Origin of the sequence: Pantoea sp. S61 (assembly GCF_016625145.1) — a bacterium.
In the GTDB taxonomy this organism is placed as follows: domain Bacteria; phylum Pseudomonadota; class Gammaproteobacteria; order Enterobacterales; family Enterobacteriaceae; genus Pantoea; species Pantoea rwandensis_B.
The window spans coordinates 173,014-219,726 of sequence record NZ_JACVUO010000008.1; the positions used below are offsets into that span (position 1 = coordinate 173,014).

52 protein-coding genes (1 of these 52 only partly in view) are annotated in these 46,713 nt (G+C 54.3%); 15 read left to right on the top strand and 37 right to left on the bottom strand.

Annotated elements, in window-relative coordinates; translation table 11 throughout:
* From IAE30_RS16700 to hinT, 7 genes are all read right to left on the bottom strand, one after another.
* Window positions 1-363, bottom strand: partial view of an NAD(P)/FAD-dependent oxidoreductase gene (locus IAE30_RS16700; RefSeq protein ID WP_156102801.1) — the beginning only. 942 nt of this gene lie to the left of the window's left edge; only the first 363 of its 1,305 coding nucleotides appear in the window; its start codon is at window positions 361-363; the stop codon falls past the left edge of the window.
* Window positions 364-575: 212 nt separating this feature from the next.
* Window positions 576-1,118: an alpha/beta hydrolase YcfP gene (gene ycfP, locus IAE30_RS16705; RefSeq protein WP_038647566.1), complete on the bottom strand. Its 543-nt coding sequence runs from the start codon at window positions 1,116-1,118 to the stop codon at window positions 576-578.
* A 39-nt stretch (window positions 1,119-1,157) separates the two neighbouring features.
* Entirely contained in the window at window positions 1,158-2,201 is a 1,044-nt protein-coding gene (nagZ, locus tag IAE30_RS16710) for a beta-N-acetylhexosaminidase (protein ID WP_200680433.1), read from the bottom strand.
* A gap of 15 nt (window positions 2,202-2,216) precedes the next feature.
* Window positions 2,217-3,059, bottom strand: coding sequence for a thiamine kinase (gene thiK / locus IAE30_RS16715; protein ID WP_370585617.1), 843 nt, complete (start codon window positions 3,057-3,059; stop codon window positions 2,217-2,219).
* On the bottom strand, window positions 3,019-3,615 hold the full coding sequence (gene lpoB / locus IAE30_RS16720) for a penicillin-binding protein activator LpoB (RefSeq protein ID WP_038647572.1): 597 nt from the start codon (window positions 3,613-3,615) through the stop codon (window positions 3,019-3,021). Before lpoB ends, thiK begins: the two co-directional genes overlap by 41 nt.
* A 10-nt stretch (window positions 3,616-3,625) precedes the next feature.
* Window positions 3,626-3,991, bottom strand: a complete 366-nt coding sequence (locus IAE30_RS16725) for a YcfL family protein (protein WP_200680458.1) — start codon at window positions 3,989-3,991, stop codon at window positions 3,626-3,628.
* Between the two features lie 18 nt (window positions 3,992-4,009).
* Window positions 4,010-4,360 carry a purine nucleoside phosphoramidase gene (gene hinT / locus IAE30_RS16730; RefSeq protein WP_038647576.1) on the bottom strand — a complete coding sequence of 117 codons (351 nt, stop codon included), beginning with the start codon at window positions 4,358-4,360 and terminating at the stop codon, window positions 4,010-4,012.
* Between the two features lie 358 nt (window positions 4,361-4,718).
* Here hinT and IAE30_RS16735 point away from each other — a divergent pair, with 358 nt between their 5' ends.
* Window positions 4,719-6,323 carry an MFS transporter gene (locus IAE30_RS16735; protein WP_200680434.1) on the top strand — a complete coding sequence of 535 codons (1,605 nt, stop codon included), beginning with the start codon at window positions 4,719-4,721 and terminating at the stop codon, window positions 6,321-6,323.
* A complete protein-coding gene (locus IAE30_RS16740; RefSeq protein WP_200680435.1) occupies window positions 6,320-7,459 on the top strand; it encodes a glycoside hydrolase family 105 protein in 1,140 nt (379 codons plus the stop codon). Before IAE30_RS16735 ends, IAE30_RS16740 begins: the two co-directional genes overlap by 4 nt.
* Before the next feature lie 86 nt (window positions 7,460-7,545).
* On the opposite strand, the gene ptsG is transcribed toward IAE30_RS16740, so the two are convergent.
* The 14 genes from ptsG to yceD form a co-directional block, all read right to left on the bottom strand.
* The gene (ptsG, locus tag IAE30_RS16745) at window positions 7,546-8,979 is read right to left on the bottom strand and encodes a PTS glucose transporter subunit IIBC (protein WP_200680436.1); all 1,434 of its coding nucleotides are present in this window, start codon (window positions 8,977-8,979) and stop codon (window positions 7,546-7,548) included.
* Window positions 8,980-9,262: 283 nt separating this feature from the next.
* The gene (locus tag IAE30_RS16750; protein ID WP_038647584.1) at window positions 9,263-10,054 is read right to left on the bottom strand and encodes a metal-dependent hydrolase; all 792 of its coding nucleotides are present in this window, start codon (window positions 10,052-10,054) and stop codon (window positions 9,263-9,265) included.
* A 17-nt stretch (window positions 10,055-10,071) separates the two neighbouring features.
* Entirely contained in the window at window positions 10,072-11,061 is a 990-nt protein-coding gene (gene holB / locus IAE30_RS16755) for a DNA polymerase III subunit delta' (protein WP_200680437.1), read from the bottom strand.
* On the bottom strand, window positions 11,058-11,693 hold the full coding sequence (gene tmk / locus IAE30_RS16760; RefSeq protein ID WP_038647589.1) for a dTMP kinase: 636 nt from the start codon (window positions 11,691-11,693) through the stop codon (window positions 11,058-11,060). The genes holB and tmk overlap by 4 nt, the downstream gene beginning before the upstream one ends.
* Entirely contained in the window at window positions 11,683-12,702 is a 1,020-nt protein-coding gene (mltG, locus tag IAE30_RS16765) for an endolytic transglycosylase MltG (RefSeq protein WP_200680439.1), read from the bottom strand. Before mltG ends, tmk begins: the two co-directional genes overlap by 11 nt.
* A complete protein-coding gene (gene pabC / locus IAE30_RS16770; protein WP_038647593.1) occupies window positions 12,699-13,511 on the bottom strand; it encodes an aminodeoxychorismate lyase in 813 nt (270 codons plus the stop codon). The genes mltG and pabC overlap by 4 nt, the downstream gene beginning before the upstream one ends.
* A 122-nt stretch (window positions 13,512-13,633) precedes the next feature.
* A complete protein-coding gene (fabF, locus tag IAE30_RS16775) occupies window positions 13,634-14,875 on the bottom strand; it encodes a beta-ketoacyl-ACP synthase II (RefSeq protein ID WP_034830699.1) in 1,242 nt (413 codons plus the stop codon).
* Window positions 14,876-14,961: 86 nt separating this feature from the next.
* A complete protein-coding gene (gene acpP, locus IAE30_RS16780; protein ID WP_007885774.1) occupies window positions 14,962-15,198 on the bottom strand; it encodes an acyl carrier protein in 237 nt (78 codons plus the stop codon).
* Between the two features lie 153 nt (window positions 15,199-15,351).
* Entirely contained in the window at window positions 15,352-16,086 is a 735-nt protein-coding gene (gene fabG, locus IAE30_RS16785) for a 3-oxoacyl-ACP reductase FabG (protein ID WP_034830697.1), read from the bottom strand.
* A gap of 10 nt (window positions 16,087-16,096) precedes the next feature.
* The gene (gene fabD, locus IAE30_RS16790) at window positions 16,097-17,029 is read right to left on the bottom strand and encodes an ACP S-malonyltransferase (protein WP_200680441.1); all 933 of its coding nucleotides are present in this window, start codon (window positions 17,027-17,029) and stop codon (window positions 16,097-16,099) included.
* A gap of 16 nt (window positions 17,030-17,045) precedes the next feature.
* Complete coding sequence (locus IAE30_RS16795) at window positions 17,046-17,999, bottom strand: beta-ketoacyl-ACP synthase III (RefSeq protein WP_200537252.1); 954 nt, start codon at window positions 17,997-17,999, stop codon at window positions 17,046-17,048.
* Entirely contained in the window at window positions 18,000-19,040 is a 1,041-nt protein-coding gene (plsX, locus tag IAE30_RS16800; protein ID WP_045813864.1) for a phosphate acyltransferase PlsX, read from the bottom strand.
* Window positions 19,041-19,067: 27 nt separating this feature from the next.
* The gene (rpmF, locus tag IAE30_RS16805; RefSeq protein ID WP_007885783.1) at window positions 19,068-19,238 is read right to left on the bottom strand and encodes a 50S ribosomal protein L32; all 171 of its coding nucleotides are present in this window, start codon (window positions 19,236-19,238) and stop codon (window positions 19,068-19,070) included.
* Window positions 19,239-19,252: 14 nt separating this feature from the next.
* Window positions 19,253-19,774 carry a 23S rRNA accumulation protein YceD gene (gene yceD, locus IAE30_RS16810; RefSeq protein ID WP_200680443.1) on the bottom strand — a complete coding sequence of 174 codons (522 nt, stop codon included), beginning with the start codon at window positions 19,772-19,774 and terminating at the stop codon, window positions 19,253-19,255.
* Between the two features lie 143 nt (window positions 19,775-19,917).
* Between yceD and IAE30_RS16815 the strand changes: the two genes are divergently transcribed.
* Window positions 19,918-20,499: a nucleoside triphosphate pyrophosphatase gene (locus IAE30_RS16815; protein ID WP_200537251.1), complete on the top strand. Its 582-nt coding sequence runs from the start codon at window positions 19,918-19,920 to the stop codon at window positions 20,497-20,499.
* An 11-nt stretch (window positions 20,500-20,510) separates the two neighbouring features.
* On the opposite strand, the gene rluC is transcribed toward IAE30_RS16815, so the two are convergent.
* Window positions 20,511-21,467, bottom strand: a complete 957-nt coding sequence (rluC, locus tag IAE30_RS16820; protein WP_045813862.1) for a 23S rRNA pseudouridine(955/2504/2580) synthase RluC — start codon at window positions 21,465-21,467, stop codon at window positions 20,511-20,513.
* Between the two features lie 302 nt (window positions 21,468-21,769).
* Here rluC and IAE30_RS16825 point away from each other — a divergent pair, with 302 nt between their 5' ends.
* Together IAE30_RS16825 and rne are read left to right on the top strand one after the other, a co-directional pair.
* Window positions 21,770-21,976, top strand: a complete 207-nt coding sequence (locus tag IAE30_RS16825) for a hypothetical protein (RefSeq protein WP_141399045.1) — start codon at window positions 21,770-21,772, stop codon at window positions 21,974-21,976.
* Window positions 21,977-22,040: 64 nt separating this feature from the next.
* A complete protein-coding gene (gene rne / locus IAE30_RS16830) occupies window positions 22,041-25,538 on the top strand; it encodes a ribonuclease E (protein ID WP_200537250.1) in 3,498 nt (1,165 codons plus the stop codon).
* A gap of 333 nt (window positions 25,539-25,871) precedes the next feature.
* Here the strand turns inward: rne and flgL are convergent, their stop codons facing one another.
* The 11 genes from flgL to flgB form a co-directional block, all read right to left on the bottom strand.
* Window positions 25,872-26,837: a flagellar hook-associated protein FlgL gene (flgL, locus tag IAE30_RS16835; protein ID WP_034830684.1), complete on the bottom strand. Its 966-nt coding sequence runs from the start codon at window positions 26,835-26,837 to the stop codon at window positions 25,872-25,874.
* An 18-nt stretch (window positions 26,838-26,855) separates the two neighbouring features.
* Window positions 26,856-28,499, bottom strand: coding sequence for a flagellar hook-associated protein FlgK (gene flgK, locus IAE30_RS16840; RefSeq protein ID WP_200537249.1), 1,644 nt, complete (start codon window positions 28,497-28,499; stop codon window positions 26,856-26,858).
* 118 nt (window positions 28,500-28,617) lie between these two features.
* A complete protein-coding gene (gene flgJ / locus IAE30_RS16845; protein ID WP_034830681.1) occupies window positions 28,618-29,559 on the bottom strand; it encodes a flagellar assembly peptidoglycan hydrolase FlgJ in 942 nt (313 codons plus the stop codon).
* Window positions 29,559-30,665, bottom strand: coding sequence for a flagellar basal body P-ring protein FlgI (locus IAE30_RS16850; protein WP_052059427.1), 1,107 nt, complete (start codon window positions 30,663-30,665; stop codon window positions 29,559-29,561). Before IAE30_RS16850 ends, flgJ begins: the two co-directional genes overlap by 1 nt.
* A gap of 11 nt (window positions 30,666-30,676) precedes the next feature.
* Complete coding sequence (locus tag IAE30_RS16855; protein WP_200537248.1) at window positions 30,677-31,387, bottom strand: flagellar basal body L-ring protein FlgH; 711 nt, start codon at window positions 31,385-31,387, stop codon at window positions 30,677-30,679.
* A 61-nt stretch (window positions 31,388-31,448) separates the two neighbouring features.
* Window positions 31,449-32,231, bottom strand: a complete 783-nt coding sequence (gene flgG / locus IAE30_RS16860; protein WP_034830678.1) for a flagellar basal-body rod protein FlgG — start codon at window positions 32,229-32,231, stop codon at window positions 31,449-31,451.
* A 17-nt stretch (window positions 32,232-32,248) separates the two neighbouring features.
* Window positions 32,249-33,007 (bottom strand): flagellar basal body rod protein FlgF, encoded by a 759-nt coding sequence (locus tag IAE30_RS16865; RefSeq protein ID WP_034830676.1) that lies wholly within the window; start codon window positions 33,005-33,007, stop codon window positions 32,249-32,251.
* Between the two features lie 20 nt (window positions 33,008-33,027).
* A complete protein-coding gene (flgE, locus tag IAE30_RS16870; RefSeq protein WP_200537247.1) occupies window positions 33,028-34,260 on the bottom strand; it encodes a flagellar hook protein FlgE in 1,233 nt (410 codons plus the stop codon).
* 24 nt (window positions 34,261-34,284) lie between these two features.
* Entirely contained in the window at window positions 34,285-34,959 is a 675-nt protein-coding gene (flgD, locus tag IAE30_RS16875) for a flagellar hook assembly protein FlgD (protein WP_034830672.1), read from the bottom strand.
* A 12-nt stretch (window positions 34,960-34,971) separates the two neighbouring features.
* Entirely contained in the window at window positions 34,972-35,376 is a 405-nt protein-coding gene (flgC, locus tag IAE30_RS16880; RefSeq protein ID WP_034830669.1) for a flagellar basal body rod protein FlgC, read from the bottom strand.
* Window positions 35,377-35,378: 2 nt separating this feature from the next.
* Window positions 35,379-35,792 carry a flagellar basal body rod protein FlgB gene (gene flgB / locus IAE30_RS16885; protein WP_200537246.1) on the bottom strand — a complete coding sequence of 138 codons (414 nt, stop codon included), beginning with the start codon at window positions 35,790-35,792 and terminating at the stop codon, window positions 35,379-35,381.
* Between the two features lie 153 nt (window positions 35,793-35,945).
* On the opposite strand from flgB, the gene flgA reads away from it, so the two are divergent.
* The 3 genes from flgA to flgN all read left to right on the top strand — a co-directional run bounded on the left by flgA (window position 35,946) and on the right by flgN (window position 37,456).
* Window positions 35,946-36,605 (top strand): flagellar basal body P-ring formation chaperone FlgA, encoded by a 660-nt coding sequence (gene flgA, locus IAE30_RS16890; protein WP_200537245.1) that lies wholly within the window; start codon window positions 35,946-35,948, stop codon window positions 36,603-36,605.
* A gap of 105 nt (window positions 36,606-36,710) precedes the next feature.
* Window positions 36,711-37,019: a flagellar biosynthesis anti-sigma factor FlgM gene (gene flgM, locus IAE30_RS16895; RefSeq protein ID WP_200537244.1), complete on the top strand. Its 309-nt coding sequence runs from the start codon at window positions 36,711-36,713 to the stop codon at window positions 37,017-37,019.
* Window positions 37,020-37,024: 5 nt separating this feature from the next.
* Complete coding sequence (gene flgN, locus IAE30_RS16900; protein WP_038647618.1) at window positions 37,025-37,456, top strand: flagellar export chaperone FlgN; 432 nt, start codon at window positions 37,025-37,027, stop codon at window positions 37,454-37,456.
* A 31-nt stretch (window positions 37,457-37,487) separates the two neighbouring features.
* On the opposite strand, the gene murJ is transcribed toward flgN, so the two are convergent.
* The 4 genes from murJ to rimJ form a co-directional block, all read right to left on the bottom strand.
* Window positions 37,488-39,026, bottom strand: a complete 1,539-nt coding sequence (gene murJ, locus IAE30_RS16905) for a murein biosynthesis integral membrane protein MurJ (protein ID WP_200680445.1) — start codon at window positions 39,024-39,026, stop codon at window positions 37,488-37,490.
* A gap of 121 nt (window positions 39,027-39,147) precedes the next feature.
* Entirely contained in the window at window positions 39,148-40,068 is a 921-nt protein-coding gene (locus tag IAE30_RS16910; protein ID WP_038647622.1) for a Gfo/Idh/MocA family protein, read from the bottom strand.
* A gap of 1 nt (window position 40,069) precedes the next feature.
* Window positions 40,070-40,711, bottom strand: coding sequence for a DUF480 domain-containing protein (locus tag IAE30_RS16915; RefSeq protein ID WP_038647624.1), 642 nt, complete (start codon window positions 40,709-40,711; stop codon window positions 40,070-40,072).
* 13 nt (window positions 40,712-40,724) lie between these two features.
* The gene (gene rimJ, locus IAE30_RS16920; protein WP_038647626.1) at window positions 40,725-41,318 is read right to left on the bottom strand and encodes a ribosomal protein S5-alanine N-acetyltransferase; all 594 of its coding nucleotides are present in this window, start codon (window positions 41,316-41,318) and stop codon (window positions 40,725-40,727) included.
* Between the two features lie 244 nt (window positions 41,319-41,562).
* Here rimJ and mdtH point away from each other — a divergent pair, with 244 nt between their 5' ends.
* The 7 genes from mdtH (at window position 41,563) to bssS (ending at window position 46,630) form a co-directional block, all read left to right on the top strand.
* Window positions 41,563-42,765, top strand: coding sequence for a multidrug efflux MFS transporter MdtH (gene mdtH / locus IAE30_RS16925; protein ID WP_200680447.1), 1,203 nt, complete (start codon window positions 41,563-41,565; stop codon window positions 42,763-42,765).
* Window positions 42,766-42,856: 91 nt separating this feature from the next.
* Complete coding sequence (gene grxB / locus IAE30_RS16930; protein WP_200680448.1) at window positions 42,857-43,504, top strand: glutaredoxin 2; 648 nt, start codon at window positions 42,857-42,859, stop codon at window positions 43,502-43,504.
* 110 nt (window positions 43,505-43,614) lie between these two features.
* The gene (locus IAE30_RS16935) at window positions 43,615-44,178 is read left to right on the top strand and encodes a lipoprotein (protein WP_200680449.1); all 564 of its coding nucleotides are present in this window, start codon (window positions 43,615-43,617) and stop codon (window positions 44,176-44,178) included.
* A gap of 135 nt (window positions 44,179-44,313) precedes the next feature.
* On the top strand, window positions 44,314-45,360 hold the full coding sequence (gene pyrC, locus IAE30_RS16940; RefSeq protein ID WP_200680450.1) for a dihydroorotase: 1,047 nt from the start codon (window positions 44,314-44,316) through the stop codon (window positions 45,358-45,360).
* Between the two features lie 68 nt (window positions 45,361-45,428).
* Window positions 45,429-45,674 carry a DNA damage-inducible protein I gene (gene dinI, locus IAE30_RS16945; RefSeq protein WP_034820137.1) on the top strand — a complete coding sequence of 82 codons (246 nt, stop codon included), beginning with the start codon at window positions 45,429-45,431 and terminating at the stop codon, window positions 45,672-45,674.
* Between the two features lie 143 nt (window positions 45,675-45,817).
* Entirely contained in the window at window positions 45,818-46,087 is a 270-nt protein-coding gene (locus IAE30_RS16950) for a hypothetical protein (RefSeq protein WP_038647637.1), read from the top strand.
* 288 nt (window positions 46,088-46,375) lie between these two features.
* Window positions 46,376-46,630: a biofilm formation regulator BssS gene (bssS, locus tag IAE30_RS16955; protein WP_013508627.1), complete on the top strand. Its 255-nt coding sequence runs from the start codon at window positions 46,376-46,378 to the stop codon at window positions 46,628-46,630.
* Window positions 46,631-46,713 lie beyond the last annotated feature (83 nt).

Consider the following 46,713-nt stretch of genomic DNA (forward strand, 5'->3'; position numbering starts at 1 on the left):
CGCCATCACCAGACGGTCATAAGCCATCTCGCGCTGCGGCACCAGCAATTCACCGTTAGCATCGCGGATTTCCGCCAGCTCAATGGTTTTGTTTTCGCGGTTGATTTGCGTCAGCGAACCCAGCTGGAACTGAAAACCGTGATTACGCGCGTGCGCCAGATAGCTCAGGGCATCGATCCCTTCGTCCATCGAACCGGTTGCCACTTCGTGCAGCAATGGTTTCCACAGATGGCTGTGGTTGCGATCGACGAGAATAATCTCGGCTTTCTTCTTCCGACCCAGCTTGTGACCGAGCTGCGTTGCCAGCTCTAAGCCGCCGGCACCACCGCCAATAATGACGATTTTTTCCATAGATGTAGTCAACAAAGACCCCCTCAAAGTTGTAAACCAATAGTTAATTAATGGTTACTAAAAACCTTAATAAACATAGGGTTGGCGACGTTAAATCGCGAGCTGAGGGCAGAATATCACGGCGCTAACGACATATCATAAGAAAATTGATGTACATCAATCTTTCAAGCGCATTATCAGAATGTTAAACGTTTTGTGCGCCGCATCACACGGCGCGCGGAGGCTCAGGCGAGGGATTTAAAGGCCTTAATGCGGTGTAAATGCGGCGAGATATTCTTGAATTTATGGCTGGCCTGTTCGTCCCACACGATTTCATAGAAAGGATGCAGTTGCGCGGCCGTGCGCTGATTATCCAGCGCCTCGTCATGACGGGACAAAATGGTCAGGCAGCGATCGCGATTCTTTTCGCGAAAATCACTGACGCACTTGGTGGCGATATCCAGATACTCTTCCGGACGATCAATCTTGCCTTCCATGTTCTCAAACGGAAACAGGTTGGGATTAAAGATCACCTGGCGCATACCGCAGAGAAAACCGATACGTTCGGCCCAGTAACCCCCAAGCCCCACCCCGCAAATCAAGGGATGCGCATCACCGCCCTGCTGCTGCAATTTATCGCACTCTTTCAACAGAAACTGCATGTCATGTTTGGGGTGTTGCGTGCTGTAACTGATGAGTCTGACGTCCGGGTCAATAAACTGCAGTTGCAGCACTTTTTCGTGGTTGCCCGGACTGTTGGAATCAAAACCGTGCAGATAGATGATCATGATTATCCTCAGCGTGGAATGAAATCCGGGCAGCGACGCTTATCTGCCCGACGCTTTATGCTCCAGCCAGCGCGCCTGCAATGCGCTCAGCTGATGATGATTCTGCTTCCAGCGTTCACTGGATTGCAGCGCTTCTCGGGTATAACGCCCCTGATGGTATAACTGCGTCACACGCTCCGCCTGGATCGGCGTCAAGTTATCCAGCACACTCACCGCTCCGGCGCGCTGATTGCACACCAGGATCATGTCGCAGCCGGCATTGAGCGATTGCTGCGCGCGCTCAGCATAACTGCCCATGACCGCAGCACCTTCCATCGACAGATCGTCGGAGAAAATGACACCGTTGAAGCCCAACTCTTTGCGCAACACCGTTTGCAGCCAGTAAGGCGAGCCGCTGGCAGGTAACGGATCCACCTCAGTATAGATAACGTGCGCGGGCATCACCGCATCCAGTAACTGCTCATCAATTAACTGTTTGAAGATGGCCATGTCATGCTGGCGCAGCGTGGCGGCATCGCGCGTATCACGCGGGGTCTCTTTGTGGGAATCAGCACTCACCGCACCGTGGCCGGGGAAATGCTTGCCGGTGGTTTTCATGCCCGCTTCGTGCATGCCGTTGATAAAACGGCGGGCAATTTGCAATGCAATCGGGGGATCTTCATGGAAGGAACGGTCGCCAATCGCCGCGCTGATGTGGCCAATATCCAGTACTGGGGCAAAGCTGATGTCGATATCCATCGCGATCATTTCCGCTGCCATCTGCCAGCCCGCCTGCTGGGCGACTTCACCTGCAGTGGCGATATCGTGCAGGGCGGCAAAAGATTGCATCGCGGGGAGTTTGGTAAAGCCTTCACGGAAGCGCTGCACACGCCCGCCTTCCTGATCCACGGCGACCACTAAACGATTACGCGAAGCGGCGCGAATCTGGCGCACCAGTTCTGCCAGCTGATCCACATCGTGGAAGTTGCGGGCAAACAGAATCAGTCCGCCCACCAGCGGATGTTGCAGAATCTCACGCTCTTCGGCGTCGAGTTCGTAGCTTTCAACATCCAGCATCAGCGGGCCGGGAGTATTCATGGTCATGGTTACAATCCTGAGTTAAAGATCCTGCCAGCTGGCCTGCGCCAGCTGTTGTAAATGAGGGTCACCGCTCTGTTCAGCGCGCAGCTGATACCAGCTGGCCATCAGCAGGTGCAGCCACGGCTGCCAGCGCCGCATATGTCGCTTAAGTTGCGCTTCGTCAATCTGGCTGCGTTGCGCGTAACCCGCAATCCAGTCGATTGGGTGTTCTCCATCGACCGCGCAGAGCGCCGCGAGTTCCAATGCCACATCACCATCGGCAGCATATTCCCAATCGATGAGACGTAAGCCGTCTGGTGTGGCAATCACATTGCCGGCGTGAACATCCATATGAATCGGCACGAGGCGTAACGGCCGGGGTTCACCCTGCCTGATCAGGCGCTGGAGTTGATGTTGCCAGCGCCAGTGGCGTTGCTGGCACAGCTGCCAGTAGTGTTGCAACAGCGGTGTCAGTCGCAAGCGATAGCCTGTCAGCGGCTGCTGATGCAGGCGATGCAGCAAGGCAAGCACCGCATCACGCTGTTGATTGAACTGCGCAGGGGTCAGCACCTCGCCGGGCAACCAGCTCTGTAATAACCAGGGATGATGCCAATCCAGTGGCGACGGCCCGAGGTGCGCAGCACGCATTTGACGCAAGATGCGATATTCGCGCTGACGATCAACAAACGGGAGCGGTTGCTGCGGCGCACGACGCGCCAGCAGCTCACCCTGCTCGGTTTTCACCCGAACACTGTTGCCACTCAATCCCGACAGCGCGAAAAAATGACCGGCAGCTTGCGCCGTCGGCCATTGTTGCTGAATCCGTTGTTGCAGTAAGGGATCAGGGTTGAGCAATACCATTGCCTGACCAGATAATTTCACCGGTCTGCACCAGCATCAGCTGCATCTGCAGCGTTGGCGCTTTCACATCGCCCTGTGCGCTGCTGTAAAGCACATACTGCGCGTTGACATTGCGTGCCAGGCCAATCGCTTTGCTGCGCGAATTGAGGCTGTCATCGGCTGATAAGCCCAGCGTCTGTTTTGCCTGTGCCAGCTGTTCTGGCGTCACCAGCGTGAATTTGCCGTTGTTTGCCAGCGCATTCTGGATGGCATCGGTGGCTTTATCGCTCTGCAACGCGCCGTTGGTGCTGTTCTTGATGCGGTCCACCAGCAGCACACTGCCAGGATTCACACCCGCAGACTGCACCATATTCCCCACTAATGGCTGCACGCTGGCATTCCAGTTAATGGTTTTCAGCTTCGGTGGCTGCGGCACATTTTCCGGTGGCGGCACCGGCTGCACAGGTGGCTGCTCCGGTTGGGTTGGCGTCGTCGGCTGGGTCGGTTCAACCGGCGCCGGAGTTTGCTGTTTCACCACACAACCGGTGAGCATCAACGCAAATAACAGCGCGCTGGAACGTTTTACACTGCGAATCACAGGTTACTCCTCAGAGATAAAGATAGAGACGCACCTTACTGGCGGTCAGGTTACCGATTTGCGAGACAACTTCAGTGCTGCCATGCGCCGGGACAACTTGGGTCTGCGCCGGCTCTTCCGGGGTAATCTCCAGTCCCTTCTCGTCATACCAATAGAAACGGTAATGTACGGTCACTGGCGTTTCCCGCTGATTAAAGAGGACGCTCGAGGCTCGCATTTGCCCATCACGGCTGGCCAGCGTGGGTTCATCGGTGATGATGCCCGCAGAAAGCACGGAAGACTCCATCACCAGCGATTGCGACGTGTTGATCATCGGTTTGTCACTGCTGCACCCGGCAAGGGACAGCAGCAGCAGGCCACTCAGCCATTGACGCATCACAAGGTCCGCCTGAGGTTAGATAGACAGCATCGGACCCAGCGGCTGACCGCCGACCAGGTGCATATGAATATGATAAACCTCCTGACCACCATGACGGTTACAGTTCATGATCAGGCGATAGCCATCTTCGGCAATCCCTTCTTCTTTCGCAATTTTCGCCGCCACGGTAATCATACGGCCCAGCGCATGCTCGTGTGCTTCCTGCACGTCATTGGCGGTGGGGATCAATACATTAGGGATAATCAGAATGTGCGTTGGCGCTTTAGGCGCGATATCGCGGAAGGCGGTGACCAGTTCATCCTGATAAACCACGTCGGCGGGAATTTCGCGACGAATGATTTTACTGAAAATGGTTTCTTCAGCCATGGTGCATTTCCTTAAGCCTGAGTTCAGTCAGGCAGTATGCGCGAGGAATTCGTTTGCTTTCAACCTCAGTACCACTTTTCTTCTGTTAAATGGCTGCCTTTACGCCATTTCATCCCCCAGGCAGCATTGCTGTGCTCTCCCTCTCAAATTTATGCCATCGCCGATCACTAAAATGAAACACTGTTTTATAAATTAGAGATATCACGCCAGTTTCTTTGTGTTTTTGCCACTCAACCGTCAACCCTTGCCAAATCGCGAAGGTTTGCCGCTGTACCGCGCTCTACTTTCTATCCAATCCGGGCAAGCAGTACGGAGTAATGAGGGATGTGTCATCCGTCGATTTCAAGGAGAATCTGCCATGCAGTCTCGTAAAATTAGTCTGGGCCACTATCTGGCTTACGGTTCCGGGGATTTCCTCGGCGCCGGCACCACGGCGCTCACCGCTGCCTGGTTACTCTATTTCTACACCACCTTCTGCGGGCTTTCGCCGATTGAAGCCACCTTTATTTTTGCTGCTGCCCGCGTGATGGATGCGGTCGTCAGCCCGCTGATGGGCTTTCTCACCGATAACTTCGGGTCCACCTGGCTTGGCAAGCGCTTTGGCCGCCGCAAGTTCTTTATCCTGCTCGGTATTCCGTGTGTTTTCAGCTATAGCCTGATGTGGATAGGCGACATGAGTTTCTGGTGGTATCTGCTGACTTATCTGCTGTTCGATATGGTCTACACCATGATTCTGGTGCCCTACGAAACGCTGGTGCCGGAGATGACCGATGACTTTAAACAAAAGAGCCGCTTCTCCGGCGCGCGTATCGCGTTGGCGCAGCTCTCCTCCATTCTGGCGGCCTTCCTGCCCGGCATTTTGATTGGCTGGTTTGGCAAAGAGAATCCCATCTCCTTCTTTTATGCCAGCCTGGTGTTCTCGGTGATCTGTGCGCTGGTGCTAACCCTGGTGTGGCGCTTCACCTGGGAACGCGCACCGGAGGATTTTTCCGCCGAGTCACGTCGAGCCGAAGAAGAAAAGACGCAACTCTCGCTGTTCCAAAGCCTGAAACGGCTGTATATCGAGCTCGCCTCCACGCTGCGCATCCGTATCTTTCGTCAGCATCTTGGCATGTATTTGGGCGGTTACATCGCTCAGGACGTCTTTAACGCGGTATTTACCTGGTACGTGGTGTTGGTACTGATGCAGAGCGCGCAAATCGCTTCCAGCCTGATGGGCACGATGGCGGTGCTGCAATTTATCGCGGTGATGGCAATGATCCCGCTGTGTATACGCCTCGGACCGGCCCCAGCCTATCGTCTGGTGGTGGTGCTGTTTGGCCTCAGCGCCCTCTCCTACGCCGGGCTGTGGTACAGCGGAATGAACGATAACTTCGCGCTGTTAGTGCTGATCTCGGCCTTCGCCGGTTTAGGACGTGGTGGCATTAACTATGTCCCGTGGAATACCTACACCTATATCGCCGATGTCGATGAAGTGATCACCGGACAGCGGCGCGAAGGTATTTTCGCCGGGATCATGACGTTGACACGCAAAGCCTCGCAGGCCGGTGCCGTGATGATCGTTGGCATCCTGCTGCAACTGGCCGGTTTTACCTCCGGTAAAGCTGAGCAGGTTCCTGCGGTGAGCCACAGCATTCTGCTGATCCTCAGCATCGGCACCGTTGGCGTCCTGACCTGCGGTTTCATTGTGTCGCTGCGCTTCAAACTTAATCTGCATACCCACACCGTGCTGCGCGAAGAGACGCTGAAGATGCGTGAAGCCGGACGCGTTGTCCCGGAACGAATTACGCCGCAGGCACGTGCCATCGTCGAAACGCTAGCCGGGATGCCCTATGAAAATCTGTGGGGCAATAACAATGTCGGTTACCTCAACCGCAATAAGCCCCCGGCGCCCGCGCTATCCACACAACGCGGCAGCTTACCTCCTCTCCCTACCCTGATTAACGATAGGAATGAACCATGACTGTATTTCCTGTTAAACACAGCGCTCTGTTACGCCAGCCTGAATACCTGTTGCCACGCAGTGAGTTAGTGCAACTGATCCACAAACTCACCGACAACCTGGTCAATATCACCGATCATAGCGGCGAGTTTTTGCTGCGGCTGGATGATGGCCGCGTCATTGACACTAAAGGTTGGGCTGGCTGGGAATGGACGCACGGCATCGGGCTGTATGGCATGCTGCATTACACCCAGCAGACCGGCGATCAGGCGACACTCAAGATCATCGATGACTGGTTTAGCGCGCGCTTAGCAGAGGGCACGCCCACCAAAAACGTTAACACCGTGTGCCCGTTCCTGACGCTGGCTTATCGCTATGAAGAGACGGGTAACGCAGCATGGCGCCCGGTGCTGGAACGCTGGGCTGAGTGGGTGATGTATGAAATGCCGCGTACTGAGCAAGGCGGTCTGCAGCACATCGTTTACAACAACGAAAATACCCAGCAGCTGTGGGACGACACTTTGATGATGAGCGTGATGGCGCTGGCGAAGATCGGCCAGTTACTCGATCGTCCGGAGTTTGTCGAAGAAGCCAGCTATCAATTCCTGATCCACACCCAATACCTGATGGATCGCCAAACCGGTTTGTGGTTCCACGGCTGGACCTTCAATGGCCGACACAACTTTGCCAATGCCCGTTGGGCACGCGGTAATAGCTGGCTGACCATCGTCATCCCGGATTTCCTAGAGATGATGAACTGGCCGGAACAGCATGCCACGCGTCGCTTCCTGCAGCAGGTATTGTCCAGTCAGGTAAAGGCATTAGCCGATTGCCAGCACAGCAGCGGTCTCTGGCATACCTTGCTTGACGATCCACAAAGCTATCCGGAAGCGTCTGCCACCGCAGGATTCGCTTATGGGATTCTCAAAGCGGTGCGTAAACGATATTTATCTGATGAATATCGCCCGATGGCGGAAAAAGCCCTGCGTGGCGTGATCGCCAATATTGATGAAGACGGAGAGTTAAAACAGGTCTCATTTGGCACCGCGATGGGCAGCGATTTGGACTACTACCGCCAGGTGCCGCTGACGTCAATGCCCTATGGCCAGGCGATGGCGCTGCTGTGTCTGACGGAGTATTTGCGGGTTTATCTGTAATCGTACCAATGGTGAGGTGCGAGGAAGCGGCGGCAGAAGAGTAAAGTGTCCCGCGACAGAGATGTCGCGGGACGAGCCTCTAGCCCTTACATATTACGAATATAATCATCCATCTCAGTTTTCAGGTTATCGGACTTGGTGCCGAAGATCGCCTGAACACCGGAACCGGCCACCACCACGCCACGCGCGCCGAGGTTTTTCAGTTCATTTTGATTCACTTTCGCCACATCCGCGACGCTCACACGCAAACGCGTAATACAGGCGTCGAGATTGGTGATGTTCTCTTTACCACCAAATGCAGTAACCAGTTTGCCTGCCATCTCGCTACCGGTGGCGCTGCTCTGTTCGATTGCGGTGTCCTCACGTCCAGGTGTTTTCAGATTCAATTTCACAATCAGTACACGGAAAACGGTGTAATAAATCAGGCCGTAAATGATACCGATAATCGGGAACAACCAGATCTTGCTGCTGTTACCGCTCAGCACCACAAAGTCAATCAGACCGTGTGAGAAGCTGGTGCCATCACGCATGCCCAGCAGAATACAGATTGGGAATGCCAGGCCCGCCAGAATTGCATGGATGACATACAGAATCGGCGCCACGAACATGAACGAAAATTCGATCGGTTCGGTGATACCGGTCAGGAACGAGGTCAGCGCGGCGGAGATCATAATACCGCCCACTTTGGCGCGGTTTTCCGGCTTAGCCGAGTGCCAGATAGCAATCGCAGCCGCAGGCAGACCGTACATTTTGAACAGGAAGCCGCCAGAGAGTTTACCTGCGGTTGGATCGCCCGCCATATAGCGTGGGATATCACCGTGGAACACCTGACCTGCGGCGTTGGTGAACTCACCAATCTGCATCTGGAAAGGCACGTTCCAGATATGGTGCAGACCAAACGGCACCAGCGAACGCTCAACCACACCGTAAATGCCGAACGCCACCACCGGGTTCTGATAAGCCGCCCATTGTGAGAAATCCTGAATCGCGGTGCCAATCGGTGGCCAGATAAAGGACAACACAATACCCGTGAAAATCGCGGTCAGACCGGAAATGATCGGTACAAAACGCTTACCGGCGAAGAAGCCAAGATATTCAGGCAGCTTGATGCGATAGAAACGGTTAAACATATACGCGGCGATCGAACCGGCAATGATCCCGCCCAGCACCCCGGTATCGGCAAGGTGTTTGGCTTCAATTTCCGCTGGCGGCAAGTGCAACACCAGTGGTGCAACCACCGCCATGGTTTTCACCATGATGCCGTAAGCAACCACGGAAGCCAGTGCCGATACGCCATCGTTATTGGTAAAACCGAGCGCCACGCCAATCGCAAAGATCAGCGGCATGTTGGCGAACACGGAACCGCCTGCCTCCGCCATCACATGTGAAACCACAGCAGGCAACCAGCTGAAGTTAGCCGAACCAACACCTAATAAAATACCGGCAATCGGCAAAACCGATACCGGCAACATTAGCGATTTACCTACTTTTTGCAGGTTCGCAAATGCGTTCTTGAACATAGAAGCTCCTGAGTATGAGTGCATATTTGCGCAGTGCGCTGGCAAAGGGGGAGGATCCTTCACCGGGGTGACGCTGAGCGTCTTTTGATTTATTACGAAGGGTAAAATAAATCGATATTTGTTACTTTGACGGCTATCACGTTTCGCTCAAGACGAACGCTTGCTTTCTGTTGTTTTTGACTGAATTGCCTGGAGAAACAGCAATAAATCACTGCCCGTGCCGCGTTATATGCCGCACAGGTCAGTGATTATGGAATTATTACAGAGTTTAAAATAAAGCGGATTAGCCGCCAAGTCGGCTCATTGGGACATGGAACAGACGCGAGAAGTTTTCTGTGGTGGCCGCGGCCAGGGTTTCGATATCAATACCTTTCAGCACAGCCATATAATCCGCGACATCGCGCGTAAAGGCTGGCTGGTTTTCTTTGCCACGATGCGGAACCGGCGCCAGATACGGCGAGTCGGTCTCTACCAGCATGCGATCCAGCGGCACGTAGCGCGCGGCATCACGAATCTGTTCAGCATTGCGGAAGGTCAAAATGCCGGAGAAGGAGATATAGAAGCCCATATCCAGCAACTGCGCCGCAGTCTCTTTATCTTCAGTAAAGCAGTGCAGTACGCCACCACACTTTTCCACCTGCTCTTCACGCAGGATCGCCAGCGTGTCTTCACGTGCATCACGAGTGTGTACGATGATCGGCTTATTCAGCGCGATGCCGGTACGGATGTGTTCACGGAACGAGGCTTGCTGCTGCGCTTTGGTCTCCTGCTGATAGAAGTAATCCAGCCCGGTTTCGCCCAGTGCAATCACCTGCTCTTCAGCGGCCAGTCGACGAAACTCTTCGACATCGTACGGCGCTTCCTGATTCAACGGGTGCACGCCGCACGCCAGAGCGATGTTTTCCCTGTCGCCGACCAGTTGCTTGATCTTGTAGTAATCCGGCAGCGTGGTGGCAATCGCCAGCATAAACTTCACGTCACGCGCTGCGGCTTTGGCGATCACATCGTCCAGATCGCGGTGCTGCTTCTCATAATCCAGGCCATCAAGATGGCAGTGCGAATCAACAATAAACATACTTCTCTCTTTTGCGCTTAGCCGACCGCCGAGGGCGACATTAAGCGTCCCCAGGCTAACAGGCGATCGGTCAAAATCAGTTCACGGTTCAGGGCGGCGACGTGCAACAGTTGCTCACGACACTGCATCCACTGCTGGGCGCTGGCGTTGAGCGCGCTGCTGCTAAGCTGCTGAGCCAGTTGCGATACGACCTCAGGATGGTCGCCGTTGCTCAACCAGTTGCTGGCACCCTGCTGCACTTTCATGGCATCCACCACTAATGAAATCAGCCAGCTGAGGCGCTCTGCCACATCGTCGCTGTTCAGCGCAGGCAGCAGTTGCAGTACATCGCTGTTCAACGCGCTGAGCAAGGTTTCACACAGCTTCTCACGTGCCTGCCAGCGCTCAGGCTGTAGCAGGGTCAACGCAGCAGCAGGTGCGCCATTGCTCAAGCGCAGAGCGGCTCGCAGTACTGGCTCGGATTGCGGCAACTGCTTCTGCAGCCATTGCAAACTGGGCAGCTCTTCCGGTGGGGAAAGATGCCATGTCATGCAACGGCTACGCAATGTTGCCAGCAAACGTGATGGCTCACGGACGCTGAGGAAAAACCAGCAGTTGGCAGGAGGCTCTTCCAGGGTTTTCAACAACGCATTGGCTGCGGCCTCAGTGAGCTGCGCCGCATCCGGCAACCAGACAATCTTTGCTCCGCCCTGCTGAGCAAAATGGTAGAGCTTCTCGGTGACGTCACGGACCGCATCAATACCCAGTGAGGATTTGCCTTTTTCTGCTTCCAGGCGATACCAGTCAGGATGCGTCTGCGCCTGCATCAGCTGGCAGCCGTGGCAATGGCCGCAGCTCTTCAAGCCTTCTGGATGTTGGCACATTAACCAGCGGCTCACACCCCACACTAACGCATCGTCACCCATGCCATTAATGGCCTGTATCAGCAAGGCATGGTGTGCCTGACCGCTTTGATGACGGCTGATAATCTGCCGATAGGGCTGATTCAGCCACGGATACCAGTTCATGCCGCCTGACCTGCCAGCCATTTCTGTAGCGCTGATTTAAGTGACGATGTCACCTCTTCAATATTTTGTGTGGCATCAATGGTTAAAATGGTGTCATCGCAGGCAGCTAACGCCAGATAACGGTCACGTGTGCGTTCAAAGAATCCCAGTGATTCCTGCTCAATACGATCGAGTTCCCCTCGAGCACGCGCGCGTTGCAGGCCAATTTCCGGTGTCACATCCAGGTATAGGGTCAAGTCCGGACGGAAGTCGCCCAATACCGCATCGCGCAGGGTGGTCATCAACTGCGTATCCAGGCCACGGCCACCGCCCTGGTAAGCCTGGGATGAGAGATCGTGACGGTCGCCAACCACCCAGGCGCCACGCGCTAATGCAGGCTTAATCACGTTCTCTACTAGTTGAACACGGGCAGCATACAGCATCAGCAATTCGGCTTTGTCAGTCACCTGTTCGCCATCAATTCCCTGCTTCACCAGCACGCGCAATTGTTCTGCCAGCGGCGTGCCGCCGGGCTCACGGGTGAACACCACATCGTCGATACCCTGCTCATGCAGCACCGCCACAATAGCATCACGCGCAGTGGTTTTGCCCGCGCCTTCAAGGCCTTCAATGACGATAAACTTACTTTTCATTTTTTTCCTTCATGGCCAGCCGATAGACCTGCACCGCTTTATTATGGCTGGCGAGATTGGTGGTAAAGGTATGTCCGCCTTTGCCATCCGCGACAAAATAGAGATAGTTGGTTTTTTCTGGATGCGCCGCCGCTTCCAGCGAGGCTCGACCTGGCATCGCGATAGGACCTGGCGGCAATCCGCTAATCGTGTAGGTATTGTAATCGGTCGGCGTTTCGAGGTCTTTACGCGTAATCGTACCGGTGTAGTTATCGCCCATACCGTAAATCACGGTAGGATCGGTTTGCAGCTTCATGCCGGTGCGCAAGCGATTAATAAAGACCGAGGCAACGCGCGCGCGCTCTTCCGTCACGCCGGTCTCTTTTTCGATAATCGAGGCCATGGTGACCAGATCTTGCTCTTTTTTATAGGGCAGATTGTCCATCCGCCCCTGCCAGATCTCATCCACCAGTTTATTCATGCGCGTGTGCGCACGCTCCAGCAGCGATACATCACTGGTGTTAGCCGTATACAAATAGGTGTCGGGGTAGAAAGCGCCCTCAAGCTGATTTGCATCCATTTTCAGCGCAGCGGCGACGGTCGCAAACTGATCGTCAGTTAGCGTATGTTTGATATAGGGCGCTTGACGCAGTTCGGCCAACCACTCCTTCAGGCGAGAACCCTCGACAAACCGCACCGGAAATTGCGCTTCTTTACCGCTGGCCAGCAACAGCAGCAGCTGCCTTACCGTCATATTGCTTTCCAGTCGGTAGGTTCCGGCTTTGAACTTCGCGAGCTCAGGCTCAAGTTTCAATAGCGGCCCAAACCAGATACTTTCCGGAATGATGTGCTGGCTTTCCAGCTGCGCTTCCAGCACGACCCGACCACTACCTGCGGGCAATGTGTAGATCGTTTCCTGATTAATAGTCAAAGGGGTATCGGCTAAACGTTCAATCTGCCAATAACTCAATGCCGCCGCGAGGCCGGCAATCGCCACAGCGCTGGCGAGTATTTTTTTCATTTGGGTCATGATGCTTCCATCTTCTGGCAACTGTTATACAGCTGCTGGTACAGCGTGCGTGCGGTGAACGAAACATCGTCAATTTTCCGCACAGGTAAAACCGGCATCAGGGCATTGCAGATCACCACTTCATCGGCGTTCAGCACATCGTCCCTGCTTCCTTCAATCAACTGACAAGCCTGGCCTTCCGACGCCATCTTCGCCATCAGATAACGGCGCATAATGCCATCGACACCCGCTTGCTCAAGACGCGGCGTGAAAACCTGATCGCCTTTGCGCCAGAATAAATTGGCCGCACAGCATTCCACCACCGTCCCTGCAGTGTCAAGCACCAGCGCCTCATCAGCATCGGTGTGGTCGAGCTGCTGACGGATCAGCACCTGTTCCAGTCGGTTAAGATGTTTGAGGCCGGCGAGCAGTGGATTACGCGCCAGTCTCACGGGGCTGGTTATCAGCGCTGCACCCTGCTGCTGCAAAGTGGCGTAGTGTTGCGGCCACGGCGAAAGGGAGAGGATGCGCGTCGGGGTTGCGCAACCGGTTCGGCTATATCCCCGTCCACCGACACCTGGCGTCAGAATCACTTTTAAAACCGACTGGGTTTGACCATTGGCGGCATGCTGCATCTCCTCGGCCAGCTGCGCCATATCCGGTAAGGGAATGAATAAACGCTCACAGCCTTCCTGCAATCGCTGCAAATGGGCGTTCAGCAGTTGTATTTTGCCTGCCACTACCGCAGCAGTGGTAAAACAGCCATCACCAAACTGCACCGCGCGATCGCGCGCAGAAAGTTCGAACTGCTCTACGCCGTTTATCCACATACCGCTCACCTTTGGCTACCCTGCCAGTCTGAATACCACTGACAGCGGTAAGAATCCACGTCACTGCGTGACAAAATATAAAAAAGGCCCGCATTGCGGGCCTCTGTTTGGCTGGGTAAAGCTTATACCTTGCGGAAGATCAGCGAGCCGTTGGTGCCGCCAAATCCGAAGGAGTTACACAGCGTGTACTCCAGTCCGCTCACCTGACGTGCTGTATGCGGCACGAAGTCGAGGTCACAACCTTCATCTGGGTTATCCAGGTTGATGGTTGGCGGTACCGCCTGGTCGCGCAGCGCCAGAATCGAATAAATCGCTTCTACCGCGCCTGCTGCACCCAGCAAGTGCCCAGTCATGGATTTGGTAGAACTCACCATCACGCTGTGAGCCGCTGCACCAAATACAGACTTGACCGCCTGAGCTTCAGCTTTGTCACCCGCTGGCGTTGAGGTGCCATGCGCGTTGACGTAGCCAATCTGTTCAGCGTTCAGCTGCGCATCACGCAATGCATTCACCATCGCTGCTGCAGCACCTGAACCATCCTCCGGCGGAGACGTCATGTGGTAAGCATCGCTGCTCATGCCGAAACCGATGATTTCAGCATAAATTTTCGCACCGCGCTTTTTCGCATGCTCGTACTCTTCCAGTACCACAATGCCTGCACCATCACCCAATACGAAACCATCACGGTCTTTATCCCACGGACGGCTTGCCGCCTGCGGGTTATCGTTATTGGTTGAGAGCGCACGTGCAGCACCAAAGCCACCCACACCCAGCGGGGTACTGGCTTTTTCAGCACCACCGGCCAGCATGACATCGGCGTCGTTGTACGCAATGATACGCGCAGCATGACCAATGTTGTGCACACCTGAAGTACAAGCGGTTGCAATAGAAATGCTTGGACCTTTCAGACCGTACATGATGGTCAGATGACCTGCCACCATGTTAACAATGGTAGAAGGAACAAAGAACGGGCTGATTTTGCGCGGACCGCCGTTAACCAGTGAACTGTGGTTGTCTTCAATCAAACCCAGTCCGCCGATGCCGGAACCGATAGCTGCGCCGATGCGACCGGCATTCTCATCAGTTACGACCAGACCGGAGTCCGCCATAGCCTGAATACCAGCAACAATGCCGTATTGGATGAAGTCATCCATCTTGCGCTGATCTTTGCGCGAGATGAATTCATCGCAATTAAAATCTCTTACTAAGCCCGCAAAGCGTGTTGCGTAGGCACTAGTATCAAAATGGTCGATCAGGCTGATGCCGCTCTGACCGGCAAGGAGAGCACTCCAGGTAGACTCTACGGTATTGCCGACAGGAGACAACATGCCAAGACCAGTCACAACTACACGACGCTTAGACACGTACGTCCTCCAGGGAGGGAAAAAATAACGCTATGTGGGGCAAACATAAAACTCAGGCGGTCGAGGTGACCGCCTGAAGATATTCATTAGCCTTGGTGGCTATTGATGTAATCGATCGCTGCCTGAACGGTAGTGATTTTCTCAGCTTCTTCGTCTGGAATTTCAGTATCAAACTCTTCTTCCAGAGCCATTACCAGCTCAACGGTGTCAAGAGAATCTGCACCCAGGTCTTCAACGAAAGAAGCAGTGTTAATCACTTCGTCTTCTTTAACACCCAGCTGCTCAGCTACGATTTTCTTAACGCGTTGTTCGATATCGCTCATACTATTTAATTTCCTATCAAAACTCGCTTTCGCGATGGTTTTCGTAGTGTATAAAATGTTGAAAAAGATGCAACAAAATCCCGGCTGGTCGAACCACGATTTTGCGCTATTCTGCGGTGTTTACCGCAGATAATGCAAATGTTTTCGTGATTATCAGACCATGTACATGCCGCCATTGACGTGGAGCGTCTCACCCGTGATGTAAGAGGCTTCGTCAGAGGCTAAGAATGCAACAGCATTGGCAATCTCCTGCGGGTCGCCTAAACGACCTGCCGGCACTTCTGCCAAAATGCCCGAGCGCTGATCTTCGTTCAGTGCACGCGTCATGTCCGTCTCAATAAAGCCCGGAGCCACGACGTTTACGGTAATGCCACGTGACGCGACTTCTCGCGCCAGTGATTTGCTAAAGCCAATCAAACCAGCTTTTGCTGCCGCATAGTTTGTTTGACCCGCGTTACCCATGGTTCCAACTACAGAACCGATGGTAATGATACGGCCCACGCGTTTTTTCATCATGGCACGCATAACCGCCTTAGAAAGACGGAAGACAGATGTCAGGTTGGTATCAAGGATATCCGCCCACTCATCGTCCTTCATGCGCATCAACAGATTGTCACGCGTAATGCCTGCATTATTGACTAAAATGTCCACTTCGCCAAATTCAGCGCGAACTTTCTCGAGCACGCTCTCAATAGAGGCCGCATCGGTCACGTTCAACAGCAGACCTTTGCCGTTATCGCCGAGGTAAGCACTGATTGCTTCCGCACCGCTTTCGCTGGTGGCGGTTCCCACCACTTTCGCACCGCGCGCAACCAGCGTTTCCGCGATTGCACGGCCAATGCCGCGGCTTGCGCCAGTCACCAGCGCTACTTTACCTTCAAAGCTCATGTTTTTCCTCTTATTCCTGTGTAAGCGCAGCAGACAGTGAAGCAGAATCGTTCACGGCTGCAGCGGTCAGGCTATCCACAATACGTTTGGTCAGACCGGTCAGGACTTTACCTGGACCGATCTCCAGCAACTGACCAACGCCTTGGGTGGCAATAAATTCAACAGCTTCGGTCCAGCGCACCGGGCTATACAACTGGCGAACCAGTGCACTGCGAATCGCCGCGGCATCGGTTTCACACTTGACGTCTACGTTATTAACGACAGGCACAGTCGGTGCATTGAAAGTGATGCTTTCCAGTGCCACAGCCAGTTTATCTGCTGCAGGCTTCATCAACGCGCAATGCGAAGGAACGCTCACCGGTAATAGCAACGCACGCTTGGCACCGGCCGCTTTACAGGCAGCACCTGCACGCTCAACCGCTTCTTTGTTACCCGCGATGACCACCTGGCCTGGCGAGTTGAAGTTCACCGGTGAAACCACCTGACCTTGCGCGCTTTCTTCGCACGCTGTACGGATAGACTCATCATCGAGTCCGATGATTGCCTGCATGGCGCCGGTTCCTTCAGGAACCGCTTCCTGCATCAGTTTGCCGCGTAATTCGACTAACTTGATCGCGTCCGCAAAGTTCAGTACGCCAGCACACACCAGCGCAGAGTATTCACCCAGGCTATGGCCGGCCATCAGCGTAGGCTGCGGGCCATTTTTGCTCTGCCAGACGCGATAAATCGCGACGGAAGCCGCCAGCAACGCAGGTTGCGTCTGCCAGGTCTTATTCAGTTCTTCAGCTGGACCTTGTTGTACCAACTGCCATAAGTCATATCCCAGTGCGTCAGAAGCTTCACGGAAAGTGGCTTCAACCTGCGGGTTTTCCACAGCCAGATCGGCCAACATGCCGACGTTCTGTGAGCCCTGTCCTGGGAAAACAAAAGCAAATTGTGTCATCTGTCGTTCCTGTCAATCAAAAGCGAACCAGCGCAGAACCCCAGGTGAAACCACCACCAAAGGCTTCCAGCAAAATCAGTTGGCCAGGCTTGATACGGCCATCTCGCACCGCTTCATCCAGTGCACTTGGCACCGAAGCCGCTGAAGTGTTGCCATGACGATCCAGCGTCACCACCACTTTTTCCATGCCCATGCCGAGCTTTCTGGCTGTTGCGCTGATAATGCGCAGGTTGGCCTGATGTGGCACCAGCCAATCGAGCATTTCGCGATCAAGGTTGTTGGCTTGCAGCGTCTCGTCCACGATATGGGCAAGCTCGGTCACAGCGACTTTAAAGACTTCATTACCGGCCATAGTGAGATAGGCTGGCTCATCCTGATGTTCACGATCCTGATACGGCAGCGTCAACAGCTTGCCATAACGACCATCAGCATGCAGATGCGTTGACAGGATACCCGGCTCTTCACTTTGACCCAGCACCACAGCGCCAGCGCCGTCACCAAACAGGATGATGGTGCCACGATCGTTTGGATCGAGGGTGCGGGCTAAGACGTCCGCACCGATCACCAGCGCGTGTTTGACCACACCGTTTTTGATGTATTGATCGGCAACACTAAGTGCATAAGTGAAACCTGCACAGGCAGCAGCCAGATCGAAAGAAGCGCAGTCATTAATTTCCAGCATCTGCTGGATCATGCACGCTGAACTTGGGAAGGCATGGCTGGAAGAGGTGGTCGCCACAATAATCAGGCCGACATCGCTGGCCGCAACGCCCGCCATCTCTAGCGCGCGCTGTGCAGCCGCAAAGCCCATAGTGGCAACCGTTTCTTCTGGCGCAGCAATGCGGCGCTCACGGATACCGGTACGCGTGACAATCCACTCGTCCGAAGTCTCCACCATTTTTTCCAGATCCGCATTGGAGCGAACCTGCTCAGGCAAATAGCTGCCCGTACCGATAATTTTGGTAAACATCTACGCTTTGTCACTCCTGGCTAATACAGCGTCAAGGCGCGCCGCAATCCTCTCTGGGACTTGCCTGCGCACCGCCTGCTCTGCCTGCTCTATCGCCACGGCAAACGCACGTTGATTCGCCGCACCGTGGCTTTTGATCACTGTTCCGCGCAATCCTAACAGACAAGCGCCATTGTACTGGTCGGGGTTGAGATGGCCGAAACGTTTAGCCAGACGCTTTTGCAGCCAGCGCCCTACCCATTTCAACCACCACGCCCGTTTTTTCCCATCCTCTGACGACTTGAGCAGAGAAAGAAACATTCTTACCACGCCTTCCATGGTTTTAAGCGTGACGTTTCCCACGAAGCCATCACAGACCAGCACATCCGTCTTGCCGGTGAGGAGATCATTCCCCTCAAGATAACCAATATAGTTGATTTGCGGCGTCTCCCGCAGAACCGCAGATGCTGTGCGAATCGTTTCCAGCCCCTTGGTCTCTTCCTGCCCAATGTTGAGCAACGCGACACGCGGTCTGTCGATTTCCAGCACTTCCTCAGCCATGACAGCGCCCATGATGGCAAACTGCACCAACATATCGCTATCCGATTCCACATTTGCGCCGAGATCCAGCACCACCGTTTTACCCTGCTGCTGATGCGGCAGAACGGTCATCAACGCCGGACGCTCAATGCCATCCAGCGGCTTCAACAACATTTTTGCCAGCCCCATTAACGCGCCGGTGTTGCCTGCACTGATACAGGCTTGCGCGTTACCCTCTTTCACCAGTTCGAGTGCCACACGCATCGAGCTGCCGCGGCTGTTCCGAATGGCTTGTGAAGGCTTGGCATCACTTGCAATAACCGATTCGGCAGGGATAACCTGCACACGCCCCAGTAACGAGGAATCCGCTTTGGCAAGAAATGACGAGATGATGTCGGGATCACCGACCAGAAGAAGAACCAGATTCGTATGAGAGGCCAGTGCCTGCAAGGATGCAGGCACTGTCACGCAGGGACCGAAATCCCCGCCCATGGCATCAACTGCCAGGGTCAAACGTGTCAAGGTATCGCCTTGCGTAACCGCAAAGAATTACTTGGTGATAACCTTGCGACCGCGGTAGTAACCATCCGCAGTGATATGGTGACGCAGATGAGTTTCACCAGAAACTTTATCTACTGACAGAGCTGCGGTGGTCAGCGCATCGTGCGAACGACGCATACCACGCTTAGAACGGGTTGGTTTATTCTGTTGTACGGCCATGGACCTTACTCCTATTACTTACGCTTTAAACTGGCTAATACGGCAAAGGGATTTGGTTTTTCTGCCTCTTCAGGCAACTTGCCAAATACCATGTCCGCGTCGGACACTTCACAGTGTTCAGAATCATGCACCGGAGCTACAGGCAGCGCGAGGATGAGTTCATCTTCGATAACTGCCAGCAAGTCGATTTCGCCGAAATCATTGATATCAACTGGCTCGTAAGCTTCCGGCAGTGCCTCGGCCTGCTCATCAGAAGAGACAGGACTGAAGCAATAGCTTACGTGAACAGCATGCGGGAATGACTGGTTGCAGCGTTGACACGACAATGTCACCTGCACATCAGCTGTTCCTTGCAGAACCGCTAAGCGCTGGTTGTCAATCGCAAACGACATGGTGCATTCCACATCACTGTCCACACTCACGACCGTTTCGGCCAGGCGCGCCACCAATTCAGGTGCATACACACCTTGGTAATCAAGGCGCTTTTGCGCGGCGCGGGCCAGATCGATCGTCAGGGGTAATTTTACCTTTTGCATAGGGCGCGCATATTAACTTTGTAACGTCATAGAGTCAAAGAAAAAGGCCGGTTTACAGCATCTTTCACCCGTTAGTCGCATCCAGTGCGGCGCATAGTTTAAAATGCCTGTCATCTTTACGCTATCTATTCTGAAAAAAAATCATGACACCGTTAATTCTGGCCTCCACCTCCCCATTCCGTCAGGCCTTGTTGAGTAAGCTGGGCCTGCCTTTTATTGCCGTTGCGCCCGATTGCGACGAGACGCCGCAACCGAACGAAACCGCACCGCAGTTAGTGCAACGCTTAGCACTGGCTAAAGCCCAGGCGCTAGCCGCTCAGCATCCACAAAGCTGGATTATTGGTTCCGATCAGGTCTGCGTGCTTGATGGCAACATCACCGGAAAACCGCATACGGTAGAGAATGCCTGCCGACAACTGGCTGCGGCCAGCGGCAAAGTGATTACGTTTTATACCGGGCTCGCCCTGATTCAGCCACAAACGGCACAACAGCTGGTGGTTTGTGAACCGTTCAACGTACATTTTCGTCATCTAAGCCAGGAAGAAATTCGTCACTATGTGGAAAAAGAGCAGCCGTTGAATTGTGCGGGCAGCTTTAAAAGCGAAGGTATGGGAATTTGCTTGTTTGAGCGGCTGGAGGGGCATGATCCCAATACGCTGATTGGATTACCGCTGATAGCGTTAAATAAGATGCTGATTAAAGTGGGCATCAACGCGCTGGGTTGATGCCCGGAAAATCAGGCTTTTTTCTGACGTAGCTGCGCCAGGCAGTGTTTCAGTGCATTATCCAGCGGCGCTTCCATTCGCAGGACTTCCCCGGTATTCGGATGGGTAAAGGTCAGCGCTGCAGCATGCAGGAACAACCGCGCCAGGCCCGTTGATGCGAGTTGGCGATCAAAGTCCCGATCGCCATAGCGATCGTCAAAGGCGATAGGATGTCCACCATGCAGCGTGTGCACACGGATCTGGTGCGTGCGCCCGGTCACCGGACTGGCTTTCACCAGGGTGGCGAATCCAAAACGCTCTTCCACTTTGAAACGGGTTTCGGATGGCTTGCCTTCCGCACTGACGCGCACCACGCGCTCACCGCTTTGCAAAATATTTTTCAGCAACGGTGCCTGCACCACTTTCAAATGTGAAGGCCAGTCACCGCGCACCAGCGCCAGATAATCTTTCTGCATGCCTTTTTCACGTAACTGCTCGTGCAGCGAACGCAGCGCAGAACGTTTTTTTGCCACCAGCAAAATACCGGAAGTATCACGGTCAAGACGATGAACCAGTTCGAGGAAACGGGCTTCAGGACGCAGCGCGCGCAGGCCTTCAATCACACCAAAGCTTAGACCGCTACCACCATGTACGGCGGTACCCGATGGCTTGTTCAGCACCAGCAGATGATCGTCTTCATACAGAATGGCGTTCGCCAGCGCGGCAACTTTATCGAGTTTCGGTGATACTGCTTGCTCTTCACGCTCGGCCACGCGCACCGGCGGAATACGGACTTCATCCCCCGCCTGCAGTTTGTATTCGGGTTTCACGCGCCCTTTATTTACGCGCACCTCGCCTTTACGCAAGATGCGATAAATCATACTTTTCGGCACGCCCTTGAGCTGAGTGCGCAAAAAGTTATCGATACGTTGTTCGGCATTTTCAGCCGTAATGGCGACATAAAGTACGCCGGGATTCTCTGTTTTCATGGCGGCGATTCTAAATAGTGTCCCTGGATAGCGCCACCCCTTTTTCTGTGCTTAACTCTCTCTTTGTCGCGCCGGAAAAAGGTCATAATGATGACTTTTTAACCGATGCGATGTTAAGCCCTGCAAATGAACAGGTTAAGGATGCACAAACTTCACAGCTCGGCAAAAGTCGCCTTGCTATATGTGAGTGAGCAATGGAATAATGCAGGGGTTTCTGCCCTGGAAAAATTCAGGCAGGAAAAAAGAGCGAAATAAGTCATTTTGCCGGATTGAACGGACACGCAGCAATGGCGTAAGACGTAATGTTAAATCAGGCACTTAGCGGGCTGCGGGTTGCAGCCTGGACGACAGACTGGGATGTGTGGATTTCTGAATTTTCTATAGCTATTCCACCTTCAGGCGCTGTTTTTCCTTATGAAAAACAGGCCACCGACAAGATTTGCGCCCCTTTAGCCGACGACAGCCGTGAGGTTGACGTCAGTGCATTAAGACACGGGGCCATCGGTTGATTCTCGTCCAGGGTAACGATGCCCGCAGCTACATCACTCATGTGAGAATAACGAGTACGTCACGATGAAAAGAATGTTAATTAACGCATCTCAGCAGGAAGAGTTGCGCGTTGCCCTTGTTGACGGCCAACGTCTGTACGATCTGGATATCGAAAGCCCCGGACACGAGCAGAAAAAAGCCAATATCTACAAAGGTAAAATCACCCGTGTTGAACCCAGCCTTGAAGCGGCATTTGTCGATTACGGTGCTGAACGCCACGGTTTCCTCCCTCTGAAAGAAATTTCCCGCGAATACTTCCCTGCTAATTACAACGCACACGGCCGTCCAAACATCAAAGAGGTGTTGCGTGAAGGTCAGGAAGTTATCGTGCAAATCGATAAAGAGGAGCGTGGAAATAAAGGTGCGGCCTTAACCACCTTCATTTCTCTGGCCGGTAGCTATTTAGTCCTGATGCCGAATAACCCGCGTGCCGGGGGGATTTCCCGCCGTATCGAAGGTGACGATCGTACCGAACTGAAAGAAGCACTGTCCGCACTGGAATTGCCAGACGGTATGGGCTTGATCGTGCGTACCGCAGGCGTTGGCAAATCTGCCGAATCGCTGCAGTGGGACCTGAGTTTCCGACTGAAGCACTGGGAAGCGATCAAAAAAGCTGCGGATAGCCGCCCTGCCCCGTTCCTGATCCACCAGGAAAGTAACGTCATCGTGCGTGCCTTCCGCGACTATCTGCGTCAGGATATTGGTGAGATTCTCATTGATAACCCGAAAGTACTGGAGCTGGCGCGTCAGCATATTGCTGCGCTCGGTCGCCCGGACTTCAGCAGCAAAATCAAACTGTACACCGGTGAAATCCCGCTGTTCAGCCACTACCAAATTGAGTCGCAGATTGAATCTGCATTCCAGCGTGAAGTGCGCTTGCCTTCCGGTGGCTCGATTGTTATCGACAGCACCGAAGCGCTGACCGCCATCGATATCAACTCCGCCCGTGCAACACGCGGTGGCGACATCGAAGAGACGGCCTTCAATACTAACCTCGAAGCGGCTGATGAAATCGCTCGTCAGTTGCGCCTGCGCGACCTCGGCGGCCTGATCGTCATCGACTTCATCGACATGACACCGGTTCGACACCAGCGCGCGGTTGAAAACCGTCTGCGTGAAGCGGTTCGTCAGGATCGTGCACGCATTCAAATCAGTCACATTTCACGTTTCGGTCTGCTGGAAATGTCGCGTCAGCGTCTTAGCCCATCATTGGGTGAATCCAGCCATCACGTCTGCCCACGTTGTAGCGGCACCGGCACCATCCGTGATAACGAATCGCTCTCGCTGTCTATCTTGCGTCTGATTGAAGAAGAAGCGCTGAAAGACAACACCAAAGAAGTGCATGCGATTGTACCTGTGCCCGTCGCCTCTTACCTGCTGAACGAAAAACGTGATGCAGTCAGTGCGATCGAGAAACGCCAGGGTGGCGTGCGTGCCATCATCGTGCCAAACGATCAGATGGAAACACCACATTACTCTGTGCTGCGCGTGCGCAAAGGCGAAGAAACACAGACACTGTCTTACCACCTGCCGAAACTGCATGAAGCCGAGATGGCGCTGCCTTCGGAAGAAGAGCATGCCGAACGTCGTCGCCCTGAGCAGCCAGCCCTGGCCGCCTTTGTGATGCCTGATGCGCCGCCTGCGCCGGTTGAAGTGGAGAAAGAGAGCCGTTCTGCGGTTAAAGCGGATGCAAAACCAGCAGCAGCTGCCGCGGCGCCTGCCGTTGCCAGCACTGGCTTTGTCGCTCGCCTGTTGGGCGGTTTGAAAAAACTGTTTGCTGGCGATGCACCTGCTGCTGCACCTGTTGAAGCTAAACCGGAAGAGAAAGCCGCTGAAAGTGAGAACAATCAGCAGCGTGGTGACCGCCGTAACAACCGTCGTAGCAATAATCGTCGCGATCGCACTCCGCGCAACGGTGAAAATGCTCAGGGTCGCGAAGGCCGTGAACCGCGTGAAGCTCGTGAGCCACGCGAATCGCGTGAACCACGTGAAGCCCGCGAGCCGCGTGACAATCAGGACAATCGCCGTAACAAGCGTCAGAACGAGCCTCGTGGTGAACGTCCAGCGCTGACCGATGAGCAGCTGCAGCAGCGTGATGAGCAGCAGCAACAGCGTCGTGAGCAGCGTGCTGAACGCCAGCGTCGTCGTCAGGATGAGAAACGTAATCAGCAGCAGGATCAAAAAGTCGCTGAAACCGTTGCTCAGACCGATATCGCTGATGAAAACGTTGCGCAGGAAGAAGAGCGTGTGCAGGTCATGCCACGTCGTAAACAGCGTCAACTGACCCAGCGTGTGCGTGTGGGTGATACCGGCGAAGTGGCGGCAGCTATCCCGGCACCCGCAGCCACTGAAGCGGTTTTAGAAAATGCACAGCGCGCTGCATTCAATGAGCAACCTGAAGTCGCTCAGGATGAACAGGATGATAACGAGAACCGTGATAGCGCCAACATGCCGCGTCGCTCACGTCGTTCACCACGTCATCTGCGCGTGAGCGGCCAACGTCGTCGTCGCTATCGTGATGAGCGTTACCCAACGCAATCAGCCATGCCGCTGGAATCGGCTGCATCTTCTCCAGAGATGGCATCCGGCAAAGTCTGGATTACCTACCCGGTTGCCCAGGCCCACGATCAGTTCTCCTCTCAGGAAGCGCTGAACGAAATGCCAGATTACAGTTATCAACATACCGGTGAAGCGGACGCACTGCCGGTTGTGGCAGCAGCAGAACAGGTTGCTCAGCCAACAGCGCAAGAGGCCGTTCATCAGTCTGAGCCACAGGCACAGACTGAAGTGCCAGTGGTTAACACCGATGACCTGACTCCAATCGCTGCGCCTGTCAACGAAGAGCCTGCCGTGATTTCTGCCGCTGTTGAGCAGATTGCACAACAAACCGCTGCTGAAGCCGTAGCGGCCGATGAAGTGACAACGGCACCGGCTGAAACTGCCATCACTAATGAAGTCGAAGATGTGCAGGCTGACGTCGCACCGGCTGCGGATGTTGCTGCTGCATCGTCTGAAGTGGCACCGGCTGCTGAAGTGGCGCCTGCATCGACTGAAACGGTTTCTGCTACTGAAGTGACACCGGCTGAAGCGGTTCCTGCTGCGGAGACTGCCACACCACAGGCAAGCGAAGCAGTAGTAGCAGCAGCGCAAGCGCCTGCTGAAGTTGAGCCTGCTGTTGTAGCGGCTGAGCAAGCGCCTTCTGAAGTTGAGCCTGCTGTTGCCGCGCAAGTGGAAGAAGTACTGGCTGCACCAGTAGCTGCTGAAGCGCCTGCTGCACCGGTGACTGAGCCGCATGCTCCTGTTGCTGCACGTGACACCGCAGTGAGCAACGCTGAAACCCGCTGGAAGCACCACGCCACGGCGCCGATGACCAAAGCACCTGCTCCGGCATGGGAGCCAGAAGTCGTTCGTCACAGCGATTGGGTTCGCCCACCGTTTGACTTCGAAGGCCGTGGTTCTGCGGGCGGCCATAGCGCCACGCATCAGGCGACGGCACCGGCAACACGCCCGGAAAGCGTTTAAGTCTTAGTCGCTAATCAGCGTTAACAAAACCCCGACTGGTTCGGGGTTTTTTATTGCCTGTTGATCCTGCTCTTTCGCAGCATTAGGTGGTGATCTGGCAGAGTACACAAACAGAGCGCTGCTTCGCATGAGGCAGGTGCGAAGAGGTGGTGATCTGGCAGAGTACACAAACTGACTGCTGCTCCGCATTAGGCAGGTGCGATGAACTGTGCGAGCTAAATGCAATAAACTGTGCGACGAAATGACAGGCAAAAAAAATCCCACGGCCCCAAAAGGCGGTGGGAGAAACTAAGCGCGCCCGGTTTAAGCACGCTCAAATTTTTAAGTCAGATCTTATGAATTCAGCTGGAACAGTGACATCTTCGACATATCAGTGAAGGTCTTGTAAGACGCTTGCAGTGCTGTCTGTTGCATGGTGTAACTGGAAATGGCGGAGGTGTAATCGACATCCACCAAATCACTCATTTGCGAGGTCATAATAGTATCGCGATCGTCACCCTGCGCATTCAGCGTGTCGAGCTCTGACAACTGTGTACCGACTGCAGAACGCACGGTCAAAACGTTGTTCAGTGAATTACTGAGGCCACGGTTGGTTTTATCCATCGCATCCTGGAACGTTTGTTTGGTCGCATCATCCGCATTGTCTTGTGGCACTTTAAGGGCCGCAATGGCACTGTCGAGCATATTAAAGACATTGGTCTCGCTCGCCGTTCCATCTGGCTCAGCTTTCGCATTGCTGGTAATCGACATGAACACAGAAGATCCCGTGCTGCTCACATCCATTGTGCGGCCATCATCGACTTTCTGCGTGATAGCCTGATCGCCGCCCACATAGCTCACGCCAGTGCCGGCAGTATCGGTGAATGGCGCCGTATCGGTTTTGTATCCGGCAAAGATATAGCGACCATTACCATCCTGGCTGTTGGCCTGATTGAGCAATTGGGCGCGAATACCTTCCAGCTGGGTGGCGATAGAGGCACGGTCATCATCGCTAAGTGTGCCGGTAGAGCCATAAACAATCAGGGTTTGTGCATCCTGAATGCTACTGGTCGCGCCTTTAAGCGCATTCTCTTCCATCGACAAGCTTTGATCCGCGAAACTACGCGCTGTCGCATATTGGGTACTTTTCGCCTGAGACTGCGACAGCACCACGGCACGAGAGGCCGCAATCGGATCATCCGATGGGTTGTTAACACGACGACCACTGGAAAGCTGTTCGCCCACTTTTAACCAGGAAGATTGCGAGTCAGTAATCCCGCGCACCTGCTGGTCAAAAATCATATTGGTACTAAGACGCATGGTTTTTATCCTCTATGCTTAGCCGCGGATGTCCATCAGCGCATTGAAAATCGTGCTGGCGGTTTGCAATACCTGCGCATTCGCCATATAAAACTGCTGATATTTGGTCAGGTTGGCGTACTCTTCATCAAGGTTCACCCCTGAGACCGACTGCTGACGGTCGGTAAGCTGGTCGACCACGTTTTTCTGCGTGGTACTGGCCGTTTCCAGTGTGCTGGTTTTGTTACCCACCGTGCTGACGATGCTGGCATACGCTTGCGCAATCGTTGCGTTGCCGTTAACCAACTTCGCATCCTGCAAATCCAGCATTTTTTGGGCGTTGGTGTTGTCACTTTCGCCACTGGTCGCACTGGATGCAGCCGCGATTTGCGATTCATCCGTGATAGCCACAGACATACTGCTAATCACGTTCTGGACCGGTTTTACCAGGAAACTATCTTTATTATCAGGCGTGCCGCTAACGGTTAGTTTCAGACCATCAAAGCTCAGGGTGCCGTCTGTCGCATCAGGCGTAACGCTAAATTTCACGTTGTCAGACAAGCGAGTCACAGACCAGGTACTGCTGGCGCTGTCATAGCTCATGGAGTAGTTAGAGGCTTTAAGTGCACTGGTATCAGACCATTCTGCGGTCACCGTTGCAGTGGACGTATTCTTGCTATTACTCACTACGTTCGGTGAGCCGATGTTGAAGAATTTCGTGCCCTGAGCGCCGTTACTGTCATAACCTGCAGTTTGCACGGCGTTAAAGCTGGTGGTGAAGGCAGCCGCTAACTGGCCAAGCTGATTCTGTGCGGTATCTAAATCCTGCGTGCGGAACGCCAGCAAACCACCCAGTGAGCCGGTCGTCAGGGTTTTTTCAGGAATTTCGACATTACCCGCTTGCTTGTCGACATAACCGACAGTGATACGCGAGTTATCGGCGCTGGAAGGCATCGCGACCAAATTAGTCGAGTTTTTGCCGTTAACCAGAGTGACACTCCCCATCGAGACGATATAGCTACCATCTTGCTGAGAGACGTTTACCCCAACGATGTTATTGAGGTTGTTCACCAACTGATCGCGTTGATCCAGCAGATCGTTCGGTGCAGCACCGTTGCCGGTGGTCAGTTTTGCGATCTGGGTGTTGAGGTCGGCAATCTGGCTGGTGTAGGTGTTAATCTGGTCAACGTTGGACGCAATGTCCGTATTCACGCTGGTTTGCATATTATTCAAGTACTGCGCCGTGGTTTGGAACTGATTGACCAACCCCTGGGCATAGCTCAGCATTGATTGACGTGCAGACGGATCGTTTGCGTTACTTACCACGTTTTGCACATTGGTAAAGAAGCTTTGAATCGACGTTGAAAGGCTGGTGGTCGATGTCGACAGCAGGTCATCAATGTTTGAAATCTGACTGTATTGGGTGTTCACCGCGCTGTAATTGGCACTGGATCCGCGCAACTGAGCAGTAACAAACTCATCATATTCACGCTGCACGCCATTCAGCGTCACGCCATTGCCATAGTAGCTGTTGCCCTGCAGGGTGCTATTGGCCTGCGACAGAATGGTCGTCTGACGTGAGTAACCCGCTACCGTGTAGTTGCTGATGTTGTTACTGGTGGTGCTTAATGCGGCCTGTGCGGCGCTCAGCCCACTCATCGCTGAGTTAATTATGCTGGACATCTCGGTTCCTTTATTTCCCGTTAACCGGGCTGGCAGTCATCAGTGCGATTGGGCGGGCTAAAACGCCCGCAGCTTATGATGGTTATCGGCGTGCTTAAGTGAAACTTGAGGTAAAAAATCAGAACAAATCGGTAATATCCTGGCTATACGCCTTCACCACTTTTTCGCCCATGTTTTTGAATTGCTGGATCATTCCCACCAATTTCTGCGCATATTTCGGATCGGTGGCATAGCCCGCTGCCTGCAGGGCTCGTGCGCCCTGCTCCGGCGTTGCGGCGTTGGCAACGGCGGCATAGCGCGGGTTATTGGACAGCAGTTTGACGTAGTCGCTGAGTGCTTCCATATAGGAACCATACACACGGAAGGTGGCACGCACTTTCTTCGCCACGCCACCTTCATATTCGGTGGTCATGATGTCGGTGGTTGCGCCCTTCCAGTCACCACCGGCCTTGATGCCAAACACGTTGTAGCTCGGCTTGCCGTCGCGCGTCAGAATCTGGCGTTGTCCCCAACCCGATTCCAGCGCCGCCTGGGCAAGGATCAAGTGATGAGGAATACCACTCTGCTGACTCGCGGCCTGCGCGGGTTGGGATAACTGGGCAATAAAGTCGTTGCTATCCGCTGGGAAGCTGGACGGCGAGACCGGCAGACGCGGCACCGCTTTGCGTACCATCTGCTCCAGTTGGTTGGAAGGCAGATTGCTATAAATGAAGCTGTTATCCAGCTTCATCGGTACCGTGCCAGCGGTTTCATCAGGCTCTTGCGCGGGCTGCATCTGTTTGACGATCAAATCCGCCATACCCAGCCCGCGTTTACCGATTTCCTGCGCAATCTGCTGATCGTACATTGAGGTGTACATCTTTGTTGAGTCGCTGCTGAAGATGCCATCCTGCGGCAACGCTTCACGCATGCTCTTCAACATCATCTGTACGAACATTCCCTCAACCTGTTTTGCCACTTGCAGCGCCTTCCCTTTCGGGTCGGCGGCGGCTTCGCGTTTCAGGTTGTTCAGTGAGCGGCTGTCATAAGCCGCACTCATCAGCGATTGCGTATCGGTCATCAGATGATTTCCAGTTTGGCGCGCAGACAGCCTGCACTTTGCATCGACTGCAGAATCGACATCAGCTCAATCGGCGTTGCGCCCAGGGCGTTAAGGGCACGGACCACGTTATTAAGGTTGGCGCTGGCGTTAACACGCTGCAAGGCTCCGCCGCTCTGGCGCAAGTCGATCTGCGTCTGCGTCGTCGCCACGGTTTGTCCACCGGCGAACGGCGTGTTCGGCTGGCTGACGTTCTGCTGCTGATTCACTGTCACCGACAAGTTGCCTTGCGCCACAGCACAGGTATTGAGCGTTACCTCGCGGTTCATGACCACCGAACCGGTACGCGAGTTGATGATGACTTTGGCATCTTCAACCGGCACGGAAACGTCAATATTTTGGATATCGGCCAGCAAACGCACCTGCGAGCTGTTGTTTGGCGACACACGAATTTGCACCGTGCGCGCATCGAGCGGTTGCGCTGAACCCACGCCACGGCTATTAATCGCATCGGCAATACGCTGCGCCATGGTGAAATCTTCAGTATTCAATTGGAGATTGATGGTGTTTTGGCTGCCAAAGTTACTTTGCAACTCGCGCTCTACCGTTGCACCATTAGTAATGCGGCCACCGTTTAGCTGGTTAACCTGCACACTGCTGCCGCCCGCAGATGCACCCGCACCGCCCACCAAAATGTTACCCTGCGCCAGCGCGTAAACCTGGTTATCGACCCCTTTCATCGGCGTCATTAACAGCGTGCCACCGCGCAGGCTTTTGGCGTTACCCAGCGAAGAGACCACTACGTCAATATTCTGCCCCTGCCGCGCAAACGACGGCAGCTTCGCCGTGACCATCACCGCCGCCACGTTTTTCAGCTGCATATTGGTGCCGGTGGGCACGGTGATACCGAGCTGCGACAGCATGTTGCTTACCGTCTGGGTGGTAAACGGGGTTTGTGTTGTTTGGTCACCTGTCCCATCAAGCCCCACCACCAGGCCGTAACCGATCAGCTGGTTTTCGCGCACGCCCTGCACGGATGTCAGATCGCGAATGCGGTCAGCCTGGGCCATCAGACTGACGCCGAGCAGCAGGCTCAGGCTCAGACGCAGCAGAGTGTTCATTTTCATCATTACCTCGATTACATCGGCGACACGTTCAGGAAGAAACGCTGGAACCAGCCCATGGTTTGCGCCTCATTGATATACCCGTTTCCGACATACTCAATACGTGCATCGGCCACCTGCGTTGACAACACGGCGTTGCTGGCGCTGATGGTGCGTGGGTTAACCACACCGGAGAAGCGAATAAATTCGGTTCCCTGGTTAATTTCGATCTGTTTCTCACCGACCACGCGCAGGTTGCCATTCGACAACACCTGATTCACGGTGACGGTGATGGTGCCGGTAAAGGTATTATTGGCCGTTGCGCCACCTTTGCCTGCGAAGTCATTTTTACCATTGGCATCCAGACCGGCTTTCTCACCGGCGGGGCCGACCAGACCGCTCAGGCCGGTTGGCACAGTGCTCACGCCAAAGCTGTTGCTGCCATCACGGCTCGCATTGGCTGAAGAACTTTTGCTGGCGCTGACATTCTCTTGCAGCGTAATCGTCAGGGTATCGCCAATGTTACGTGGACGGCGGTCTTCGAACAGCGGCTGATAGCCGTAGTTCAGTGGCGCAACGCCCTGGAAAATAGAACCGTTTACCACTGGCGGTGCGGAAGGCGTGGGTTCTGCCGTTGTGGCACCCTGCACCAGAGGCGTACGCGGGACTAACGCACAACCGTTTAATGTCAGTAGCAGCGTGGCTACTAACCAATGCCCAGGCTTGAGAATCACTTGCTTCGCCACGGAGTTCTGACCTTATTCATGTTCTTAATCGGGCCAGCCAGGCTGGCCCAACGACCCCAGATTAAACCTGGGTTAATTTCTGCAGCATCTGATCAGAGGTGGTGATCGCTTTGCTGTTGATTTCATAAGCACGCTGCGTCTGAATCATGGTGACCAACTCTTCCGCCACGTTGACGTTAGAGGTTTCAACATAACCCTGATACAGCAAACCCGCGCCGTTCTGGCCTGGCGTACTCTGCGTCGCCGCACCGGATGCCTGCGTTTCCTGATAGAGGTTTTCACCCAGGCTATCGAGGCCCGCATCGTTCATAAAGGTGCTCAGCGTCAGCTGTCCAACCTGTGCTGGGTTAGTCTGCCCCTGCTGTGTCACGCTCACCACACCGTCACGCGAGATGGTGATACTGGTGGCGTTCGCCGGGATAGTGATCCCAGGCTGAACCGGATAGCCGGCGTTGGTCACCAGCTGACCGTTCTGATCCACCTGGAATGAACCGTCGCGGGTATAGGAAGAGGTACCGTCTGGCATCTGCACTTCGAAATAACCCTGACCGTTGATCGCCACGTCTTTTGAGTTACTGGTCTGCGACAGGTTGCCCTGGGTATGCAGACGCTCGGTGGTCACTGGGCGCACACCGGTACCAATCTGCAAGCCTGAGGGCAATGTAGTCTGTTCCGATGACTGCGTGCCCGGCTGACGCAGCGTCTGATACATCAGATCTTCGAACACGGCACGCGAACGTTTAAACCCGTTGGTTGAAACGTTCGCAAGGTTGTTCGAAATGACGTCCATATTGGTTTGCTGGGCGTCAAGGCCGGTTTTAGCGATCCATAAAGAACGAATCATGTTGTTTTCCTTACGCCTTAGCTGCTCATGTTGAGCAGTTGATTGGCTTTTTGTTCGTTTTCATCGACGTTAGTGATGACTTTCATCTGCATCTCGAAACGTCGGGCGTTGGCGATCATGTCGACCATGGTTTCCACTGGCTTAACGTTGCTGCCTTCCAGCACACCTGGCATGACCGCGACCGTTGCATCAGGCGCTAGAGCCGCACCGCGTGTCGCCTGCGTCGCCTGGGTTGGACGGAACATACCGTCGTCACCGCGCTGTAACTCTTTGCCCGTGGCCTTAACCAGCTTCAGCTTGCCAATCTGTACCGTGGCGTTTGGCGCATCACCCGCATTACGCGAGGTGATGGTACCGTCAGCCGCGATAGTCAGTTCGGAGCCTTGTGGAATGGCGATTGGACCGCCATCGCCCATCACGGGATTGCCCTGAATGGTCAAAATACCGGTCGAGCTGATCTGCATGTTGCCGTTGCGGGTATAGGCTTCAGAACCGTCAGCGGTACGCACCGCCAGCCAGCCATCTTGCTGTACCGCCACATCGAGCGGGCGTCCGGTGTTGTCCATCGCGCCTGGCGTCATATCGGCACCCGGCGTTGAGGCAGCCACTAAGGTGCGCGTCGGCAGCGACCAGCCGTTGACCGGCACCGCGCGCAACGCGTTGAGCTGGGCGCGGAAGCCCGGCGTTGAGGCGTTGGCGAGGTTGCTGGCGGTCACCGATTGTTGTTCCATCGTCTGACTGGCGGCGCCCATCGCGGTATATATTGCGTGATCCATAATGCAATCCCGTTAGCGAATTAACGTAAGTTGATCAGGGTGTTGAGGATCTGATCCTGCGTTTTAATTGTCTGGCTGTTGGCCTGATAGTTACGTTGTGCAACAATCATGTTGACCAGCTCTTTACTCAGATCGACGTTGGAGGCTTCCAGTGCACCTGAAGTCAGTGAACCGTAAGTGCCGGTGTTAGCCAAACCGATAGCTGCCTGACCCGAAGCGTTGGTCGCAGACCAGACGTTATCGCCTTCTGACTTCAGGCCTTCCGGGTTAGAGAAGCTGGCCAGAACGATTTGACCCAGCAGCTGAGTTTTCTGGTTCGAATAGGTACCGGTAATGGTGCCGTCATCGTTGATGGCGTAGCTGGTCAGGTCGCCCGGCGCATAACCATCCTGCGTTGGGTTCCCGAATGACGTGGTGCCGGTGTTTTGTTGCTGGCTTCCCAGTACGCTCAACGTGATGGCCTGATTGGCCGCAGCACCATTAGATCCCTGAATAGTCAAGCCAACAGTGGTTGCACCTGCGGTGGTTGTCCCGCCGCTTGTGATAGATTGCAGCTTACCGTTGGAGTCAAAGGTCATCGAGAAATCACCTGCTGACGCTCCAGTAGTGGAATCAATCGCGTGCACAGCCCAGTTGTTATCACTGGTTTTCACATAATAGAGGTCGAGAGCATGATCGTTACCCTGTGAGTCATACACAGTGACGGTGCTTTTGGCGTTGTAGCTATCGACGTCTGACGAGCTGAAGGTTGCCACTGTTGGCACGCTATCTGTGGAGTTCAGGTTAGACACCAAACCGGCGGTCGTGGTCGCGCGCGCCGACATCTGCGTCGTCGGTACGCTCAATGCCACCGGGTTTGCACCCGTCTGAATGGTCGGCGGGGTACCGGTTGCCGGATAGCCGGTCACGCTCATGCCCTGGGTGTTCACCAGGTTACGGTTGGCATCCAGCGTGAACTGACCATTACGAGAGTAGTACACGCTACCCGCAGCATCGGTCATACGGAAGAAACCGTTACCGCTCAGTGCCACGTCCAGACCACGGCTGGTTGAGGTCGTGGTACCGTCGTTGAAGTTCTGAATAACCGCAGCGACCTTGGTACCCATACCGATATTTGAACCAGCAAACATATCCGCGAACGAAATGGTGCTGGATTTGAAACCCGCAGTCGCGGAGTTGGCGATGTTGTTACCAATGACGTCCAGGTTACTGGAGGCCGCATTCATACCACTGACAGCTTGAGAAAAAGACATAACGTGTCTCCTGCTAAAATTGAATTAGAGAATCTGACGAACTTCATCAAGAGTGGCGGAGCCCATGGTGCCGAGGTCCAGTTTTGAGGTGTTATCCACCGTACTCACGCCATTCACGTAAGCGTAATTAAGCGGTTGTGCCACCAATTGTGTGCTGCCATTACTGGCGGCAATCGATACAGAATATTTGCCATCAGCCACTGTCGTGCCATTCGCGTCTTTGCCGTCCCAGGAGAAGGCGTGAACGCCGGACGTCAATGCGCCCAAGTCGACAGTGCGAACCACAGTGCCGTTCGAATCTTTGATGGTCGCGGTGGTGGCGGTAGAGGCGGTACTCAACTCCACCCCGAATGGGGTCGTGGTACCACTGCCCACCAGGATCTGGCTGCCATCAATCATCACACCATGTCCAATCAGCGTCGTACTCTGCAGTGACTGGCTGGTGGTGAGCTGACCAGAGATGGAACCCAACGTGGTATTCAGCTTCTCAATGCCGCTCAGGGTGTTAATCTGCGCCAGCTGAGTAGTGAGCTGGCTGTTGTCCATTGGGTTGGTGGGATCCTGGTTCTGCAACTGCGTCACCAGCATGGTCAGGAATTGGTTCTGCAAGTCCTGAGCACTGTTTCCCGTCCCTGTTGAACTGGACGAACTCAGTACCGTTGGGTCAAGATTGGCATTAACGCCGACTGCTACGCTCATGTTCGTGCTCCGTTATTGACCCATCGTCAGGGTTTTCATCATCATTGATTTCACCGTGTTCAACACTTCGACGTTGGCCTGATAGCTGCGGGACGCTGACATGGTGTTAACGGTTTCTGATACGACATCGACATTTGGCATCTTGACGTAACCCTTCTCATCCGCCATCGGATTACCTGGGTCATACACCAATTTGGCCGGGGTAGGATCGTTCACCACGCCCGCGACTTTGACGCCACCGGTCGCCGCGCCAGGGGCGGCATCGGTCTGGAATATCACCTGTTTTGCCACATAAGGCTGACCATCCGGCCCGGTGACACTGTCGGCGTTGGCCAGGTTACTGGCGCTGACGTTGAGGCGCTGTGATTGCGCGGTCATCGCCGAACCGGCGATATCAAAAATATTCAGCAATGCCATGGTTATTGCCCCTGCAGAACGCTCATCATGCCTTTGATTTGGCTACTGATGAGGGTGAGATCGGTTTGGTATTTCAGGCTGTTATCAGCAAACTGCGTACGTTCACGATCCATATCCACGGTGTTGCCATCCGCGGCAGGTTGATCGGGAATGCGGTACATCAGGTCCATGGATGGCTGAGAGTTGGTTTCAGCGGCGATGTGGCGTGAAGAGGTGACTTTCAGCGCCATGCTGCTCCCCTCCGCGCGACCGTTTTCCATCACCTTGCTCAGCTGGCTGGCAAAGTCGATATCCCGTGCCTGGTAGCCCGGGGTATCGGCGTTGGCAATATTTGACGCCAGGATTTCCTGACGCTGAGCTCGTAGGTTTATCGCTTCTGTACCAAATCGCAGCGCGGCATCGAGTTTGTCGAGCATGCTTCCTCCGCGAATGAGAATTTCGAGCTGACAGCTTAAGTGGACAAATGCAAGGGCGATCGTCTGAATAGCAGCAAAAATCACGGCTATTTTTGACATTGAATTTTTCGCGCGAAGAGTAGACTCAGGCCATCTTCTCGACAGGAGGCGTTTATGCGCAGTTCTTTACCTTTGCTGGCCACGTTGTTGTTGGCCTTCGCGCTGCCCGGCCATGCGGCGGACCTGACCGCACAGTTAACGCAGTTTTTTAAAGCGCGCGATCCGCAACATGCCGCGGGGATGACCGTGGTGGTGCGCACGCCCAAAGAGCAGTGGCCGACCTGCGAGGCGCCAGCGTTACAACTGCCGGGCAATAGCCGCCAGTGGGGGAATCTCAGCATTGCCGCCAGCTGCGATCAGAATCGTCGTTTCCTGCAGGTTCAGATACAGGTGACCGGTCAGTATTTAGTTGCCAGCCGTCAGGTTGCACGTGGCAGTACCCTCGCCCCGAATGATTTCCGTCTCGAGACCGGGCGTCTGGATGAACTGCCTCCGCGTGCCCTGTTTGATAACAACAGCGTGGCCGATGCGATTGCGCTGCGTGATATCCCGCCTGGACAGCCGGTGACCGCGATGATGCTGCGCCAGCCCTGGCGGGTTAAAGCAGGACAAAATGTGATGGTGGTAGCCAGCGGAAACGGGTTTAATGCCAGTAGCGAAGGACGTGCGCTGAACAACGCCAGCGCGGCACAAATGGTGCGCGTGCGCATGGGAAATGGTCAGGTTGTCAGTGGGCGCGTCGACGCGGATGGGAATATTCTGATATCGCTATAAAGCGTTAAAGAACCCTGTTGTTCTGCCGATAGAGATATCAACAAAGACATTACCCTATGCTGACTCAGTTGACTGACCCTCAACTGACCTTACAGGAGCAAGACCATGAGCATCGACAGAACGCAGCCTTTAAGCCCGGTGAGCACTGTACAATCCCGCGACACCAACGATAACAACGGCAAGGTGCGCCAAAACGTGACTGCTTCAACCAACGCCAGCACCAGCGAAAGCGGTGCCGAAGTGAAGTTGAGCACGGCTCAGGCGCAGTTAATGCAGCCGGGCAGCAAAGACATCAACACTGCACGTGTTGAACAACTGAAAACCGCTATTCGTAATGGCGAACTGAAAATGGATACCGGTAAGATCGCCGACGCGCTGATCGCCGATACCAAGGCGTATTTAGAGGGTAAATAATCCCAATGGACAATCTGCTGACCACCTTAGATAAAATGCAGGACGTGCTGGCTTCACTCACTGTGGTGATGGATGAAGAGCAACAGCAACTGTCTGCTGGCCAGGTTAATGGCAACCTCTTGCAGCGCATATCAGAAGATAAAAGCGCGCTGCTGACGACGTTGAATTATCTGGACGAAATGCGCCGAAACACCGAAAAGTCACTCGGTACTCAGGCGCCCTATGGTGGTCACAGCGATCGTGAACGCCGCTGGCAGAGCATTCAGCAGCATACCCGCCGTTTGCGCGATACCAACACTCATAACGGTATTCTGCTGCAGCATCAAATCAGCTTCACCAATGATGCGCTCTCGATACTGAAGCCGCACCAGACTCAGGCGTTTTACGGTCCCGATGGGTTAGGCAAAGGTCAGTCGACGCTCAGCCGCAAAGGTTAATAAAGAAAAATCCCGCCGAGGCGGGATTTTTTTATGCCAGCGTACGGCGGGCAAAATCTCTCGGGCGGAAGCCCAACAGACCCAGCATGACAAAGTAAGCACCACCGCCAATGGCGCAGACTGCAGCCAGACGCAGTAACCGCCACCACATCTGCCCTTCTTCCCAGGCCGGCATCACATGCAGAATGCCCAGCAGTGCTGCCGCCATGACCACAACCGCAATCATCAGACGCACCAGGAAGCTAAACCAACCCGGCTGCGGCTGGAAGATATCCTGTTTACGTAATTGCCAGTACAGCAGCGCGGCATTAAGACAAGCCGCTAATCCGATCGACAACGACAATCCGGCATGTTTGAGCGGGCCGATAAACGCCAGGTTCATCACCTGCGTCATGATCAATGTCACAATCGCAATCTTCACCGGGGTTTTAATGTCCTGACGCGAATAGAAGCCGGGCGCCAGCACTTTGACCACAATCAGTCCCATCAATCCCACTGAATACGCCACCAGCGCACGCTGCGTCATGGCGGCATCGAACGCGGTAAATTTGCCGTACTGGAACAACGCCACGGTCAGCGGGCCAGAGAGGATCCCAAGAGCAACAGCGCTCGGCAGGGCCAGCAGGAAGCAGAGGCGCAGGCCCCAATCCATCAGACGCGAGTACTCATCATGATTGCCGCTGGCGAAACTCTTCGCTAACGATGGCAGTAAAATCGTGCCCAGTGCTACACCTAATACGCCCGACGGGAACTCCATCAGACGGTCGGCATAGTACATCCACGACACTGAACCCGAGACGAGGAATGAGGCGAAAATGGTGTTGATGATCAAGGAGATTTGGCTCACCGAGACGCCAAGAATCGCCGGTCCCATTTGGCGCATGACGCGCCATACGCCGGCGTCACGCAGATTGAGGCGCGGCAACACCAGCATGCCGATTTTCTTCAGGTGCGGCAGTTGGTAGAACAGTTGCAACACCCCACCGACGACCACAGCCCATGCCAGCGCCATCACCGGTGGATGGAAATGCGGGGCAGCAAATACCGCAAAGCCAATCATGCTGATGTTTAATAACGTCGGCGCAAATGCCGGAACCGAGAAGCGATTCCAGGTGTTGAGTATCGCACCGGCCAGCGACGCCAGAGATATCAGCAGAATATAAGGAAAGGTGACGCGCAGCAGTGAACTGGTCAGTGCGAATTTATCGGCGGTATCGGCAAATCCGGGTGCGGTGACCATAATCACCCAGGGCGCGGCAATCATGCCGAGCACCGTCACCACCGCCAGCACCAGCGTCAGTAAACCGGAAACGTAGGCGACAAATACGCGCGTGGCCTCTTCACCCTGCTTGCTTTTGTATTCAGCAAGAATGGGCACAAACGCCTGCGAAAAGGCGCCTTCCGCAAAGATACGGCGCAGCAAATTGGGCAGTTTGAAGGCCACGAAGAAGGCATCGGTAGCCATACCGGCACCGAACACGCGTGCCACAATGGCATCACGGGCAAAGCCCAGCACGCGAGAAAAAAAGGTCATCGAACTGACCGCAGCCAGCGATTTCAACAAATTCATTTTGAGTGGCGCATCCTGAAAAGTGTCGGATAAATGAGCAACTTAGCGCGGACATCTGCTGATGTCCGGCGATAGTCTACTGCCACTGCGGGAAATGACCAGCATTGAGTGTTACAAGGGGTTATTCCTGTTCGGCATCGCGCCACAGTTTTTCCACCAGACGCTGCGCCGCCAGCGCCTGTTCACCGCTGGTTTCAGGCATCGTCTGATTTTGTACACATTGGATAAAATGCTGTGCCGCACCGCTGAAACCGCGCTGAACAAGATGGCTTTGCCAGGAGGCTACCGGATCGGTGCGTAAGCCGCCGAGGTTCTCCTGCTGCCAGTCACGCATCTCATTAATTTCGATGTAGTCACCGTCGCAGATGGCGCTCACCACTTCGCGCTGTGTGCCGGCGCGACGATGCATACTGGTGGTGATTTGCAGCGGCCCTGCTGAGAAGTGATGTTCAGCGTACAGCATCGCCCCCTCCTCATTGGTTTCAATAAAGCCCTGCTCACGCGTCAGTTTGCCCCCTGCCAGCCACAACGCCGTATCCACCACGTGCAGGTAGTCATCCAGCAGAGTAAAGCGCAAATCCCCTGGACCCACGCTATCCGCGCGATGCTTTTCAATACGCAGTGAAGCCGCTCGCGGCATTTCCGCTTTCAACTGTTGATAGCGTGGCGCAAAGCGACGATTAAACGCCACCATCAGTTTGCGTTTGTGCTTCTCCGCTAAAGCCACCAGCGCTTCCGCCTGCTGCAGGGTTTCGGCTAATGGTTTATCCACGCAAACATCTTTGCCCGCCAGCAGCAACGCCTGCACTACTTCAAAATGGCTGGCAGTACTGCTGTGCACAAAGACCGCATCACTGGCGGCCGCCAGCGCGTCCAGCTGATTGAAATAAGGCACGCGATAACTGTCGCAGATGGGCTGAGCTTTTGCCTGGCTCGGCGAAAACGCCCCCGCCAGTTGCCAGTCGGTGGCGTGAGACAACACCGGCAACCAGGCTTTCTGCGCGATGCCGCCTAATCCGACAATGCCGATACGTAGTGTCATGTTATTGCTCCTTCTGCAGCAGTTGCTCCAGTTGAGATTGCAGTTGAGCCACCTGCTGTTCCAACTGCGCAACCCGGCTCAACAGGTCATCGCTGTCCCTCTCATCTGCACTCATGGCAGGCTCTTCAGCCACTTCCCCGCCAAACAGATGCATGTAACGGCTTTCGCGTTTACCCGGCTCGCGTGCCAGACGTATCACCATCGGCCCGTCATCACGGGTGATTAAGCCGTTTAGCGTCTGCTCAACCTCGTTCATATCGCTGAACTCATGCAAACGTCCACTGCGGGTGCGCAGTTCACCCGGTGTTTGTGCGCCGCGCAGGAACAGTAAAGCCAGTACCGCCACTTCCGCGCTGCTGAGTTGCAAATGACCGAATGCGGAGTTACAGAAGCGCTGTTCATACTTGCTGACGCGTTGACCGAATCCGTTGTTGGAGGTCACCAGGTGCTTCTTCACCAGCTCATCAAGTTGAGATTGCACCTCCATTTCACTCAGATTCATCACTGGTTCGCGGTTGGACTTTTGATTACAGGCGGTGACCACGCCATTGAGGGAAAGTGGATATTGATCCGGAGTGGTGACCTGCTTTTCTAGCAGGCAACCGATCACACGCAGCGCCTGCGCGGATAAAGCCATTTTCATGCGTATTTCCTTATTATTGTCCACGACGATCTGGGGTCCACTCCTGCCAGGTCAACGCGGTCAACACGTGATCCTGCCAGCGTCCATCGATCAGCAAATAATCTTTGGCATACCCCTCTTTCTCGAACCCAAGACGTGCCAGCAGATCACCGCTGCGCTGATTGTGCGGCATATAGTTGGCCATGATGCGGTGAATGCGTTGCTGCCGCTGCATGTAGCGAATCGCTGACTGCAACGCTTCAAACATCATGCCTTGCCCCTGCCACTTTTCGCCTAATGAGTAACCGAGGTAACAAGCGTGAAATGAACCGCGCAGCACGTTGCTAAAATTGGCCACACCCCGCACTTCATGCTCTTCCGGGTCCATCAGCACAAAATAGTAGGCTGAGCCCTGTTTATGCATATCTGCAATCAGCCCAAGGCGTGCCTGCCAGCCTGAGGGGTAGCAGTGGCTTTCGTCGCGCACCGGCTCCCAGGGTTTAAGGAAGACGCGGTTCTCTGCATAATAATCTGCCAATCGCCAGGCATCGCGCTCGTGAACTAAACGGACCACCAAACGATCGGTAGTCAGGCGCACGCGGGGTCCAGCAGAACGATAGCCAAACATCATGACTCCTGAAATCCATAACTTTAAGAAAGATGTACGCCCAAGGCGATACTTCTCACTATAACCGTCACCTTCGCTACGGTAAAACCCTCGACAACATGCAACGTGATTCATCCTTAATCAGGATTAATTTTTCTGCTCATTCGATGAAAAAATATCATCCTGGATACGCTGTCTTTCCCGTCAGCGCAGGCGGAAAATAGACCAACTGGTCACTTTTCTCATCACTTGCTCAGGATTAAGCATGTCTCGGGTAGCGCGGGCACGACGCCTCGGTAAAACATTCCTCTTAGTCGATAACATGTTGGTGGTGTTAGGCTTTTTCGTGGTATTTCCACTGATTTCCATCCATTTCGTTGAACAGCTAGGCTGGGCGGCATTAATGGTGGGTATCGCGCTGGGTTTGCGTCAGTTTGTGCAGCAGGGGCTGGGCATTTTCGGCGGCGCGATTGCCGATCGTTTCGGCGCGCGTCCGCTGATCGTGACGGGAATGCTGATGCGTGCAGCTGGATTCGCTTGCATGGCGCTGGCGCATCAACCCTGGATGCTATGGCTGGCCTGTTTGCTATCCGGCCTCGGTGGCACCCTGTTTGATCCTCCCCGCAGCGCCATGGTGGTGAAACTGGTACGCGCTCGCGAGCGCGGTCGTTTCTTCTCGCTATTGATGATGCAGGACAGCGCAGGCGCCGTGCTGGGTGCGCTGGTTGGAAGTTGGCTGCTGGCGTGGGATTTCCGTCTGGTGTGCTGGGTAGGTGCAGCGGTGTTTGTCGCCGCGGCGATATTTAACGCCGTGTGGTTACCGGCGTGGCGCATCTCGACGGAACGCATTGCGATGCGCGAAGGTATGCAGCGCGTCTGGCAGGATAAACGTTTCCGCCTTTATGTGCTGACGTTGACCGGCTACTACATTCTGGCCGTGCAAGTGATGTTGATGTTGCCGGTGATGGTGAATCAGGTGGCTGGCGCACCCGCCGCCGTGAAATGGATGTACGCCATCGAGGCCATGTTGTCGCTCAGCCTGCTCTATCCGCTGGCCCGCTGGAGCGAAAAGCGCTTCCGGCTGGAAACCCGGCTGATGGCGGGTTTATTCCTGATGACCTTTAGCCTGTTGCCTGTCGGCATGGCCCAATCTCTGCCCTCGCTGTTTTTGTTAATCGGCGTGTTCTACATGGGTTCCATCATCGCTGAACCGGCGCGCGAGACGCTCAGCGCATCGTTGGCCAGTTCACGCGCGCGGGGCAGTTACATGGGATTCAGTCGTTTAGGTCTGGCCATCGGCGGTCTGATTGGCTACTCCGGTGGCGGGTGGATGTTCGACATGGGCCAGCAATTGGCTCTGCCTGAACTGCCCTGGATGTTGCTGAGCAGCGTTGGCATCATCACCCTGCTAGCCTTGTGGTGGCAGTTCCAGCCGCGCCCGGTGGCCCCGATCATCTTCAGCAGCTAGTTTGCCCCTTCGAAGGATCTCTTCCATACTTCCCGCACGTCCGGAAAAAGGGTGACCTTTGTCACCCTTAGATTTACACAGGAGAAACGGGATGAAACTCTACATCTACGATCACTGCCCTTTCTGCGTGAAAGCACGCATGATTTTTGGCTTAAAGAACCTGCCGGTTGAATTGATCGTTATGCTCAATGACGATGAGCAGATGCCCAAAAAACTCATCGGGCAGAAGATGGCGCCCATTCTGCAAAAAGCCGATGGCAGTGCGATGCCAGAAAGTATGGACATTGTCCGACTGGTGGATAAACAGGATCGCGAGCCGCTGCTTAACGGCAAAAACAACCCCGCCATCAGCGAATGGCTGCGCCGCGTTAACGGCTACATCAATAAGCTACTGATTCCGCGCATCGCTGATGCCTCGTTTGCGGAATTTGCCACGCCGGCAGCGCGTAGCTATTTCCGTGAGAAAAAGCAGGCCAGCGTCGGAGATTTCACGGAGCTGCGTAAACACGCACCCGGGCTGATAAAAAACATCAGTGATGACCTGCGTCAGCTCGATAAGCTCATCGTCAAACCCAATGCCGTGAATGGCGAACTGTCTGAAGACGATATCAATCTGTTTCCGCTCCTGCGTTCGCTCACCTTAGTGGCAGGCATCGAATGGCCGAGTCGCGTCGCGGATTACCGCGACAATATGGCGAAGCAAACCCAGATTAACCTGCTCTCTTCCATCGCGGCATAGCCCCGTCCGATGAGAAACGCTGCGGCGTTTCTCATCCCTCTCCTGGTGACACCTGGCCCGGTTTCAGGCAGGCTATGGCTGTTTTGCCGTATCGTTCAGGATGAGGATCTATGAAAAAGGCGATGTCTGGGCTATTGGCCCTGTTTTTAGCCGTGCTGTTGAGCGGCTGCAATCAATTGACGCAATACACCATCAGCGAACAGGAAGTGAATCAAGCGCTGCAGAAGCGCAATAACTTCGAAAAAGACGTCGGCGTATCCGGGCTGGTCAATGCACACATCGTGCTCAGCGATCTCACCAGTCAGATTGGTCGTGAAGAACCCGGCAAGATTACCCTGTCCGGCAAAGCAAACATCAACGTCAGCTCGCTATTTGGTCCGCAGCAGGCTGAGATGCAGCTCAAGATGAAAGCGCAGCCGATTTTCAATGCACAGGAAGGCGCGATTTATCTGCATGATATTGAAATTGTCGACGCGCAGGTACAGCCAGAAAAGATGGCGTCCATCATGAAAACACTGATGCCTTATCTTAATGAGTCTCTCAAACGCTACTTCAATGAGAAGCCTGCCTATGTGCTGAGCGAAGACCGTAGCAAAGGTGAAGCACTGGCGAAGAAATTTGCCAAAGGCATTGAAGTGAAGCCGGGACAATTGGTGATTCCGTTTACGGATTAACCTCAACCACCGCACCTTCGGGTGCGGTTTTTGTTTCCGGCAATAAAATCCCGTGCAAACGGTTGCTCACACCCTTATGATTACTCCCCGGCCTAAACGTGCCCATTCGTTTTTTCTCAGCCGGAGCCTTTTTGAATGACAGCCCAACCCCAGCAAATCACGATTCGCCGCCCTGACGATTGGCATATCCATCTGCGCGATGGCGCGATGCTCAATGCCGTTTTGCCTTATACCAGTGCGGTCAATGGTCGTGCGATTGTCATGCCAAATCTGGTTCCACCGGTAACCAGCGTAGAGGCCGCCATTGCCTATCGCGAGCGTATTATGGCTGCGCTGCCTGCTGAACACGCTTTTACGCCACTGATGACCTGCTACCTCACTGATTCCTTAGATCCGGATGAAATTGAGCGTGGCTTCCGCAACGGGACCTTCACCGCAGCGAAACTCTATCCCGCGCATGCCACCACCAACTCCAGCCACGGCGTCACTAATATTGATTCTATCGCCAGCGTGCTGGACCGTATGCAGCAGATTGGCATGCCGATGCTGGTGCACGGTGAAGTCACGGATTCGCACATCGATATTTTTGACCGTGAAGCGCGCTTTATCGAAACCGTGCTGGAACCTCTGCGTCAGCGCTTCCCTGCCCTGAAAGTCGTGATGGAACACATTACCACTAAAGAAGCAGCTGAATATCTGGCCGCGGGCAACGACCTGCTGGGTGCCACCATCACGCCGCAGCATTTGATGTTTAACCGCAACCACATGTTGGTGGGCGGTGTGCGTCCTCATCTCTATTGCCTGCCAATTCTGAAACGCAACATTCACCAGGGAGCACTGCGCAGCCTGGTGGCCAGTGGCAATCGTCGCGTATTCCTCGGCACGGACACCGCACCGCATCTGCGTCACCTGAAAGAGGCGAGTTGCGGCTGTGCCGGCGTGTTTAACGCACCGACATCACTGCCTGCCTATGCCACGGTATTTGAAGAGTTGAATGCGCTGGAACATTTCGAAGCGTTCTGTTCAGAAAACGGGCCTAACTTCTACGGCCTGCCGCTGAATGAGGGCACACTGACGCTGGTACGTGACTCCTGGACAGTGCAGAACACCATCAACGTGGCCGATGACACGCTGGTGCCGTTCCTCGCAGGTGAAACCCTAAACTGGCGTATTAAAGAATAATATTGCACAGCTTGCCTTTGGGATAATTTTACTGTACAAATAACCAGTATATTATCCCGGAGGCTTTTATGCGTGTTGAAATTACCGTAGCGAAAACTCAGCCCCTTCCCGCAGGTGCACTGGATGCACTCAGTGCCGAACTCACCCGTCGTATTTCCCGTGATTTCCCCGATGACGATCACCATGTCAAAGTCCGTTATGCGGGTGGCAATCAATTGAGCGTATTTGGTGGCTGTAAAGCGTCACGCGAACGCATTAGCGATATTTTACAAGAAACGTGGGAAAGCGCAGACGACTGGTTTATTACTGATTAACTGCCACTGTGCCGTTTTTGCCGGGTTTCGCCACCCGGTTTTTTTGTTTTAATTTCCCTCTCGCCAGATAAAGTCGCTGCATCTAGACTCATGTTTAACGATCCCCTATCCTTGCCTCGTCATGCTTACGGGAGGTGTTTTACATGACTACTGAAAAACCAGAAGAGGCGATGACCTTCGGTGAATTGCTGGCATTAATTGCTGAACAGCAGCGACGTTTAACGGTGCTGGAAAATGCCTTTGCCAGTTTGACGTTCTGCCTCGACGATCGCGCCAGCCAGTTACTGGTGCATAATCTGTCGCTCGAAGCGCAAAACCAGAACCACGACGCACAGTTACAACAGCACTTTACTCGGCTGGCAGAAGAGATTCAGCGGCGTAATGGTCAGGTCCCTCCGGCAGAACAAGCCTGAAGCCTTCCCTTTTTTACCGTTCGCTGCGGCATAAAGTTTTCCCTTAACGCCGCCGATAACTACGCCATAGCCGCTGCTCAGGCTGTTGAATAAATGCCCAGCACACCGGGCACTTTATTATTCGACAAAAGTCGCATTCTGAACGCATTTATTATCGTTCTCTTTTTAATCGCCACACGTTTTAACTATTGTACCGCCTGTTTCATGTTATAATTGTTCCGCTAGTGCAAGAAAAGCCGCATTGAACCTCAAGAAGCACTTCGTTTAACGAGTAATAAGGAGGTTATAATGGACAGAAATAAAGACGTCATTCAGACTCATCCGCTGGTTGGATGGGACATCAGTACCGTAGACAGTTATGACGCCATGATGATCCGCCTGCACTCGCTATCATCGCAGGATCAGAAAGAAGAAGAAGCTGACGTGGGCCCCACCTACTGGCTGACTACTGATGTAGCCAGACAGTTCATCTCGATACTCGAAGCTGGCATTGCAAAGATTGAGTCCACAGAGCAATACCTACGCGATAATCAAAAGCACTAATTTCTTACTTCGCGTGAAAGGGCACCCAATAGGGTAATGCTTGTCAGTTAAGATCTTAATGGAGGCCGCAACGGATAACGTTG

What these genes read in the sequence shown, in the direction of transcription:
- flgC (WP_034830669.1), bottom strand. Translation starts at nt 35,376, where the DNA reads ATGGCATTGCTGAATATTTTTGATATCGCCGGTTCGGCGATGACCGCG.
- IAE30_RS16815 (WP_200537251.1), top strand. Translation starts at nt 19,918, where the DNA reads ATGACACCGTTAATTCTGGCCTCCACCTCCCCATTCCGTCAGGCCTTG.
- ycfP (WP_038647566.1), bottom strand. Translation starts at nt 1,118, where the DNA reads ATGATCATCTATCTGCACGGTTTTGATTCCAACAGTCCGGGCAACCAC.
- dinI (WP_034820137.1), top strand. Translation starts at nt 45,429, where the DNA reads ATGCGTGTTGAAATTACCGTAGCGAAAACTCAGCCCCTTCCCGCAGGT.
- ptsG (WP_200680436.1), bottom strand. Translation starts at nt 8,979, where the DNA reads ATGTTCAAGAACGCATTTGCGAACCTGCAAAAAGTAGGTAAATCGCTA.
- yceD (WP_200680443.1), bottom strand. Translation starts at nt 19,774, where the DNA reads ATGCAAAAGGTAAAATTACCCCTGACGATCGATCTGGCCCGCGCCGCG.
- flgA (WP_200537245.1), top strand. Translation starts at nt 35,946, where the DNA reads ATGCGCAGTTCTTTACCTTTGCTGGCCACGTTGTTGTTGGCCTTCGCG.
- pabC (WP_038647593.1), bottom strand. Translation starts at nt 13,511, where the DNA reads ATGTGGATAAACGGCGTAGAGCAGTTCGAACTTTCTGCGCGCGATCGC.
- flgN (WP_038647618.1), top strand. Translation starts at nt 37,025, where the DNA reads ATGGACAATCTGCTGACCACCTTAGATAAAATGCAGGACGTGCTGGCT.
- IAE30_RS16850 (WP_052059427.1), bottom strand. Translation starts at nt 30,665, where the DNA reads ATGAAAATGAACACTCTGCTGCGTCTGAGCCTGAGCCTGCTGCTCGGC.
- IAE30_RS16795 (WP_200537252.1), bottom strand. Translation starts at nt 17,999, where the DNA reads ATGTTTACCAAAATTATCGGTACGGGCAGCTATTTGCCTGAGCAGGTT.
- hinT (WP_038647576.1), bottom strand. Translation starts at nt 4,360, where the DNA reads ATGGCTGAAGAAACCATTTTCAGTAAAATCATTCGTCGCGAAATTCCC.
- flgG (WP_034830678.1), bottom strand. Translation starts at nt 32,231, where the DNA reads ATGATTCGTTCTTTATGGATCGCTAAAACCGGCCTTGACGCCCAGCAA.
- holB (WP_200680437.1), bottom strand. Translation starts at nt 11,061, where the DNA reads ATGAACTGGTATCCGTGGCTGAATCAGCCCTATCGGCAGATTATCAGC.
- IAE30_RS16750 (WP_038647584.1), bottom strand. Translation starts at nt 10,054, where the DNA reads ATGTTTATTGTTGATTCGCACTGCCATCTTGATGGCCTGGATTATGAG.
- grxB (WP_200680448.1), top strand. Translation starts at nt 42,857, where the DNA reads ATGAAACTCTACATCTACGATCACTGCCCTTTCTGCGTGAAAGCACGC.
- IAE30_RS16735 (WP_200680434.1), top strand. Translation starts at nt 4,719, where the DNA reads ATGCAGTCTCGTAAAATTAGTCTGGGCCACTATCTGGCTTACGGTTCC.
- IAE30_RS16915 (WP_038647624.1), bottom strand. Translation starts at nt 40,711, where the DNA reads ATGAAAATGGCTTTATCCGCGCAGGCGCTGCGTGTGATCGGTTGCCTG.
- pyrC (WP_200680450.1), top strand. Translation starts at nt 44,314, where the DNA reads ATGACAGCCCAACCCCAGCAAATCACGATTCGCCGCCCTGACGATTGG.
- rpmF (WP_007885783.1), bottom strand. Translation starts at nt 19,238, where the DNA reads ATGGCCGTACAACAGAATAAACCAACCCGTTCTAAGCGTGGTATGCGT.
- rne (WP_200537250.1), top strand. Translation starts at nt 22,041, where the DNA reads ATGAAAAGAATGTTAATTAACGCATCTCAGCAGGAAGAGTTGCGCGTT.
- nagZ (WP_200680433.1), bottom strand. Translation starts at nt 2,201, where the DNA reads ATGACCATGAATACTCCCGGCCCGCTGATGCTGGATGTTGAAAGCTAC.
- flgJ (WP_034830681.1), bottom strand. Translation starts at nt 29,559, where the DNA reads ATGACCGATACGCAATCGCTGATGAGTGCGGCTTATGACAGCCGCTCA.
- flgE (WP_200537247.1), bottom strand. Translation starts at nt 34,260, where the DNA reads ATGTCTTTTTCTCAAGCTGTCAGTGGTATGAATGCGGCCTCCAGTAAC.
- bssS (WP_013508627.1), top strand. Translation starts at nt 46,376, where the DNA reads ATGGACAGAAATAAAGACGTCATTCAGACTCATCCGCTGGTTGGATGG.
- flgL (WP_034830684.1), bottom strand. Translation starts at nt 26,837, where the DNA reads ATGCGTCTTAGTACCAATATGATTTTTGACCAGCAGGTGCGCGGGATT.
- IAE30_RS16910 (WP_038647622.1), bottom strand. Translation starts at nt 40,068, where the DNA reads ATGACACTACGTATCGGCATTGTCGGATTAGGCGGCATCGCGCAGAAA.
- IAE30_RS16950 (WP_038647637.1), top strand. Translation starts at nt 45,818, where the DNA reads ATGACTACTGAAAAACCAGAAGAGGCGATGACCTTCGGTGAATTGCTG.
- flgK (WP_200537249.1), bottom strand. Translation starts at nt 28,499, where the DNA reads ATGTCCAGCATAATTAACTCAGCGATGAGTGGGCTGAGCGCCGCACAG.
- rluC (WP_045813862.1), bottom strand. Translation starts at nt 21,467, where the DNA reads ATGAAAACAGAGAATCCCGGCGTACTTTATGTCGCCATTACGGCTGAA.
- murJ (WP_200680445.1), bottom strand. Translation starts at nt 39,026, where the DNA reads ATGAATTTGTTGAAATCGCTGGCTGCGGTCAGTTCGATGACCTTTTTT.
- flgB (WP_200537246.1), bottom strand. Translation starts at nt 35,792, where the DNA reads ATGCTCGACAAACTCGATGCCGCGCTGCGATTTGGTACAGAAGCGATA.
- acpP (WP_007885774.1), bottom strand. Translation starts at nt 15,198, where the DNA reads ATGAGCGATATCGAACAACGCGTTAAGAAAATCGTAGCTGAGCAGCTG.
- tmk (WP_038647589.1), bottom strand. Translation starts at nt 11,693, where the DNA reads ATGAAAAGTAAGTTTATCGTCATTGAAGGCCTTGAAGGCGCGGGCAAA.
- IAE30_RS16865 (WP_034830676.1), bottom strand. Translation starts at nt 33,007, where the DNA reads ATGGATCACGCAATATATACCGCGATGGGCGCCGCCAGTCAGACGATG.
- mltG (WP_200680439.1), bottom strand. Translation starts at nt 12,702, where the DNA reads ATGACCCAAATGAAAAAAATACTCGCCAGCGCTGTGGCGATTGCCGGC.
- IAE30_RS16725 (WP_200680458.1), bottom strand. Translation starts at nt 3,991, where the DNA reads ATGCGTCAATGGCTGAGTGGCCTGCTGCTGCTGTCCCTTGCCGGGTGC.
- IAE30_RS16740 (WP_200680435.1), top strand. Translation starts at nt 6,320, where the DNA reads ATGACTGTATTTCCTGTTAAACACAGCGCTCTGTTACGCCAGCCTGAA.
- mdtH (WP_200680447.1), top strand. Translation starts at nt 41,563, where the DNA reads ATGTCTCGGGTAGCGCGGGCACGACGCCTCGGTAAAACATTCCTCTTA.
- flgM (WP_200537244.1), top strand. Translation starts at nt 36,711, where the DNA reads ATGAGCATCGACAGAACGCAGCCTTTAAGCCCGGTGAGCACTGTACAA.
- flgD (WP_034830672.1), bottom strand. Translation starts at nt 34,959, where the DNA reads ATGAGCGTAGCAGTCGGCGTTAATGCCAATCTTGACCCAACGGTACTG.
- IAE30_RS16825 (WP_141399045.1), top strand. Translation starts at nt 21,770, where the DNA reads ATGTTAAATCAGGCACTTAGCGGGCTGCGGGTTGCAGCCTGGACGACA.
- rimJ (WP_038647626.1), bottom strand. Translation starts at nt 41,318, where the DNA reads ATGTTTGGCTATCGTTCTGCTGGACCCCGCGTGCGCCTGACTACCGAT.
- IAE30_RS16935 (WP_200680449.1), top strand. Translation starts at nt 43,615, where the DNA reads ATGAAAAAGGCGATGTCTGGGCTATTGGCCCTGTTTTTAGCCGTGCTG.
- fabG (WP_034830697.1), bottom strand. Translation starts at nt 16,086, where the DNA reads ATGAGCTTTGAAGGTAAAGTAGCGCTGGTGACTGGCGCAAGCCGCGGC.
- fabD (WP_200680441.1), bottom strand. Translation starts at nt 17,029, where the DNA reads ATGACACAATTTGCTTTTGTTTTCCCAGGACAGGGCTCACAGAACGTC.